At 58.0% G+C, this 46,564-nt stretch carries 52 protein-coding genes; 32 read left to right on the forward strand and 20 right to left on the reverse strand.

Annotation, left to right across the window (positions count from 1 at the left end; genetic code table 11):
• Positions 1-260: 260 nt before the first annotated feature.
• Both ABLU67_RS13505 and ydeE read right to left on the reverse strand, forming a co-directional pair.
• On the reverse strand, positions 261-731 hold the full coding sequence (locus ABLU67_RS13505; protein ID WP_134898123.1) for a helix-turn-helix domain-containing protein: 471 nt from the start codon (positions 729-731) through the stop codon (positions 261-263).
• 117 nt (positions 732-848) lie between these two features.
• Positions 849-2,042, reverse strand: a complete 1,194-nt coding sequence (ydeE, locus tag ABLU67_RS13510; protein ID WP_348852337.1) for an efflux MFS transporter YdeE — start codon at positions 2,040-2,042, stop codon at positions 849-851.
• Positions 2,043-2,234: 192 nt separating this feature from the next.
• Between ydeE and eamA the strand changes: the two genes are divergently transcribed.
• Positions 2,235-3,134 (forward strand): O-acetylserine/cysteine exporter, encoded by a 900-nt coding sequence (gene eamA / locus ABLU67_RS13515; RefSeq protein ID WP_014229493.1) that lies wholly within the window; start codon positions 2,235-2,237, stop codon positions 3,132-3,134.
• Positions 3,135-3,165: 31 nt separating this feature from the next.
• On the opposite strand, the gene marB is transcribed toward eamA, so the two are convergent.
• Genes marB through marR form a run of 3 tightly spaced genes read right to left on the reverse strand, consistent with a single transcriptional unit; the run spans position 3,166 to position 4,247 of the window.
• Entirely contained in the window at positions 3,166-3,384 is a 219-nt protein-coding gene (gene marB, locus ABLU67_RS13520; RefSeq protein WP_004851184.1) for a multiple antibiotic resistance protein MarB, read from the reverse strand.
• Between the two features lie 30 nt (positions 3,385-3,414).
• A complete protein-coding gene (marA, locus tag ABLU67_RS13525; protein WP_004102351.1) occupies positions 3,415-3,795 on the reverse strand; it encodes an MDR efflux pump AcrAB transcriptional activator MarA in 381 nt (126 codons plus the stop codon).
• A gap of 17 nt (positions 3,796-3,812) precedes the next feature.
• A complete protein-coding gene (gene marR / locus ABLU67_RS13530; RefSeq protein WP_004102349.1) occupies positions 3,813-4,247 on the reverse strand; it encodes a multiple antibiotic resistance transcriptional regulator MarR in 435 nt (144 codons plus the stop codon).
• 261 nt (positions 4,248-4,508) lie between these two features.
• Here marR and ABLU67_RS13535 point away from each other — a divergent pair, with 261 nt between their 5' ends.
• Entirely contained in the window at positions 4,509-5,177 is a 669-nt protein-coding gene (locus tag ABLU67_RS13535; RefSeq protein ID WP_004119839.1) for a MarC family NAAT transporter, read from the forward strand.
• A 76-nt stretch (positions 5,178-5,253) separates the two neighbouring features.
• On the opposite strand, the gene ABLU67_RS13540 is transcribed toward ABLU67_RS13535, so the two are convergent.
• The gene (locus tag ABLU67_RS13540; RefSeq protein WP_025105754.1) at positions 5,254-6,453 is read right to left on the reverse strand and encodes a sugar transporter; all 1,200 of its coding nucleotides are present in this window, start codon (positions 6,451-6,453) and stop codon (positions 5,254-5,256) included.
• Between the two features lie 205 nt (positions 6,454-6,658).
• Between ABLU67_RS13540 and ABLU67_RS13545 the strand changes: the two genes are divergently transcribed.
• Positions 6,659-7,450, forward strand: a complete 792-nt coding sequence (locus ABLU67_RS13545) for a PhzF family phenazine biosynthesis protein (protein ID WP_014229491.1) — start codon at positions 6,659-6,661, stop codon at positions 7,448-7,450.
• A gap of 9 nt (positions 7,451-7,459) precedes the next feature.
• Positions 7,460-8,248: a PhzF family phenazine biosynthesis protein gene (locus ABLU67_RS13550; protein WP_047723751.1), complete on the forward strand. Its 789-nt coding sequence runs from the start codon at positions 7,460-7,462 to the stop codon at positions 8,246-8,248.
• Positions 8,249-8,367: 119 nt separating this feature from the next.
• On the opposite strand, the gene ABLU67_RS13555 is transcribed toward ABLU67_RS13550, so the two are convergent.
• On the reverse strand, positions 8,368-9,312 hold the full coding sequence (locus tag ABLU67_RS13555; RefSeq protein WP_014229489.1) for an L-lactate dehydrogenase: 945 nt from the start codon (positions 9,310-9,312) through the stop codon (positions 8,368-8,370).
• A 145-nt stretch (positions 9,313-9,457) separates the two neighbouring features.
• On the opposite strand from ABLU67_RS13555, the gene ABLU67_RS13560 reads away from it, so the two are divergent.
• Positions 9,458-9,940 carry a GNAT family N-acetyltransferase gene (locus ABLU67_RS13560; RefSeq protein WP_025105751.1) on the forward strand — a complete coding sequence of 161 codons (483 nt, stop codon included), beginning with the start codon at positions 9,458-9,460 and terminating at the stop codon, positions 9,938-9,940.
• Here ABLU67_RS13560 and ABLU67_RS13565 read toward each other — a convergent pair.
• Positions 9,894-10,772: a LysR family transcriptional regulator gene (locus ABLU67_RS13565; protein ID WP_004851166.1), complete on the reverse strand. Its 879-nt coding sequence runs from the start codon at positions 10,770-10,772 to the stop codon at positions 9,894-9,896. The two genes, ABLU67_RS13560 and ABLU67_RS13565, sit on opposite strands and share 47 nt — an antisense overlap.
• Before the next feature lie 105 nt (positions 10,773-10,877).
• Between ABLU67_RS13565 and sad the strand changes: the two genes are divergently transcribed.
• The 7 genes from sad (at position 10,878) to ABLU67_RS13600 (ending at position 18,241) form a co-directional block, all read left to right on the forward strand.
• Complete coding sequence (gene sad, locus ABLU67_RS13570; RefSeq protein ID WP_154919157.1) at positions 10,878-12,263, forward strand: succinate-semialdehyde dehydrogenase; 1,386 nt, start codon at positions 10,878-10,880, stop codon at positions 12,261-12,263.
• 204 nt (positions 12,264-12,467) lie between these two features.
• Positions 12,468-13,394 (forward strand): glutaminase B, encoded by a 927-nt coding sequence (gene glsB / locus ABLU67_RS13575; protein WP_014229486.1) that lies wholly within the window; start codon positions 12,468-12,470, stop codon positions 13,392-13,394.
• Positions 13,394-13,768 (forward strand): DUF4186 domain-containing protein, encoded by a 375-nt coding sequence (locus ABLU67_RS13580; RefSeq protein WP_004851158.1) that lies wholly within the window; start codon positions 13,394-13,396, stop codon positions 13,766-13,768. Before glsB ends, ABLU67_RS13580 begins: the two co-directional genes overlap by 1 nt.
• Positions 13,769-13,875: 107 nt before the next feature.
• A complete protein-coding gene (locus ABLU67_RS13585) occupies positions 13,876-15,288 on the forward strand; it encodes a GGDEF domain-containing protein (protein ID WP_004851155.1) in 1,413 nt (470 codons plus the stop codon).
• 89 nt (positions 15,289-15,377) lie between these two features.
• Positions 15,378-15,908, forward strand: coding sequence for a GNAT family N-acetyltransferase (locus tag ABLU67_RS13590; protein ID WP_004851153.1), 531 nt, complete (start codon positions 15,378-15,380; stop codon positions 15,906-15,908).
• Between the two features lie 111 nt (positions 15,909-16,019).
• Entirely contained in the window at positions 16,020-17,471 is a 1,452-nt protein-coding gene (locus ABLU67_RS13595; RefSeq protein ID WP_048263407.1) for a tagaturonate reductase, read from the forward strand.
• Between the two features lie 329 nt (positions 17,472-17,800).
• Positions 17,801-18,241, forward strand: a complete 441-nt coding sequence (locus ABLU67_RS13600) for a GNAT family N-acetyltransferase (RefSeq protein WP_025105746.1) — start codon at positions 17,801-17,803, stop codon at positions 18,239-18,241.
• A 233-nt stretch (positions 18,242-18,474) separates the two neighbouring features.
• Here the strand turns inward: ABLU67_RS13600 and tam are convergent, their stop codons facing one another.
• Positions 18,475-19,227, reverse strand: a complete 753-nt coding sequence (gene tam / locus ABLU67_RS13605) for a trans-aconitate 2-methyltransferase (protein ID WP_187228215.1) — start codon at positions 19,225-19,227, stop codon at positions 18,475-18,477.
• A gap of 185 nt (positions 19,228-19,412) precedes the next feature.
• Here tam and ABLU67_RS13610 point away from each other — a divergent pair, with 185 nt between their 5' ends.
• From ABLU67_RS13610 to ABLU67_RS13635, 6 genes are all read left to right on the forward strand, one after another.
• Positions 19,413-20,213, forward strand: coding sequence for an MBL fold metallo-hydrolase (locus ABLU67_RS13610; RefSeq protein WP_143439715.1), 801 nt, complete (start codon positions 19,413-19,415; stop codon positions 20,211-20,213).
• Between the two features lie 240 nt (positions 20,214-20,453).
• A complete protein-coding gene (locus ABLU67_RS13615) occupies positions 20,454-20,873 on the forward strand; it encodes a hypothetical protein (protein WP_004851141.1) in 420 nt (139 codons plus the stop codon).
• 72 nt (positions 20,874-20,945) lie between these two features.
• A complete protein-coding gene (locus tag ABLU67_RS13620) occupies positions 20,946-21,314 on the forward strand; it encodes a copper-binding protein (RefSeq protein WP_014229479.1) in 369 nt (122 codons plus the stop codon).
• 13 nt (positions 21,315-21,327) lie between these two features.
• Positions 21,328-22,575 carry a TolC family protein gene (locus ABLU67_RS13625; protein WP_064381076.1) on the forward strand — a complete coding sequence of 416 codons (1,248 nt, stop codon included), beginning with the start codon at positions 21,328-21,330 and terminating at the stop codon, positions 22,573-22,575.
• Positions 22,575-24,044 (forward strand): efflux RND transporter periplasmic adaptor subunit, encoded by a 1,470-nt coding sequence (locus ABLU67_RS13630; RefSeq protein ID WP_348852338.1) that lies wholly within the window; start codon positions 22,575-22,577, stop codon positions 24,042-24,044. The genes ABLU67_RS13625 and ABLU67_RS13630 overlap by 1 nt, the downstream gene beginning before the upstream one ends.
• Entirely contained in the window at positions 24,041-27,154 is a 3,114-nt protein-coding gene (locus tag ABLU67_RS13635; protein ID WP_049103881.1) for an efflux RND transporter permease subunit, read from the forward strand. Before ABLU67_RS13630 ends, ABLU67_RS13635 begins: the two co-directional genes overlap by 4 nt.
• Positions 27,155-27,189: 35 nt before the next feature.
• On the opposite strand, the gene ABLU67_RS13640 is transcribed toward ABLU67_RS13635, so the two are convergent.
• Complete coding sequence (locus ABLU67_RS13640) at positions 27,190-27,480, reverse strand: hypothetical protein (protein WP_025105740.1); 291 nt, start codon at positions 27,478-27,480, stop codon at positions 27,190-27,192.
• A gap of 192 nt (positions 27,481-27,672) precedes the next feature.
• Complete coding sequence (locus ABLU67_RS13645) at positions 27,673-28,863, reverse strand: MFS transporter (RefSeq protein ID WP_032719162.1); 1,191 nt, start codon at positions 28,861-28,863, stop codon at positions 27,673-27,675.
• Positions 28,864-29,058: 195 nt separating this feature from the next.
• Between ABLU67_RS13645 and ABLU67_RS13650 the strand changes: the two genes are divergently transcribed.
• Together ABLU67_RS13650 and ABLU67_RS13655 are read left to right on the forward strand one after the other, a co-directional pair.
• Complete coding sequence (locus ABLU67_RS13650; RefSeq protein WP_064378169.1) at positions 29,059-29,505, forward strand: hypothetical protein; 447 nt, start codon at positions 29,059-29,061, stop codon at positions 29,503-29,505.
• Between the two features lie 49 nt (positions 29,506-29,554).
• Positions 29,555-29,773, forward strand: coding sequence for a hypothetical protein (locus tag ABLU67_RS13655; RefSeq protein WP_025105738.1), 219 nt, complete (start codon positions 29,555-29,557; stop codon positions 29,771-29,773).
• Between the two features lie 3 nt (positions 29,774-29,776).
• Here ABLU67_RS13655 and ABLU67_RS13660 read toward each other — a convergent pair whose 3' ends face one another.
• Complete coding sequence (locus ABLU67_RS13660) at positions 29,777-30,166, reverse strand: VOC family protein (RefSeq protein WP_064357376.1); 390 nt, start codon at positions 30,164-30,166, stop codon at positions 29,777-29,779.
• A 156-nt stretch (positions 30,167-30,322) separates the two neighbouring features.
• Between ABLU67_RS13660 and ABLU67_RS13665 the strand changes: the two genes are divergently transcribed.
• Both ABLU67_RS13665 and ABLU67_RS13670 read left to right on the forward strand, forming a co-directional pair.
• Positions 30,323-30,943: a LysE family translocator gene (locus ABLU67_RS13665; protein ID WP_064357378.1), complete on the forward strand. Its 621-nt coding sequence runs from the start codon at positions 30,323-30,325 to the stop codon at positions 30,941-30,943.
• A 207-nt stretch (positions 30,944-31,150) separates the two neighbouring features.
• Positions 31,151-32,338: a YbfB/YjiJ family MFS transporter gene (locus ABLU67_RS13670; protein WP_049080278.1), complete on the forward strand. Its 1,188-nt coding sequence runs from the start codon at positions 31,151-31,153 to the stop codon at positions 32,336-32,338.
• Here ABLU67_RS13670 and ABLU67_RS13675 read toward each other — a convergent pair.
• Positions 32,321-33,157: a LysR substrate-binding domain-containing protein gene (locus ABLU67_RS13675; protein WP_116280541.1), complete on the reverse strand. Its 837-nt coding sequence runs from the start codon at positions 33,155-33,157 to the stop codon at positions 32,321-32,323. The genes ABLU67_RS13670 and ABLU67_RS13675 overlap by 18 nt on opposite strands.
• Positions 33,158-33,249: 92 nt before the next feature.
• Between ABLU67_RS13675 and ABLU67_RS13680 the strand changes: the two genes are divergently transcribed.
• The gene (locus ABLU67_RS13680) at positions 33,250-34,296 is read left to right on the forward strand and encodes a nitronate monooxygenase (RefSeq protein ID WP_348852339.1); all 1,047 of its coding nucleotides are present in this window, start codon (positions 33,250-33,252) and stop codon (positions 34,294-34,296) included.
• 31 nt (positions 34,297-34,327) lie between these two features.
• Here the strand turns inward: ABLU67_RS13680 and ABLU67_RS13685 are convergent, their stop codons facing one another.
• From ABLU67_RS13685 to ABLU67_RS13700, 4 genes are all read right to left on the reverse strand, one after another.
• Positions 34,328-34,987: a methionine ABC transporter permease gene (locus tag ABLU67_RS13685; RefSeq protein WP_348852340.1), complete on the reverse strand. Its 660-nt coding sequence runs from the start codon at positions 34,985-34,987 to the stop codon at positions 34,328-34,330.
• Complete coding sequence (locus ABLU67_RS13690) at positions 34,984-35,775, reverse strand: ATP-binding cassette domain-containing protein (RefSeq protein WP_014229467.1); 792 nt, start codon at positions 35,773-35,775, stop codon at positions 34,984-34,986. Before ABLU67_RS13690 ends, ABLU67_RS13685 begins: the two co-directional genes overlap by 4 nt.
• Entirely contained in the window at positions 35,772-36,578 is an 807-nt protein-coding gene (locus tag ABLU67_RS13695; protein ID WP_032749045.1) for a MetQ/NlpA family ABC transporter substrate-binding protein, read from the reverse strand. Before ABLU67_RS13695 ends, ABLU67_RS13690 begins: the two co-directional genes overlap by 4 nt.
• 88 nt (positions 36,579-36,666) lie before the next feature.
• On the reverse strand, positions 36,667-37,695 hold the full coding sequence (locus ABLU67_RS13700; protein WP_049103861.1) for an isopenicillin N synthase family oxygenase: 1,029 nt from the start codon (positions 37,693-37,695) through the stop codon (positions 36,667-36,669).
• A 271-nt stretch (positions 37,696-37,966) separates the two neighbouring features.
• On the opposite strand from ABLU67_RS13700, the gene ABLU67_RS13705 reads away from it, so the two are divergent.
• The gene (locus ABLU67_RS13705; protein WP_109240395.1) at positions 37,967-38,242 is read left to right on the forward strand and encodes a VF530 family protein; all 276 of its coding nucleotides are present in this window, start codon (positions 37,967-37,969) and stop codon (positions 38,240-38,242) included.
• Positions 38,243-38,285: 43 nt separating this feature from the next.
• Here the strand turns inward: ABLU67_RS13705 and ABLU67_RS13710 are convergent, their stop codons facing one another.
• Positions 38,286-38,474, reverse strand: coding sequence for a hypothetical protein (locus ABLU67_RS13710; RefSeq protein WP_004134116.1), 189 nt, complete (start codon positions 38,472-38,474; stop codon positions 38,286-38,288).
• A 71-nt stretch (positions 38,475-38,545) separates the two neighbouring features.
• Complete coding sequence (locus tag ABLU67_RS13715) at positions 38,546-38,755, reverse strand: YdgH/BhsA/McbA-like domain containing protein (protein WP_004102265.1); 210 nt, start codon at positions 38,753-38,755, stop codon at positions 38,546-38,548.
• 331 nt (positions 38,756-39,086) lie between these two features.
• On the opposite strand from ABLU67_RS13715, the gene ABLU67_RS13720 reads away from it, so the two are divergent.
• Genes ABLU67_RS13720 through ABLU67_RS13750 form a run of 7 tightly spaced genes read left to right on the forward strand, consistent with a single transcriptional unit; the run spans position 39,087 to position 44,216 of the window.
• Positions 39,087-39,827, forward strand: a complete 741-nt coding sequence (locus tag ABLU67_RS13720) for an amino acid ABC transporter ATP-binding protein (protein WP_004102264.1) — start codon at positions 39,087-39,089, stop codon at positions 39,825-39,827.
• 8 nt (positions 39,828-39,835) lie between these two features.
• Positions 39,836-40,534, forward strand: a complete 699-nt coding sequence (locus tag ABLU67_RS13725; RefSeq protein ID WP_032749050.1) for an ABC transporter permease subunit — start codon at positions 39,836-39,838, stop codon at positions 40,532-40,534.
• Between the two features lie 9 nt (positions 40,535-40,543).
• Positions 40,544-41,296 (forward strand): amino acid ABC transporter permease, encoded by a 753-nt coding sequence (locus ABLU67_RS13730; RefSeq protein ID WP_038424548.1) that lies wholly within the window; start codon positions 40,544-40,546, stop codon positions 41,294-41,296.
• Entirely contained in the window at positions 41,286-42,128 is an 843-nt protein-coding gene (locus ABLU67_RS13735) for a transporter substrate-binding domain-containing protein (protein WP_049082671.1), read from the forward strand. The genes ABLU67_RS13730 and ABLU67_RS13735 overlap by 11 nt, the downstream gene beginning before the upstream one ends.
• 4 nt (positions 42,129-42,132) lie before the next feature.
• Complete coding sequence (locus ABLU67_RS13740; RefSeq protein WP_032749052.1) at positions 42,133-42,672, forward strand: L-2-amino-thiazoline-4-carboxylic acid hydrolase; 540 nt, start codon at positions 42,133-42,135, stop codon at positions 42,670-42,672.
• Positions 42,660-43,415, forward strand: a complete 756-nt coding sequence (locus ABLU67_RS13745; RefSeq protein WP_187228211.1) for a VOC family protein — start codon at positions 42,660-42,662, stop codon at positions 43,413-43,415. Before ABLU67_RS13740 ends, ABLU67_RS13745 begins: the two co-directional genes overlap by 13 nt.
• Positions 43,416-43,427: 12 nt before the next feature.
• Positions 43,428-44,216 (forward strand): pyrroline-5-carboxylate reductase dimerization domain-containing protein, encoded by a 789-nt coding sequence (locus ABLU67_RS13750; protein ID WP_187228210.1) that lies wholly within the window; start codon positions 43,428-43,430, stop codon positions 44,214-44,216.
• Here the strand turns inward: ABLU67_RS13750 and ABLU67_RS13755 are convergent.
• Complete coding sequence (locus ABLU67_RS13755; protein ID WP_014229455.1) at positions 44,213-45,169, reverse strand: AraC family transcriptional regulator; 957 nt, start codon at positions 45,167-45,169, stop codon at positions 44,213-44,215. The two genes, ABLU67_RS13750 and ABLU67_RS13755, sit on opposite strands and share 4 nt — an antisense overlap.
• Before the next feature lie 108 nt (positions 45,170-45,277).
• Between ABLU67_RS13755 and ABLU67_RS13760 the strand changes: the two genes are divergently transcribed.
• Complete coding sequence (locus ABLU67_RS13760; protein WP_014229454.1) at positions 45,278-46,477, forward strand: MFS transporter; 1,200 nt, start codon at positions 45,278-45,280, stop codon at positions 46,475-46,477.
• The last annotated feature ends 87 nt before the right edge of the window (positions 46,478-46,564 follow it).

A 46,564-nucleotide genomic window follows, 5' to 3' on the forward strand; every position in this document is an offset into this window, starting at 1 on the left:
CGCCATAGTCCGCACTAGATATGGTTTCCCGGAGGCGATGCTGCGCATCTGTCCGGGCTACCGCTCGCAGACGGCGATGAACCCGTAGCCCGGGCAAGGCGCTTTGCGCCGCCCCCGGGGAGAGCGCCATAGTCCGCACTAGATATGGTTTCCCGGAGGCGATGCTGCGCATCTGTCCGCGCTACCGCTAGCAGACGGCGATGGACCTGTAGCCCGGGCAAGGCGCGACAGCGCCGCCCCCGGGAAAAGCGCGCAGAGGGCTATTTGCGCAGCAGCCGCTGCAGGCGCGCCTGACGCCAGCGATTAATCCATTCGCCAAAAACAAACAGGCGCAACCCTCTAACCGCCAGCAGCGCTCCCCAGACGATCGCCACCCATGCGGACCAGTAGCTCTCTGCGCCGCTCAGCCAGTTCAGCAGCGCCAGCAGAACGCAAACGACGACGGCCACCGTCAATGAACGGTAAAAACGGCTCTCGCGTTCGACGCGCGCTTTGGCTTCCTCAATACGTAAATCCAGCGACGCTTCGTGGCCCGCCGGCGATTCGCCGCTAATCTCGGCGACGTTAACTTCAAATACCGCCGCAAGCGCGCTGAGCGTCTCGAGGCCGGGACGGTCGCCGTTCTCGATGCGCTGAATGGTGCGCACGCTGACGCCGGCCAGTTCGGCAAGCTGCTCCTGCGACCAGGCGCGCTGCAAACGTAATTGTTTAACCTGATGACTACTGTTCATTGTTTCTATCTCCGGGTGAAAACCTGAGATGGAGTATCATCGAGCGGGCTGTCGGGCACCACGATCGAAACCCGACAGGGACGCGACAGCAACCTGACAGCCGCACGGCGCCCGGCATCAGGCGCGGGCGACCGCGCTACCGTTCCACGGACGAACGTTCATGCCGCGGAAAATCATCAGCCATGCGGCGATAATCGCCAGCATCAATATCACAAACAGCGACCAGTGCGGCAGATGGGTCAGAATCGTTCCGGTCAGCATCGGGTTAAACGCCGCCCCCAGCCAGCCCAGCGACTGGGCGGAAAAGTAGCTGGCTTTCATGCCCGGCGGCGCAATGTTATCGATCAGCATATATTCCCCCGGCGCGTAGATAACCTCTCCGAGCGTAAAAATGGCGGCGGAGAGGCCCCACAGCAGCAGGCTGTTATCGGAAATAACAAAACCGCCCAGCCCGAGCACAAAACAGACCGTCCCAAAGGTCATCAGCGGGCGAATATTGTGGGCGGTAAGGCGACGACCAACCGCATACTGCAGCGCCACCACCACGGCCGCGTTAACCGGCAGTACCACCGCAACCACTTTTTCGGCAAAATCGCTGTCCGCTACCACCAGCACATACTGGGAAATGCAGGAAGCGAAAGAGCCGCCGACAAAGGAGGCCAGCAGGCCGGAAAGGGTAAACCACAGCAGAGCGCGATCGCGCAGCAGCACCGACGGCGACCACTGGACCGCGTTATCCTGAGCAATCGCGGCGCTGGTGCGCTGCACAAACAGCTGAATAAATACCAGCGGAAGGGCGGCGCAGCCGGCCGCCAGCCAGAACGGCAGGTTAATACTGTGCATGACCAGCAGAGTGCCGATAGGCGGCCCAACGGTCCAGCCAATATTGAGAAAGGTGTAGTTAAGGGAAAAAATCTGCGCCTTCTTTTCCGGCGACAGCACGTCGGCAAACCACGCTTTCAGCACGGTTGAGAAGACGGAGTAGGCGCAGTTAATCAGCGCGAAGAAAAACACCACCAGCGCGACGCTATTGATCAGAGGAATAGCGATAAAGCCGCCAATAAACGCCAGCACGGCGAGCGTCATATAGCGCTTTTTGTCGAACTTATCGGCGAGAATGCCAAACCCCATGCTGAACAGCACCCCGACGATCAGCGCGCTCGACAGCGCATAGCCGATTTTATCCACCTCCAGCTGGTACTGGCGGGTGAGGTAGATCGTCATAAAAGGTAACGTTGCGCCGCGGCCAATGGTTAACAGCAACGACGAAGCCAGCAGCGCTGCGGTTGAGCGCCTGAGAGTCGGTATCATTTTTTCCTTGCCTGATGTGATGTTATTTTTGTTGTCACGATCACAAATAGCACGCTAACCGGGGCTTGTATAGTTCCCGGGGATGATGAAAAGCACGCCAGCGCCCTACCGAAAATAATGATCTATGCGGCGGACGAATTATTCGGTAGTTTGATTTTGTTCGCAAAAATTCCAATAACAACCGAGGCGGGTATGACGCGTAAAGACGGGCTGCTGGCATTGCTGGTGGTGGTGGTATGGGGGCTGAATTTCGTGGTGATCAAGGTGGGGCTGCATAATATGCCGCCGCTGATGCTCGCCGGACTGCGCTTTTTGCTGGTGGCTTTCCCGGCGCTGCTCTTCGTCGCGCGGCCAAAAATTCCGCTGAGCCTGCTGCTGGGCTACGGCCTGACGATTAGCTTCGGTCAGTTTGCGTTTTTGTTCTGCGCGATTAGCCTCGGCATGCCTGCCGGACTGGCATCGCTGGTGCTGCAGGCGCAGGCCTTTTTCACCATCATTCTCGGGGCGTTTATTTTCGGCGAACGTTTGCAGGGGAAACAGCTGGCGGGGATCGCGCTGGCGATTTTCGGCGTACTGGTGCTGGTCGAAGCCAGCCTCGGCGGCCAGCATGTCCCGCTGGTGGGCTTTATGCTGACGCTGGCCGCGGCGCTGAGCTGGGCCTGCGGCAATATCTTCAACAAGAAAATTATGTCGCATGCGAGCCGGCCGCCGATTATGTCTTTGGTGGTGTGGAGCGCGCTGATCCCGGTGCTGCCGTTTATGCTGGCGTCGTGGATCCTCGACGGCCCGCAGGTCATGGCGGAAAGCCTGCTGCATATCGACCTGCTGACGATCCTGTCGCTGCTCTATCTGGCGTTTATTGCCACCATCGTCGGCTATGGTATTTGGGGGGCGCTGCTCGGCCGCTATGAAACCTGGCGCGTGGCGCCGCTGTCGCTGCTGGTGCCGGTGGTCGGGATGGCCAGCGCGGCCTTATTGCTCGGCGAGACGCTGAATAGCCTGCAGCTGCTGGGTGCGGTACTGATTATGGCCGGGCTGTATATCAACGTATTTGGCCTGCGGATCGTGCGTCCGGGCATGGCGCGGGGGTAAAAAAAGCCCCGGTCACGGGGCTAAAGGGATTTTACAGGCTTTGCTGGTTGTAATAGGGCACGCCCAGTTCATCTGATTTATCACTGCCAGAGGCCATGTGATTGAAATCAAAAGGCGAATCATTATGTTCGGAAGGAATAATCATCGCATCCCGGTTGTTGTGGCGAACCGGGGTGCTGGTTTGCTCCGCATAACTTTGGCTCGAGACCAGCGCCAATAGCACGATGGCGGCGGAAGCGAATAGTTTCATGATTTCCTCAATACGTCTTTTTGCAGGCGGTTAACAACAGTTATTTAATGGGAGCAGGTAGCGCGACTCGCCCGGCACGTTGGTAATACGATACTGGTGCGGCGGAACATCGAAATAGTTCTTAAAAGTTCGCGTCAGCGTTTGCTGCGATTCAAAACCATAGCGTTCGGCCAGGTATAAGATAGGCTCGTTGCTCTGCTTCAGCTTCTGCGCGATCTCGGTCAGCTTACGGCTGCGGATATACTGTCCCAGCGAGTGACCGGTCTCTTTCTTGAACATTCTTTGCAGGTGCCACTTGGAGTAACCTGAGCGCTCTGAAACCTTCTCCAGCGACAGGGGCGATTCCAGGTTATCCTCGATCCACGACAAAATACTATGGATAGTGATGGCGTCGTTATTGCGTCTGGACATCATCTTACCTCTTCTTATTACGACAGAACTTTTTTGAGTAAACACTCAAGAGTGGCCACTTCATCCGTCGACAGATTTTTTGTTAGTTCCTGGTGCAATTTCTGACCCACAACCTGATGACATTGCTCACAAAGGGCTGCGCCGTCTGGCGTTAACTGTACCAGCACGCCACGCTTGTCAGTCGGGTTGGGTAACCGTTCAATCCAGCCTTTACAGACCAGGCGGTCGAGCATGCGCGTCATTGCGCCTGGGTCGACCGAAAGCACGGTTTTCAGCTCAACGGGGGTAATACACACTTCGCAACGAATGGAGCAGAGCACCCGGAACTGGGTGGAAGTAATATCCATCGGCGAGAGATAGTCGTTGAGCAGGCGATCTTTTTTCTGGTTAACCATCTGGATCAAGCGGCCAAGAGGGATCATTTCGTTAAACAGGTCGCTTGTACTTTTCACAATGGTTGCCCAGGCAATGACTTAGTTGCGGGAGATATTATTGCCTAGGCAAATATAAGTCAACCTGATGAATTACCCGATGCCACGATTTGCTAAAACGAATTGTTGTGAGGCAGGTCACTCTATTTCACGTTGTTATCTTATGATTTGAAGGAAGGGTGAATGCGTCCTGAGGAGAACGGGTACAATCTGGCAACAGACGATATACTCAGCACGCGTCATTTTTTTGATAATCCAATATTGACAGGACCTTAATTCACTATGATGGATCTTTTTAAAGCGATAGGCCTGGGACTGGTAGTGATTCTACCGCTGGCGAACCCGCTGACTACCGTGGCGCTGTTCCTTGGCCTGGCCGGGAATATGAACAACGCCGAGCGTAACCGTCAGTCGCTGATGGCCTCGGTTTATGTGTTCGCCATCCTGATGGTCGCCTGGTATGCCGGCCAGGTGGTGATGAACACCTTCGGAATATCGATTCCCGGTCTGCGTATTGCCGGCGGCCTGATCGTCGCCTTTATCGGCTTCCGCATGCTCTTTCCCCAGCAAAAAGCCCATGACTCGATGGAAGCTAAGCTGAAATCGGAAGAGCTCGAGGATGAACCGACGGCGAATATCGCCTTCGTTCCGCTGGCGATGCCAAGCACCGCAGGGCCAGGGACAATCGCGATGATTATCAGCTCAGCGTCTACGGTAAAGCACGGGGCGAGCTTCCCGGACTGGGTTGTGCTGGTCGCGCCGCCGATTATTTTTGCCCTGGTCGGGATTATCCTGTGGGGCTGTCTCCGCAGCTCCGGGGCAATCATGCGTCTGGTCGGGAAGGGCGGCATTGAGGCGATTTCCCGCCTGATGGGCTTCCTGCTGGTCTGTATGGGCGTGCAGTTTATTATTAACGGCGTGCTGGAGATTATTTCCACTTATCACGCCTGACGGTCATCGCCGTCCTGATACCAGACGTAAAAAAACCTGCCGATCTCACGACCGGCAGGTTTTTTTAGCAGCACGATCAGGAGTGATGCGGCTGCTGATCTTCCAGCGACACCGGCCAGCGGCGGAAAATCATCACCGCCCACACTAACGCGACGACCGCAGGGATCGCCCCGACATAGCCAATGGACGCCATTGACAGATGGGTACTGACCTGGCTGCCCACCAGCGCGCCCGCGCCGATGCCGATATTAAAGATCCCCGAAAATAACGACATCGCCACGTCGGTCGCGTCCGGCGCCAGCGCCAGCACTTTGACCTGCATACCGAGACCGATAATCATGATCGCCACGCCCCAGAAGACGCTCAGCAGCATCAGGTGGTTGGCGTTGTGCGAGGCGGGCAGCAGCAGCAGCAGGCACGCCAGCAGCAGGCCAATCGCCGCGTTAATTAACCCGGACGCATGCAGGTTGCCGAGCTTACCAAAGAGGATGCTGCCGACGATGCCCGCGCCGCCCAGGGTCAACAGCAGCACGGTAGCGAAGTTGCCGCTCAGGCCGGCGACCGTCTGAACGAACGGTTCAATGTAGCTGTAGGCGGTATAGTGCGCGGTCACCACAATCACCGTCAGCAAATAGATGCTCAGCAGCGCAGGGCGACGGAACAGCACCGGCAGGCTTTTCAGCGACCCTGAGTGCTCGCTCGGCAGCTTAGGCAGCAGCTTGATCAGGCAAACCATGGTAACCAGCGCGCCGAGGCCGATGACCAGGAACGTGGTGCGCCAGCCAAAGTATTGCCCGACGATACGGCCAATCGGGATACCGAAGACCATTGCCAGCGCGGTACCGGTGGCAATCAGGCTCAGCGCCTGCGCGCGTTTACCCGCAGGCGCCATTCGTATAGCCAGCGCCGAGGTGATTGACCAGAACACCGCGTGGGCAAAGGCGATACCGATACGGCTGATCACCAGCACGTTGAAGTTCCAGGCCAGGAACGACAACACGTGGCTGGCGATAAACAGGATAAACAGGCCAACCAGCAGGCGACGGCGCTCCATCTTGCTGGTCAGCAGCATAAAGGGCAGCGACATCAGGGCGACAACCCAGGCGTAGATCGTCAGCATAATCCCAACCTGCGCCGTTTCCATGCCAAAGCTGTCGGCGATATCCGACAGCAGGCCCACGGGCGCAAATTCGGTGGTATTAAAGATAAATGCCGCAATCGCAAGCGTGACTACGCGCAGCCACGCGACCTTGCGTGAAACCGTATTTGTCATCATAAGTTCAGGGCTGGTTACAAAGAGGAAAGAAGTGGGACGATCTTAAAACGATTGCTGCTGAAAATACAATCATTTTGTGATCTACATCTCATTTTCGCTTCAGCCAGATTTTCGGCACTAACGGATTAATTTTTCTATTAAACGTGTGGATTTCTCACGTTTATGTCATGTTATCGATAAGTAAAAAAAATAGAGGGACAGAACAATGCAGGAAATTAGCTTTTATCTGGTGGATGCCTTCAGCGATCGGAGCTTTGGCGGCAACGCGGCGGCCGTTTGCCCGCTGACCGAATGGCTGCCGGACGAAACGCTGTTGAAAATGGCGCAGCAGCACAATCAGTCGGAGACCGCGTTTTTTGTGCGTACGGATGAGGGGTTTGAGCTGCGTTGGTTTACCACGCTGGATGAGATCAACCTCTGCGGCCACGCGACCCTGGCGGCCTCGCACGTCATTTTTGAATATTTTGACCACCCCTCATCGACAATCGTATTTAGTACCCGCTTTGTCGGCGAGCTTCGCGTCACGCGCAGCGGCGACTGGCTGACCCTGGATTTCCCGGCCTGGGCGACGACCGCCGTTGAGCAGCCGCCTGCGGAGCTGCTGGCCGGGCTGGGGCTGAGCGACGCGGTGGAAGTCCGCGTGGCGCGTGATTACCTGGTGGTTTTAGCCGACCGCCAGCAGGTGGAGGCGGTGCGTCCGGATATGCAGCTGCTTGAGCGCCTCGGCAAAATGATCTGTATCAGCGCCCCGGACGAAGAGTATGACTTTGTCAGCCGTTTCTTCTGTCCGGGCGAGGCGGTGGCGGAAGACCCGGTCACCGGCTCGGCGCACAGTATGCTGATTCCCTACTGGGGCGAGAAGCTCGGCAAAACGGACATGCAGGCGCGGCAGGTGTCGGCCCGCGGCGGCGACCTGCGCTGCCAGTGGCGGGGCGACCGGGTTCTGATCGGCGGTCAGGCGACCACCTACTTAATCGGCACGATTACGCTTCGTTAAGGAGGGACGGTGACGGAAATTCCTTTTTATCTGGTGGCGGCGTTCAGCGACCAGCCTTTCGCCGGCAACCCGGCTGCGGTATGCCTGCTTAAAAAGTGGCTGCCGGATGAGCTGCTGCTCAAAATGGCGCAGCAGCACAACCAGTCGGAAACCGCGTTTGTGGTACCTGAGAGCGATGGTTTTGCGCTGCGCTGGTTTACCACCCGCAATGAGGTCAATCTCTGTGGCCACGCCACGCTTGCCAGCGCGCACGTGATATTTCATCACCTGGATTATCCTGATGCGCTGATTCACTTCGCGACCGCTTCCGGTCGGCTGACCGTGAGCCGCGAGGGCGACTGGCTGACCCTGGATTTCCCGGCGGGAGAAACGCAAGAGCGCGAGCCGCCCGCGGAGATGCTCTCCGCGCTGGGGATTGAGCGCTACCTGCATGCCCGCAAGGGGCGCGCATGGCTTATCGAACTGGCCTCCCGTGACCAGGTCGAAGCCCTGCGGCCGAATATTGCTGCGATGACGCCCGGCGAACATAAAGTGACCGTGACCGCCGCGGGCAGCGGGGAATATGACTTCGTTAGCCGCTTTTTCTCACCCGGTGAAGCGGTGTGGGAAGATCCGGTAACCGGTTCGGCGCATACTATGCTGATCCCCTACTGGAGCGCAAAGCGCGGTAAAACTCAGCTGCTGGCGCGCCAGGTTTCCGCGCGCGGCGGCGATATGCGCTGCGAGCTGAAAGGAAAACGCGTATTGATGAGCGGCCAGGCGGTGACCTATTTAAATGGCGTAATAACGCTACGCTAGCTCACCCGTCATCATAAGACGGGATCGGCAACAGACCCGCCGATCCCGAATCCGAGTGGGTTACCCGGCAAACTTATCCTGCGCGCTATTCCTGCGAAACCCGCATGGAAAATAGGCCATCACGGTAGACGGGCGATATTGGCTTTAATCACTTCGATAGAGTGGCGGAATTTCTCCGCTTCATCATCGGCCAGCTGCAGTTCAATAATCTGCTGCACGCCGCTTTGCGTCAGCACCGCGGGAACGCCAGCCGCCGCGCCGGTTACGCCATATTCCCCGTCAAGAATGCACGACACCGCCAGCGCGCGATGGCTGCCGGTGAAAATATTGCGGCAGATTTCGGCGATGGTTCCGGCGACGCCGTACTCCGTGCAGCCTTTGCCGGCGTAAATCTCAAACCCCAGCTTGCGCACCTTTTCGGCAATCAGCTCCCGGTCGAGAGCCTGGCCGGTATGTTTTTGGTAAACATCGGCGATGGCGGAGCCGTAAACCGCCGAGTGTGACCACACCGGAAACTGGGTATCGCCATGCTCGCCAAGAATAAAGGCGTCGATGCTTTGCGCGCCGATATCCAGCGCCTGGGCCAGTACCCGGCGTAAGCGCGTCGTGTCCAGCCAGACGCCGGTACCCAGCACCTGGCCGCGCGGCAGGCCCGAAAGCTGCCACACCTGCCAGGTGATGATGTCGCAGGGGTTGGTGGCAACCAAAAAGATGCCGTTGAAGCCGCCGCGCATCATCTGCGGGACGATGCTTTTGACGATTTTTGCCGTGTTGGTCAGTTCGTCCAGCCGGGTTTGACCCGGCTTGAGCGCGCCGCCGGAAACGGTGATAACCGCGATATCGACATCGGCGCAGTCGCTGGCTTCCCGGGTGGAAATCGTCATCATGCCCGGCATGTAGGCGGCCGCGTCGCTCAGGTCCTGAGCGTGCGCTTCGGCGCGTGAGGTATTGAGATCGACAAGGATCAGCTCCTCGCAAATATTCTGGTTTAACAGGGCGTAGGCCGCTGAGGCGCCGACGTTTCCGGCCCCGATAATCATCACCTTGCGCGCTTTGGTATTCATCGTATTTTCCTGATAAAAGACGTTATGTCGCAAAATTACTGCCTCTCAAGGGGGGAGCGCAAGTCGGGTCAGAAGCTATAAGTTAATGCTATGGCGGCTCCGCGGACGCCCCGCGCTACAGTACGCTCAAAAAAGGAGCTTCTTTATGTACACTATCGCCGCGACCCCGCTAAATCACCCGGATCTGACCGCCTTAATTGCCGAGCTGGACGCATACCAGCAGACGCTCTACCCGGCGGAAAGCAATCATCTTATCGACCTGAGCGCGCTACCGGCGGCGTCGGTCATCGCGCTCATTATCCGCGATGCGCAGCACCGGGCCGTCGGCTGTGGGGCCATCGTGCTCGGCGAAGAGGGGGTTGGCGAGATGAAAAGGGTATTTATTCACCCGGCCCATCGCGGCCAGCAGCTGGGGGAAAAACTGCTGGCGGCGCTGGAGAAAGAGGCGATAAATCGCGAATGCCATACCGTACGCCTGGAAACGGGCATCCATCAGCACGCCGCCGTCGCGTTATACACGCGTAATGGCTACCAGGCCCGCAGCGCCTTTGCGCCGTATCAGCCGGATCCGTTAAGCATTTTTATGGAGAAGCTGCTGCTTGTCGATCTTCGTTCAGCAGCGCTATAAACGCCTCGAGCTGGCGAGTTTTCGCCCCGCGCCGCCAGACCAGCCAGGTCGTCAGCCAGCGCCACTCTTCGGCCAGCGGCCAGGCGGATACCTGCTGATGGCCCGGCATACTCTCCAGCATGCTGCGCGGCATCAGCGCCAGTCCGGCGCCGGCAATGACGCAGGCCAGCATCCCGTGGTAGGACTCCATCTCATGGATCCGCCCCGGGGTGGCGCGATCGGCGTGGAACCAGCTCTCAAAATGACGGCGATAGGAGCAGTTGGCACGAAACGCGTAGACGCTGGCGCCGTTCACTTCGCTGGCGCGGGCGATGGGCGGGTGGCCAAAGGGCGCGACGATCATCATCTCTTCCGGGAATACCGGTAACCCCTCCAGCCCCGGGTGCACCAGCGGACCGTCAACGAACGCCGCGCTCAGATTTCCCTCAAGTACGCCGTCGATCATGGTGCCGGAAGGACCGGTGGAGAGGGCCAGGTGAATCTTGGGATAGCGCTGATTAAAGTGCGCCAGGGTAGGGGAAATGCGCACGGCGGCGGTACTCTCCAGCGAGCCGAGCGAAAACAGCCCCTGAGGTTCATCTCCGGCGACCACCATCCTCGCTTCATCAACAAGGGCGAGGATCTGCTGGCTATAGCGTAAAAAGCTGTGCCCGGCGGGGGACAACCGCAGCCGCTGATTTTCGCGAATAAACAGTTCGACGCCGAGATCCGCCTCCAGCTGGCGGATGCGTGTAGTCAGGTTTGACGGCACGCGATGCACCTTCTGCGCGGCCTGGGTAATGCTGCCGGTGCTGGCGACGGCGTTGAACATCTCAAGCTGGGTCAGATCCATAGCGTTCTTCTTTTGTGAATGGGTTGCTTAATATTATTCATTTTTAATGAAAGGAAGGGTAAGCCAGAATAAGGTCACTTCGCAATCAACACAGAGAGAAAAACGATGAATTTATCTGCTACTCATGCGATTTCCGTGAGTCCGACCACCGGTGAAACTTTGTCGTCTGTGCCCTGGGCCAGCGAACAGCAGGTCGATGCGGCCATTGCCCTTGCGGAACAGGGGTATCGTCAGTGGCGCAACGTCAGCGTGGCGGAGCGCGCGGCGACGCTGCGTAACGTCGGTAGCGCGATGCGCGCCCGTGGCGAAGCGCTGGCGCAAATGATTAGTCGCGAAATGGGTAAACCGATTGCCCAGGCGCGCGGCGAAGTGGCTAAATCCGCCAATCTTTGTGACTGGTATGCTGAATACGGCCCGGCGATGCTCAATACCGAGGCGACGCTGGTTGAAGACAATAAAGCGGTGATTGAGTACCGCCCGATGGGGGCTATCCTCGCTGTCATGCCGTGGAACTTCCCGGTGTGGCAGGTGCTGCGCGGCGCGGTGCCCATTCTGCTGGCGGGCAACAGCTATCTGCTTAAGCATGCGCCAAACGTGCTGGGCAGCGCGGCGATGATCGGCGAAATTTTTGCCGCTGCGGGCGTGCCGGACGGCGTCTTTGGCTGGGTGAACGCCACCAACGATGGCGTTTCGCAAATGATTAACGATCCGCGCATCGCCGCGGTGACCGTCACCGGCAGCGTGCGCGCCGGGAAGGCCATTGGCGCACAGGCCGGCGCGGCGTTGAAAAAATGCGTGCTGGAGCTGGGCGGCTCCGATCCCTTTATCGTGCTTAACGATGCCGACCTTGACGAGGCGGTGAAAGCGGCGGTGATAGGTCGCTACCAGAATACCGGTCAGGTCTGCGCCGCGGCGAAGCGTTTTATCGTCGAAGCGGGCATCGCCGAGGCCTTTACGCAGAAATTTGTCGCCGCCGCTGCCGCGCTGAAAATGGGCGACCCGCGCGATGAGCAGAACTATATTGGGCCGATGGCGCGGTTCGATCTGCGCGATGAGCTGCACGAGCAGGTGCGCGCGACCCTAAAAGAGGGGGCGACCCTGCTGCTGGGGGCGGAAAAAATCGAAGGCGCCGGCAACTACTACGCGCCGACGGTGCTGGGAAACGTTACCGCGGAGATGACCGGTTTCCGCGAGGAGCTGTTTGGCCCGGTGGCGACGATTACCGAAGCCCGCGATGCCGATCACGCGCTGGCGCTGGCTAACGACAGCGAATTTGGCCTTTCAGCAACGGTTTACACCACCAGTGAAGCGCAGGCCCAGCGTTTTGCCGATGAGCTGGAGTGCGGCGGAGTGTTTATCAACGGCTACTGCGCCAGCGATGCCCGCGTGGCGTTCGGCGGCGTGAAGAAAAGCGGATTTGGCCGCGAGCTCTCCCATTTTGGTCTGCATGAATTCTGCAACGTGCAGACCGTCTGGAGAGATCGCCGCTAGCCTGCGGAAAAATCCCCGGGTTGCGGTTAACGCCTTTCCCGGGCTACCGATTCGTGCGATTTGCGGGTTTGGTAGCCCGGGCAGGCGCCCCGCTGACGAGCGAACCATCCCCCTGGCGACGCGAGGGCGAGAAAGAGGCTGTTTCTTCGCGTCCCGTGCGCCTATAATTACCGCCCGAATTTTGTTGTTGGCAAGGAGCCGCGCGTGGCGACGGTAATGAATAACGCAATGCTCGATGCCATTTTGGCTGAAGTCAGGCCGCTAATTGGTCGCGGTAAAGTGGCGGACTATATTCCGGCGCTGGCCAGCGTCAGCGGCGATAAGCTCGGCGTGGCTATCTGTACGGTCGACGGTCAGCACTACAGCGCCGGCGACGCGCACGAGCGCTTCTCTATCCAATCTATCTCGAAAGTCCTGAGCCTGGTGGTCGCGATGAACCACTATCAGGAAGAGGAGATCTGGCAGCGGGTGGGTAAAGATCCCTCCGGCCAGCCTTTCAACTCGCTGTTGCAGCTGGAAATTGAACAAGGCAAACCGCGCAACCCGTTTATTAATGCCGGGGCGCTGGTGGTCTGCGATATGCTGCAAAGTCGTCTCAGCGCGCCTCGCCAGCGGATGCTGGAAATCGTGCGTCGTCTGAGCGGTGTGGGCGATATCGCCTATGACCCGGTGGTTGCCCGCTCGGAGTTCGACCATTCGGCGCGCAATGCCGCGATAGCCTGGCTGATGAAATCCTTCGGTAATTTCCATAACGATGTCGCCACGGTGCTGCAAAACTATTTCCACTACTGTTCGCTGGAGATGAGCTGCGTAGAGCTGGCGCGCACCTTTCTGTTTCTTGCCGACCGAGGTATCGCTCCGCACCTTGAGACGCCGGTTATCGCCCCCATTCAGTCGCGGCAGGTCAACGCGCTGATGATGACCAGCGGCATGTATCAGAACGCCGGTGAGTTTGCGTGGCGCGTCGGTTTACCGGCGAAATCCGGCGTCGGCGGCGGGATTGTGGCCATCGTTCCGCAGGAGATGGCGATTGCGGTCTGGAGCCCGGAGCTCGATGACGCCGGGAACTCGCTGGCCGGGATCGCTTTACTGGAAAAACTCACTCAAAAACTGGGGAGGTCGGTATTCTGATGGTGCCCATAGAAAACCTGTTTGCCCGCCTGCAGCGCTCCACTTTTCGCTCCCGTTTTCGCCTCGGCGTGAAAGAACGGCAGTATTGTTATGATAAGGGCGCGGAGGTTATCGACCAGCACGCGGCGGACTTTATCGCCAGTCGGCTGGCCCCTGCGCAAATTCCTAACGACGGTAAGCAGACCCCGATGCGCGGACATCCGGTGTTTATCGCCCAGCATGCCACCGCGACCTGCTGTCGCGGCTGTCTGGAAAAGTGGCACGCGATCCCGCGGGGGCGCGGCCTCAGCGACGAAGAGCAGCGCTACGTGGTGCAGGTGATTCACCACTGGCTGGTGATCCAGATGAATTCGCCGGACCGCAGCAGACCGTAATTCATCGGGCGGCGGTATATGCCTGATAATTATTCTCATGATATGATGAACCGCTTACTAATTATTAACATAATAATTGCCTGAAACAATTAGACGGATAATCATGAATGTCTCCACTGTCGATTCGGTCATTCACGCTGTTTCGTGAGGAACAGCCCGTGCGTGATGCGCTGGTGTTGTTCACTTTAACGCTACTACTGCATTTCTTTGGCGCGATGCTGCGTCTGGTACAAGAATTGTCGTTCTTCTGGCCGCTGAACGCGGTAATGGCGGGGATTTTTGCGCGTTATATCTGGCTAAATCGCAGCTATTTTTACGCCGTTTGTTTTGCCGCCATGCTGGTATATGACGGTTTAACATCTCGTTGGGGAATGGGGTTCGCCTCCTTTCTGATCAACTTCTCCAATATCGTTTTTATCGTCACCCTGGCGCAGCTCATTTTGTGGGATAAGCGCCGGGCTGATTCGATGCCGGGACCGATAAATGCGCTAAGCCTGTTTTGCTACTGTCTGCTGGCGGCGCTGCTCTGCGCGGCCGTCGGGGCGCTGGGTTCGGTAGATGTGGAACGCGCCACGTTTATTCCCCAACTGGCGGACTGGTTTAGCGAACAGTTTTCGACTGCTGTGCTGATCCTGCCGTTCATTTTAACCCTCACGCTCCCTTCGGCGTTCGGGCGTTTTCGCCTGCGTCAGCTGTTACCGGCGATTGCGCTGGTGCTGTCGATTGTGCTCGGCGTGGCGGTGGGCGGGGCCGGGAGCATAACCTTCCCGTTACCGGCGCTGATTTGGTGCGCGATTCGCTATCCGCTACCGTTAACCTGCCTGTTGACCTTTATTACCGGGATTAGCGAAATTCTGCTGGTGGCGAACTCGCTTATCCATCTCTCCCCCGATACCCGGATGCAGCCGTGGCAGCTGTTTTCAACGCGCCTGGGGATTGCTGCGATGCTGATCAGCCCCATCATCGTCGCTTCCAGCGTTGAGGCGATTAATAACCTGGTCAAACAGCTGGCCCTGCGCGCTGATTTCGACTTCCAGACCCGGGTCTATTCTCGCTCCGGGCTAAGCGAAGCGTTGAAACGTCAGCCGATCGCGGAAAACGAGCTGCTCACCGTGATGGTGCTCGACATCGACGGCTTCAAGCAGGTTAACGATCGCTGGGGCCACGAGTGCGGCGATTGTATGCTGGCCCAGTTTGCGCAGCAGGTGCGGCAGCTGGTGGGTGAAGAGGGCATGGTGGCGCGTATTGGTGGGGAAGAGTTTGCCGTCGCGGCGCTGACCTCATCCGCGCGAGACGGAGTGCTGCTGGCGGAAAAAATTCGCCAGGGCATCGAGTCGCAAACCTTCACCTGGGGGCAAAACAGGATCCAGCTGACCATCAGCATGGGGCTGGAGAGCCGGGCGCCGGGTTCAGCCAGAATAACGGATCTGTTCAACCAGCTGCTCATGGTCGCCGATGATTCTATGATTCGGGCAAAAAAAGCCGGACGCAATCGTATTTTTACGCAAGAAATGGTCTGAATCGTACATAAGAAAATACGATGGTAATTCCGCTTGTGTTAAATATAAGTTAAAAACATAGTGATGTGGTCAATTTCAAGGAGTTACCTATGACCACATCCTTTTCTCTGCGCACGCTGTCGCGTGACGATATTCTTGAACACCTTCCTGAATTAACCGACATTCTCGTCAGCTGCGTCAACGGCGGGGCCTCGGTGAGCTTTATGCTGCCTTTTTCCCCGGAAACCGCGACGGCGTTCTGGCTGCGAATGGCGCAGAGCGTCGCCGCCGGTGAGCGCATTGTTCTCGCCGCAGCGGATGCGCAGCAGCGGCTTGTTGGTACGGTGCAGCTGATTACCGACCAGCCGGAAAACCAGCCGCACCGCGCCGATGTCGCCAAACTTCTGGTTCACCAAAATGCACGGCGTCAGGGGCTGGCGAATGCGCTGATGTCCCGACTGGAAGCCATCGCGCGCGAGCAGGGTAAGAGCGTTCTGGTGCTGGATACGGCGACCGGCAGCGGAGCAGAAAACTTTTATGTACAGTGTGGTTGGGAAAAAGCCGGGGAAATTCCACGCTATGCGCTGATGCCCGACGGCGAGCTGACGGCAACATCGCTGTTCTATAAATTTCTGTCATAAATTTTATATTGCATACAGCTTTGATCAAAACAGGGTTTCACTTGCGTAAAAACCTGATAACTTATTGGACCAATTACTCAGGTTGTATGACTACTCTATGAGGGAACCCTTGTGAAAACACTAAACCGTCGCGATTTCCCGGGCGCGCAGTACCCTGAACGTATCATTCAGTTTGGCGAAGGTAACTTCCTGCGCGCGTTTATCGACTGGCAGATCGATCTGCTGAACGAGCATACCGACCTGAATGCCGGGGTGGTGATCGTGCGTCCGATTGAGAGCTCATTCCCGCCGTCGCTCAGCACCCAGGATGGCCTCTACACCACGATTATTCGCGGCCTGAACGAGAAAGGGGAAGCGGTCAGCGATGCGCGTCTGATTCGCTCGGTAAACCGCGAAATCAGCGCCTATGCGGATTACGATGAACTGCTGCGGCTGGCGCACAACCCGGATATGCGGTTTGTGTTTTCCAATACCACCGAAGCGGGTATTAGCTACCACGCGGGCGACCGCTTCGACGATGCGCCTGCGGTAAGCTATCCGGCAAAACTGACCCGCCTGCTGTTTGAGCGCTACAGCCATTTCTCCGGCGCGGCGGATAAAGGCTGGGTCATCGTTCCCTGCGAGCTGATTGATTATAACGGTGAAGCGCTGCGGGAACTGGTGCTGCGCTATGCGCAGGAGTGGGCGCTGCCGGAAGCGTTTGTGGCATGGCTGGATGAAGCCAACGCTTTTTGCTCCACCCTGGTAGACCGTATTGTGACCGGCTATCCGCGCGATGAAGCCGCGCAGATTGAAGAGCAGCTGGGGTATAAAGACGGTTTCCTCGATACCGCCGAACATTTCTACCTGTTTGTCATTCAGGGGCCGAAATCCCTGGCTGCCGAGCTGCGCCTCGATAAGCTACCGCTTAATGTGCTGATTGTTGACGATATTAAACCGTACAAAGAGCGTAAAGTGGCCATTCTTAACGGCGCGCACACCGCGCTGGTGCCGGTCGCCTTCCAGGCAGGCCTGGATACCGTGGGCGAAGCGATGAACGATGCGGAAATCTGCTCATTCGTCGAGAAGGCGATTTATCAGGAGATTATTCCGGTTCTCGATCTGCCGCGCGATGAGCTGGCATCCTTCGCCAGCGCGGTAACCGGTCGTTTCCGTAACCCGTACATCAAGCATCAGCTGCTGTCTATCGCGCTGAACGGCATGACTAAATATCGTACCCGCATTCTGCCGCAGCTGCTGGCGGGCCAGAAGAAAGAGGGGACTCTCCCGACGCGCCTGACCTTTGCGCTGGCGGCGCTGATCGCCTTTTATCGCGGCGAGCGTAACGGTGAGAACTATCCGGTTCAGGATGATGCCGAATGGATGGAGAGCTATAAGGCGCTATGGGCCCAGCATCGGGATGCGCAAATCACCACCGGCGAGCTGGTAAAAGCCGTACTGTCCGTTGAATCCCACTGGGAGCAGGACCTGACGAAAGTGCCGGGTCTGGTTGATCGGGTCACGCAGGATCTGGATGCTATTCTGCGCGACGGCATGCGCGCCGCCGTTAAGCCATTATGCTGATACTCTGAATCCCGCTGACGGACGACCAGAATAGCGTCGATTGTGTCGGCCGGGTAAGGCGTTAGCCGCCGCCCGGTACTCATCCGGGCACATTCCTGAAGCGATGGAGCATCACTCTCAACCCGGCAGCTGCCGGGTTAGTTTGGCACTCTAATTAGTTACAACATACTTATGTGTTTTTTTATAAACGCAGGTCTGAAAGATTGTGCCCATTTCGTCCGGCAGCGGAAACAGGGGCAATTAAGAGAAAAAGATGAATTGTGCCCCCGGCGGTTGAACAAATTATCTGACTGGAAAATAATGGCTTATCCAAACGAGGGATGAGACCCATGGTCATTGAAATTCGTGAAGTGAGCCAGCAGGACAAAGCGCAGTGGCTACAGCTTTGGGAAGGCTATACCCGTTTCTACGGTAGCCCGCAGCCATCCGACGTCACGGAATATACCTGGCAGCGGATGCTTGATTCCGCTTCTCCCATGCTGGGCCGGGTTGCCCTGGCGGATGGCAACATCGCTGGATTTGCGATTTGTGTCCTTCACGAAGGCACCTGGGTAAAGACGCCTGTTTGCTATCTGGAAGATCTGTTTGTTGCCCCGCCGATGCGCGGAAAAGGCATCGCCAGGGCGTTGATGCAGGCGCTGCAAGCGGAAGGGAAAGAGAAAGGGTGGTCGCGGCTGTACTGGCACACTCGTACTGATAATCCGGCCCGGCGTCTGTATGATGAATTTACGCCCGCCGATGACTATGTTCGTTACCGCGTGACGCTCTGAAAATCTGAGATTAAGAAGTTATTAAGATTTCCCCTGTAAAACAGGGGAAACGACTCAGGAGTAACAAAATGGAAAAACGCATAGAGACGGTTGTGAACCTCATCATGTTTCTTTCGCTGCTGGCCACCGCATGGGATCTCTCTCTGGTACATCATCTGTCCTGGTAAACCTGGCCTACGGCGCCTGCTTCCTGCGCCGTAGCGTTCTCTCCCTCTTTTTACACTCCGATGGCGCTAGCGGCGCGCGACGATAAACAGGCGCGGAAATCGCAGTAGCACCTTTCCGTTACACTGTAACGGATAGTGCTGTTTCAGCCGCTCCAGATAGCGTCCGAGAAACGCCTGGCGCTGCTGTTCGTCAAGCGGTTGTAAAAACGGTCGCAGGCCCGTTGACTGTAGCCATTCAATAATGGCCTGGTGCGATGCCAGCGGGTGATGGTAGGTGGTGCGCCAGATATCCACCTCGCAGCCGCTGGTGGTCAGCATATCGTAATACTCCGACACATCCGGCAGCGGCTGCCGCCCACTGGCCGGATGCCCCAGCTCTTCAGCAACCTGACGCATCAGCACGTGCGAGGGCTCTTGCCAGTTCACCGGCATTTGCACCGCCAGTACGCCGTTTTTCGCAAGATTGCTGACCAGATATGGGAAAAGGCGCTGATGATCCGTGAGCCACTGCAGCGAAGCATTGGCATAAATCACGTCCGCCGGCCGCTCGGGGCGAAATGTAGCGATATCCGCCTCGACGAACCGGCAGTCCGGTAGCCGCCGGGAGGCCTCTTCCAGCATGGCCGGAGAATTATCAACGCCGATAATCGTGGCATCTGGCCAGGCATCGCGCAGCAGAGCGGTACTGTTGCCAGGTCCGCAGCCCAGATCAACGGCCAGCGTGGCGGGATGGTGGGTGATGCGGGCGAGAAGCTCGGCGGCGGGCCGCGTACGCTCAGCCCCGAATTGCAAATAAAGTGAAGGATTCCAGTCTGCCATAGCGCGCTCCGGTTAAGAGAAACTCGTTCATCAGCATAGACGGCAATGCTTATCTGGCAACTAAACAGAATCAATATGTTACTTTGTTGTGACGCTGTCACTTTTCCTTATGCAGGGTTCATCACGGCATCCCCGCCAGTGGTTGGCTACAGTAGGCGTCGCAAACCAAGGGGGATGGTCATCAAATGGCGTTAATCATTAAGGTGTTACTCGAAAACCGGCTTGGCAAGGGGCAGGACAGCCTGCTGCAGGCGAAACCCGGATTAAGCCTGCTTGTGGAGGATGAAACCAGCCGGGTGCTGTTTGATACCGGGCCAGACGGCACGTTTCTTCATAATGCGCAGCGTATGGGCGTCTCTTTATCTGACCTGACCGCCACGGTGCTCTCCCATGGACATTACGATCACTGCGGCGGGGTGCCGTGGCTGCCGGACAACAGCCGTATTATTTGTCATCCGCAGATTGGACTCACCCGCTACTCGGCGTTATCTCTCGCAGGACGCAACTGGAAAGTCAAAAAGCTGTCGCGAGACATCGACTACTCCCGCCACCGCATGGAGTACAGCCGCGAGCCGGTGGCGATCGGCGAACGACTGCTGTGGTCCGGTGAGATTACGGTCGCTCACCCGCGTGCCTATGGCCTCCTGACGGGTCAATCCCAGGGTGAGGACTATATTGTCGATGAAGGCGTCCTGATCTACCGCTCGACGCGAGGGTTAGTCATTATCTGCGGCTGCGGACATCGCGGATTGATCGATACGATTCGCCACTGTCAGAAGATCACCGGCGTCCAGCGGATACGCGCCATCATCGGCGGCCTTCACCTGCGCAGCGCGCCGCCGTGGGGGATACGTCGGCTAAAGCAGTTCTTGCGCCAGCAGAAGGTCGAGGAGGTGATGGCCTGCCACTGCACCGGTTCATGGGGGCGCTGGTGGCTAGCGGAGAGTAGCGCGCCGGCAACCGGCGATACGTTGGTGCTGGAATAATAATCGCGTTCACTTTTGCTAATTACATATAAATAACATTTTTGCTTTTTATTAAATACATTATCCGCCGGCTATACACCTTCCCCCAAGGGGAAGGTCAAATACTGATATCCCTTTTTGGTGTAAATATTTATAGAGAAACTTCATTCTATTTAACCTGGAGTTTTCTCTTTGAAATATCGTTTAATTCTTGCAGTGAGTGTGATTTAATCCAGCGGTCGTCTAATTGCGAATATCACTATGATTCAGTCACTACAGGCATTATTTAAACAAGCAACCCGGCGCCGGCTTCGTATCCGCGCAGGGCTTGTTATTGCCTGTTGGTTACTGCTCAACCTTCAGCTCGCCGTCGCGGCGCACCATGGCGGCCAGCAGCAGCCCGCGGCGCCGCAGGTGCAGATTCACCATATTGTCGATGGCATGATGAACATGCCCGGCATGGAAAACGTCGGCCAGAAAGTTATCTGTGAGAAGCACTGCGACCCCGATACCGCGCAGCCTAACTCTTTAACCTCTCTACAGCTGAACGCGCTCCCCTCCGAAACCGCGCTACTCGTGGTTTCCCCGCAGCAGGAGACCTGCGCTGAACGTATGGACTGGCGCACGCCGCCGGTCACCGGTCCGCCGGTTGAGATACGCTTCTGCCGTTTCAGGGAATAACGCACCGTTAAAAACATCCATCAGATCTGCCCGGTCTGCGGGCGACTTTATGTTTTTTTCGGAGACTTTATTATGCGTTCGACCTCTATTTTTCTGCTTATTACCAGCGTACTGACCTTTTCCTTCAGCGCATTTACCGCCAGCGCGGAAGACGCCGCGATGCACCATCACACCATGTCCTCCATGGCGGATATGCCGGAGATGAAGAAGGCGGATGATTCCGCCACGCTTTATTCGGCCAGCGGGGTCATTAAAGCCTGGCGCGACGATGCCGTCGTGATTGCCCACTCTCCGGTTACCGAGCTGAACTGGCCGGCGATGACCATGAGCTTTGCGCTCGCTGATAACCACGATAAAAAGCTGGCAGTGGGAGAGCAGGTCGATTTCACCTTCCGCCAGACCGACTCCGGCTACGCGATCGTTTCAATTACCGCGCGATAATTCCGGAGTCATTATGCACATCTTCAATAAGGCGGCCTGCGGGCTGCCGCTTTTACTATCGCTGATGTCCACCAACGGCTGGGCAACGACGCTCGCGGAGGCCCTGTCGGCGGCGGAAAACTACTCCGCCGAGCTCTCCGCCAACGATCATCAGGTTAACGCTTTGAAGAATATGGCGGATTCCGCGATGCAGCTCCCCGATCCGAAGCTGAAATTTGGTATTGAAAACGTCCCGCTGGGCGGCAATAACGCCGGCCGTCTCACCCGCGAGGGGATGACCATGCAAAGAGTTGGCGTGATGCAGGACTACGTCAGCAGTACCAAGCGTGAACGGAAAGCCGACTCCATTACCGCCGAGGCGCGCCAGACCGCCGCTAATGCCGATGTTATTCGTGCCCGGCTGCAGCGGGAAACCGCCCAGGCGTGGCTGGCGCTGGCGCTGGCGCAGAAGTCGCTGCGCTCGGTGCAGACGTTGATTAGCGAAACGTCCCGGCAAATCGACGTACAAAAGGCCGGCGTCAGCAGCGCCAGCGCCAGTCCCAGCAGCGTGCTGGACGTTCAGCTGGCGCTGAATGCGATGAAAAATGAGCAGGATAACGCCCGCCGCGATGTACAGATCGCCCAGGCACGCCTGTTGCAGCTCACCGGGAAGGAGATCCGCGATATCTCCGGCCCGCTGCCGCGCATTGAACGTCTGCCTGCCGACGAAGCCGACTTAATGGCCGGGATTAAACTTCACCCGGAAGTGATCCAGGCCGCCAGAGAAGCCGATCTGGCGAAAGCGAAATCAGGTCAGTCGGAAGTCGCGGCGATCCCCGACGTGGGCGTTGAGGTTTATTACGCCCGACGCGGTGATGATTATGACGACATGGTGGGGGTAATGTTTACCGTCGATATGCCTATTTTTCAGGGCAAACGCCAGGACAAAGACCACGCAGCGGACGTCTCCCGTACCTATGAAGCCAACGATCGGCTGACGTTATTGATGCGCGAACATCAGGCGCAGCAGTATCAGCTGATTTCGCAATATAACGCCGCGAAAGCCATTTACGATCGCCAGCAAAGCGAGGTGCTGCCGCTGCTGCGCAAGAAGGTGAGTCTCGTCAATGCCCAGTATCGGGGCGGCAGCTCCGCGCTGCCTGAGCTGCTCGCCGCCCGTCGCGATCTCCTGAGCGGAGAAATTGCCAGCAACAATGCGGAGAAAGCGCTTGCCGATGCGTGGGCCGCTATTCGCTACCTTATTCCACAGGATGTTAAATAATGAAGCTTAAATCTGCTCTTACCCTTGTGGCGCTGGCCGTCGCCCTTGCCGCCGCGGGCGGCTACTGGCTGGGTTCGCGAAGCGCGCCGATGCCCGCCGCTGGCGGCGGCCAGGCGGAAACGGGTCGCAAAGTGCTGTACTGGTATGATCCAATGGCCCCCGCTACGCGCTTTGATAAACCGGGTAAATCGCCGTTTATGGATATGGATCTGGTGCCGCGTTACGCCGATGAAGGCGCGGGAGAAGACGCCGGGGGCGTGCAGATTAGCGCCCGCCAGCAGCAAAACCTTGGCATCCGTACGGCGAACGTCTCCCGCCAGACGCTGGCGATGAAGCTCAATGCTTTTGCTACCGTGGCCATTGATGAGCGGGGCGTTGAAACGGTACCGGCGCTGGCCAGCGGTCTGATTGAGAAACTTTACGTCAACGCCTCCCAGCAGTTTGTGAAAAAGAACGAGGCGCTGGCGGAGCTGTGGATCCCGCAGTGGGCGGCGGCGCAGCAGGAGTATCTGGCGGTGAGGCGGCTGGGCGATAGCGGGCTGACCGCCGCGGCCCGCGACCGCCTGCGGCTGCAGTTTATGCCGGAAGCGGTTATCCGTAGCGTTGAGCGCAGCGGTCAACCGCAAACCCGCATGACGGTGCGCGCGCCGCACGATGGCTACGTCAGCAAGCTGGATGTGCGCACCGGCGCGCAGGTCACGACAGCCCAACCGCTGTTCGAGCTGGCCAGCCTCGATCCGGTCTGGATCGTGATTGATTACCCGCAAAGCCAGGCCAGCCTGCTGCGCGAAGGCAGTAAGGTGACAGCCACCACCGGCAGCTGGCCCGGTATGGCGTTTCAGGGAACCGTCAGCGAACTGCTTCCCGACCTCGAAGCCACCACCCGTACGTTGAAAGCCCGCGTAGTGCTGAATAATCCGCAGCATCGGCTCAAGCCGGGCATGTATTTGAACGTTGAGCTGGCTGAGGCGCAGCAGGAGAGCGCCGTTCTGGCTATTCCGGAAGAGGCATTAATTGCCACCGGCACCAGCAATCGGGTGCTGATCGCCGACGGCGAGGGGCATTTCCGTCCGGTCGAGGTGACCGCAGGGCGAACGCAGAATGGTCTGGTTGAGATTAAATCCGGCCTCGAAGCGGGCCAAAAGGTGGTGACTTCCGGGCAGTTCCTGATTGACTCCGAAGCCAGCCTGCGCAGCGCGCTGCCGCAAATGGCCGGGCAAGAGGAGGAAGCAAAAAGCTACTCAGCGCAGGGCGTTATTAAGGCCGTGAGCGATGAGGCGGTAACCATCGCGCACCAGCCGGTACCGGCGCTGAAATGGCCGGCGATGATCATGGATTTTGCTATTACGCCGCAGCTGCGGGAACAGATGCGGCCCGGCGAGTCGGTGATGTTTCACTTCGTCCTGACCGATGAAGGGGCGCGAGTCACCTCAATGATGCCGCTGAACGGCGCTAAGGAGCAGCCATGATTGCCGCCGTTATCCGCTGGTCATTGCGCAACCGCCTGCTGGTATTGCTGGCGACGCTGATTATGGCCGCCTGGGGCGTCTGGTCGGTACAGCAGGCGCCGCTGGACGCGCTGCCGGATCTCTCCGATACCCAGGTGATCATTCGCGTGAGCTATCCGGGGAAAGCGCCGCAGATTGTCGAAGATCAGGTGACCTACCCGCTGACCACCACCATGCTGTCGGTGCCGGGAGCGAAAACCGTGCGCGGCTTTTCGATGTTCGGCGATGCTTATGTCTATGTGCTGTTTGATGATGGAACGGACCCGTACTGGGCGCGCTCCCGCGTGCTGGAGTACCTGAGCCAGGTCCAGAGCAGCCTGCCGCCGGAAGCGAAAGCGTCGCTGGGGCCGGATGCCACCGGCGTCGGCTGGGTGTTTGAATATGTGCTTACCGACAAAAGCGGCCAGCATAGCCTCGGCGACCTGCGGGCGATTCAGGACTGGATCCTCAAATATGAACTGAAAACCGTGCCGGATGTTTCGGAGGTGGCCAGCGTCGGCGGAATGGTCAAAGAGTATCAGGTGATCCTTAATCCTGACCGGCTGCGGGCGCTGAACGTCACCCACGAGCAGGTGATTAGCGCGATCCAGAGCGCCAACCAGGAAGGGGGCGGTTCGGTGCTCGAGCTGGGCGAAGCCGAATATATGGTGCGCACCACCGGCTACCTGAAGTCCATCGACGACTTTAACCAGGTGGTTATCGCTGCGCGCAGCGGCGTGCCGGTGCTGCTCTCCGACGTCGCCAGCGTGCGCCGGGGACCGGCGATCCGGCGCGGCGTCGCCGAGCTCAACGGCCAGGGCGAGGTGGCGGGCGGGATTATCATTATGCGCTCGGGTAAAAACGCGCTCAGCACCATTAACGCGGTAAAGGCCAAACTGGCGGAAGTGCAAAAAAGCCTGCCCGCAGGCGTGGAGATTGTTCCGGTCTACGATCGTTCGCAGCTGATTAAAAACTCCGTCGAGACCCTGACCCATAAGCTCATTGAGGAGTTTATCGTCGTGGCGGTGGTCTGCTCGCTGTTTCTGTTCCACTTCCGCAGCGCGCTGGTGGCGATGATCACGCTGCCGCTGGGGATCCTTGGCGCGTTTATTGTGATGCACTATCAGGGCGTCAGCGCCAATATGATGTCGCTCGGCGGGATTGCGATCGCCATCGGGGCCATGGTCGATGCGGCAATCGTGATGATAGAAAATATGCATAAGGTGCTGGAGCAGTGGCGGCACGAGCACCCTGAACGCCAGCCGTCCTCCGCCGACTACTGGCAGATAGCCCAGCACGCGGCGTCGGAAGTGGGGCCTGCGCTGTTTTGCAGCCTGCTGATTATCACCCTGTCGTTTATTCCGGTGTTCACCCTCGAGGCGCAGGAGGGCAAGATGTTCTCGCCGCTGGCCTTCACCAAAACGTATTCGATGGCGGTGGCCGCCGGACTCGGGATCACCCTGGTGCCGGTGCTGATGGGCTACTTTATTCGCGGCAAAATTCCTGATGAAACCGCCAATCCGCTCAACCGCTGGCTGATTCGCGCCTATGAGCCGCTGCTGGATAAAGTTTTGCAGTGGCCGAAGGCGACGCTGGCGGCGGCGGGCCTGCTGCTGGTTGCCACGCTGTGGCCGCTGGCGCAGCTCGGCAGCGAATTTCTGCCGCAAATTGACGAGGGCGACCTGTTGTATATGCCCTCCACGCTGCCGGGGATCTCCAGCCGCGAAGCGGGACGCTTGCTGCAGCAGACCGACCGTCTGATCAAGACCATTCCTGAAGTGCAAAGCGTATTCGGCAAGGCCGGGCGGGCGGACAGCGCTACCGACCCGGCGCCGCTGACCATGCTGGAAACCACGATTCAGTTCAAGCCGAAAAGCGAATGGCGGCCCGGCATGACCATGGATAAGCTGATCGAGGAGCTCGACAATACGGTGAAGGTACCGGGGATAGCCAACGTCTGGGTACCGCCGATCCGTAATCGCCTGGACATGCTGGCGACCGGCATCAAAAGCCCGGTCGGCATCAAAGTGAACGGTAACAATCTGGCGGAGATCGAAAAGACCGCCGAAGAGATTGAGCGCATCGTGCGTAGCGTACCGGGGGTGACGTCGGCGCTGGCGGAACGCCTCGACGGCGGCCGCTATATCGATATCGCTATCGACCGGGTGAAAGCCGCCCGCTACGGCGTGTCGGTGAAGGAGCTGCAGTCAATCGTCGCCAGCGTCGTCGGCGGCGATAACATCGGCGAAACCATCGAGGGGCGAGAACGTTACCCGATCGGCGTCCGCTACCCGCGAGAAATGCGCGACTCGCTGCAAAAGCTGCGCGATCTGCCGGTAGTGACCAGCGGCGGGGCGCAGGTAGTGCTCTCGGAACTGGCGGACATCACCATTACCGACGGCCCGCCGATGCTGAAAAGCGAAAACGCCCGCCTGTCGGACTGGATCTACGTGGATATTCGCGGGCGCGACTTAAAATCCGCAGTTGATGAAATGCAGAGCGAGGTCGGCAAACGGGTCAGGCTGCCGGAAGGCATCTCGCTGACCTGGTCCGGGCAGTATGAGTACCTTGAGCGCGCCATCGCGAAGCTGAAAATCGTGCTGCCGTTTACCCTGATGATTATCTTTATCCTGCTTTACGTCACTTTCAGCCGCGTTAAAGACGCTCTGCTGATTATGGGAACTTTGCCGTTTTCGCTGATCGGCGGCGTCTGGCTGCTCTGGCTGCTGGGCTACAACCTGTCGGTAGCCGCCGCCGTGGGCTTTATTGCGCTTGCCGGCGTGGCGGCGGAGTTCGGGGTGATTATGGTGCTCTATTTGAACCAGGCGATCGCGAAACGCCGCCCCGAGCTGAACGATCGCGCGCTCAACGAGGCGATTCATGAAGGGGCCGTGCTGCGCGTGCGCCCGAAAGTGATGACCGTGGCGACAATCATGGCCGGACTGCTGCCGATTATGTGGGGAGGGGGCACCGGATCGGAGGTGATGCAGCGTATCGCCGCGCCGATGATCGGCGGGATGATCACCGCGCCGCTGCTCTCGATGCTGGTGATCCCGGCAGTCTATCTCCTGACGCACCGTAACAAACGCTAAAGTACAACGCCCGGGCCAGGCGGCTCGGGCGTGAATCAGTCGGCGTTCTTAAGATCTTCCGCGCGTTTGGCGGTGGCGTAGACAAAATCGAGCATGGGTTCAAGGTCGGTATCGTAGCCGGCCTGAATGATTTTGCCGCGCAGCCATTCGATCTCGCTGGTAATATCCGGGTGGAATATATTGTTGTCCTGCGCTTTGCGCAGCCACTTGAGCAGGAAATTATTTTTCCCGCGGACACCGCCTGATTTCTTCGATTTTGCGTGTATTTTCAGCGCCACCAGAATGCAGTAATAGAAATGAACGCGCTGATTAAAACTTTGGTGCATGTCTTTATTCCCGCCAGAATCAGGTTGCGGACGGGCATGGACCTTAAACATGCGGTCTCTGATATTCACCCGTACCACCATCGCGCCGCTTGCCGGACGCTGAAGCGATGGTGGCACGGAAGCCGAATTGCCGTCAATTATTGATTAATTTTTTACCCATATTAGCGCCGGTTATCTTTCGACGATGCTTCCTCAGGTTCGCGGTAAAGCAGCGCGTTGTTGCAGGTAAATGCGCAAAATCAAGATAAATGCCAGCGCGACCACCGCCGCCGCCAACAAATAAATAGTCTCCAGATCGTAATAACCGGCCACCCAGCCGGCGACCGGACCGGTTAATCCCAACGCCAGATCGAGAAAGGCCGAATAGGTACCCAGCGCGGTGCCCTGATTCTGTTCTTCAACCTGTTTCACCGCTTCCACGCCAAGCGCCGGGAAGACCAGCGAAAAGCCCGAGCCGGTGAGAAAGGCGCCCATTCCGGCCATCCACGCCGAGGAGGCCGACCAGATGATCAGCAGGCCGATACATTCGATCGCAAAACAGATTAACGATACCGGCACGCCGCCGTAGCGGGTAATGGTGTTGCCCAGGATCAGGCGGATGCAGATAAAACCGATGCTGAACAGGGAGAGGGTAAACGCCGCGCCTTGCCAGCTATGGGCGGAGAAGTAGAGGGTAATAAAGGTTGCGATAACCCCAAAACCGACGGTACCCAGCGCCAGCCCCAGCCCGTAGGGCCAGATTTTGCGCGCCACCACATGAAACGGCGCTCTGATCCCCGCCGTCACGCTGACGTCCTGCCGCGTACGGGCATAGAGCAGGCCAACCGCCGCCGCCAGGATCACCACGGCGGCAAATCCGCTGATGCCAAAATAGCCGTTAAGCATGACACCCAGCGGGGCGCCGACCGCCATGGCAACGTAGGTCGCCACGCCGTTCCACGAGATCACCCGCGAAGTGTGAATCGCACCGACGGTTTTGATCCCCCAAAGGGTCGCGCCGGTGGCGGTAAAACTTTCCCCGACGCCGAGGAAAATGCGCCCCACCAACAGCGCGGCAACGGCCAGCGGCGGCGAGGATTGCAGCAAGACCGCGAGCAGCGTGAAGAGACCGCTGAGCAGGCAGCAAACAATCCCCCGACTGACGACTTTTTTCGGCCCCCAGATGTCGGTGTAGCGGCCCGCATGCGGGCGGCTGATCAGGGTTGAGATGTACTGAAGGCTGATGACCACGCCGGCGATAAAGGGGCTATAGCCCAGCTGATAGTGGATATAGCCCGGCAGTACGGCGAGCGGCAGGCCAATAGAGAGATAGCAGATACAGGTAAAAACAACGATAGAAATAATACGCAGATTAAGCTGAGTGGTGCAGGCGGAAGTGGTCATAACGCGAAGTATTGAAAACCAAAGGGAAGCTAAGCATAGCGCAGCGCCGTCGGGCGCAACGAGCAGAGCATGCGTTTTCTCAATGATTCAGGCAAACGCACTAAAAATAGTCATGAGAAAAGAGGATTCTGGGCAAGTCGTGCGCGGCAGAGTATAAAATCTGTTAACGCATCACGGATAATGACAGGAGAGAGTATGGAATACGATTTAGACGGTATGGATGTGCTTTTTGTCGCCGGCTTTGGGCCGATAACGCAATCGACGCCGGCCAGCAGGGAGTTTTATGTGGCTGCGCTGGGCCTGCCGCTAAAACCGATGCCCGGTAACGAAGAGTATCTGCTGACCGAACATGACGCCATCGGCGGGGTAAAACATTTTGCCCTGTGGCCGCTGGCGCAGGCGGCGCGCTCCTGCTTTGACGCCGATCTCTGGCCTGACTATCTGCCGGTGCCGCAGGCGTGGGTCGAGTTTGAAGTGCGCGATATCAACACCGCCACCGACGCGCTGAAGGCCAGAGGCTATCGTCTGCTGGTGGACAACCGCATTGAGCCGTGGGGGCAAACCGTCACGCGGCTGCTGAGCCCGGAAGGGCTGCTGACAGGGATTACCGTGACCCCGTGGCTGCGCGAGGACAAAGCCTAATGGCATGCATGAGCCGCCCATCATCCCCTGCGATCGGCAGGGTGATGGAATGCTGATTTATGACGTATTCGGGCGCCATATTGGCGTCCAGCGCCAGGGCGAACGCTGGCTACTTTTCCGCGTCGATCTGAACGAGCAGAAATGTTCGCCGCTGCGTGGGATCATCATCCCGGACGATCTCCCGGAGGCGGAAATTCCCGGCTGGCTGGGCGATATTTTTCACGAAGCGGCAAGCCCGCGCCATCCTGACGTCCGGCTTATGGAGTAGCGTCTATGGCCAGCTTCTGTTTTGCAGCACCACGCGATAACCGTCGCCGTCGACAAAGGTTTTACCGTTCACATTCCAGTACGGATTGAACGCGCTGACCGGCGCAAAACCGGCGGTCAGCATTTTCGCACACTGTTCCCGCCATTCCGCGGCTTCCGGGTAATAAAGCACCAGCAAATCTTCCTCGCCCGGAGAGGGCTTCACCGGAAGATGATGGCAGAGGGTGAATTCAAGATGCCAGCCGAGATCGCGGCGTCCGATCATTACGCCGCTAAAGCCGTCATGATCGGCAAACTGCGCGATTTGCTCCAGCCCAAGGCCTGTGCAGTACATGTGGCAACTGAGTGAAAGGTCGGTGACCGGCCTGGCGATGCGGATAGCGTTAAGCGTCATAACAGCCTGTATCGATAAAGGTTTGGTCGATTGACTGTATCCGCTTTTGCGGCGGCCATTTGTCACAAAGAGCTTTTAACGCGCCCGGCAAAGCGAATTTATTCGATTGTCTCTGCGGCGGGTTTTATCTAGAATCTTCGCTTTCGGAGAGAGAAAATGTCCGTTGCTGATTCCCTTCTTGCTTACTCTTTTGCTGCCCTGTTGCTCACCCTTACCCCAGGCCTGGATACCGCTTTAATCCTGCGAACCGCTACCGTTGAAGGCGGAAAAAAAGCCTTTCAGGCGGCGCTGGGCATTGATACGGGATGTTTTATCTGGGGGGCTGCGGTCGCCTTCGGTCTTGGGGCGCTACTGGCGGCATCGGAGCTGGCTTATGACCTGCTCAAATGGTGCGGGGCCGCCTATTTATGCTGGCTGGGCATTCAGTTAATTCTCAAGCCGCGCGGCCATTTTGTTCATCAGGACAGGGCGGCGGCGCCGGCAAGTAACTGGTTTTTAAAAGGGATGATGGGCAATGTGCTCAATCCGAAAATGGGGATCTTTTACGTCTCTTTCCTGCCGCAGTTTATTCCGACCGGCCACTCGCCCATCGTCTGGACGTTCCTGCTGGTCGCCATCCATGTGGCGATCGGGACGCTCTGGTCGTTAACGCTAATCCTGACCAGCCGCTCTGCCGCTCGGCTATTAAAGACGCCGCTATTTATTCGGTGGATGGACCGCGCAACCGGCGGCCTCTTTATGTTATTTGCTGCCAGACTGGCTTTTAGCCACCGTTAAATCCCTCTGGACAAGGATGTCCAGCGCCTCACTCCACATTTCGTTACTCGCCGAAGCATCCCCCGGCCGTTGCCGTAAAGTTTCTCCCCGCAGGCCGGGCGCTGCCGCATGGCGCTGCTTGCGCATCGTGGCAAGCGAAATCATAATAAATAAAGAATGATTGTTATTTATGATTCTTTATTTGAGAATAATAATGGAGGGGAGTGGGTGAACGTTTTTGCAACCAGGCCGGAATGGAAGGCCTTTCTGCTGGCGCTGGCCGGTTCGGTCGTGCTGATCGTTGGCATGGGCTATGGCCGGTTTGCCTATACCGGGATCCTGCCGCTGATGCTCAATGAGCAGCTGCTGACGCTGCGTGAAGGTAATCTTGCCGCTTCGGCGAACTATGCCGGCTATCTGGCCGGCGCGCTGCTGCTGGCGAAAGCCAGGCCCGCGGACGCCAGGTGGCTAAGCCTGCTTTCCGCACTGTTGACGCTGGTGTGCCTGGCCTTACTGGCGTTCCTGGTTTCCCCCCTGGCGATTATTGTGGTGCGCGGAATTGCCGGATTACTCAGCGCGGTGACGCTGATCGCCGCCTCCCTCTGGCTTCTGCAGCATATGAAGCACCCTAACGGCGCGCCGGTGCTTTTTTCTGGCGTCGGAATGGGGATATTCTTGTCGGCGGAATTTATCTCCCTGGGGAAGGCGCTGGCGCTCTCCAGCCAGCAGATATGGCTGATATGCGCGATAAGCTCTGGCGTGCTTTTTGTTCTCGCGCTGCGTCTGCTGCTGAGCCCCGCCGACTACCTTATCGCTTATCAACCCGCCGCGACCGCACACCGCGAGGAGGGCGAGGGGCGGGGGCGGGAGGCGTGGAAACTGCTGCTGATTTATGGCCTGGCCGGCTTCGGCTACATTATTACCGCCACCTATCTTCCGCTGTTTCTCAGCGGTTCGCTGAACGTTATCGATCCGGTGCAGATCTGGGCCATTTTCGGCCTCGCCGCCGTTCCCTCCTGCTTTATCTGGCACCGGCTGGTCATCAAGCTCGGCTACCGACGCGCGTTTACCCTTAATTTGCTGATTCAGGCAATCGGCGTCATTCTCCCGGCGTGGAGCCATGCGTTACCGTTTTGCATATTGAGCGCGCTGCTGGTGGGTTGCACCTTTTTGGGCACCGTGACCATCGCGCTGTCCGAGGGGCGGCGGCTTAATCATCTGGTTTCGTTCAATATGATTGCCGCCATGACCGCGACCTACGGCATCGGGCAAATCGTCGGCCCGCTGGTTGCCGGAACGCTGTATGACCGCAGCGGGTCGTTTAATCCTTCGCTGAGCGCGGCCGCCATTGCGCTGCTGGCTGCCGCCGCGCTGGTGGCGGCAGGGGCGGGGCGAGCGTCAAAGGTCGGAGGCTGACTCCAGAAGCTGGCGCATTTTCTCGAGAGCGGGGGACGCGTAGCCTTTGCGCCAGATAAGCTGGGTGATCGCCTGGCCAACCGGCCGCAGCTGGCTGGCTTCGGGCAGCGTCAGGGTATCGAGCACGCTCTGCGGCACGATACCGGCATAGCCGCCGGAGGCGACGCAGGCGAGCATCGCGTGATAGGAGCCGACGTCCTGGATCTCGCTCTCCACCTCCTCTGAATGCGCCAGAAACGCTTCGCCTATCGTCCGGTAGGTACAGCCCTGCGCAAAGGCGGCAAAGCGAAAGCGCTGTGGGCTGGCGGGAAGCACCAGCAGCAGCTGTTCTTTAAAGATGGATACGTACTCCAGGTCATCGGGCGGAGGCGTTCCCTGCGGCAGGCTCACCAGCGCGCAATCCAGCGCGGCGTCCAGCACCTGTTGGGTCAGCTGACGGGTGGGCTGGGTTTTGAGGGTGAGCGTCACCTCCGGGCACAGCGCGCGAAACCGGGGAAGCAGCGGCGGCAGGCGGCTGGCGGCGGTGGCGTCCATCGCCCCCATGCGTAAATTGCCGCCCGGCGTCGCCGGATGCAGCGCCTGTCTGGCCTCTTCGGCCAGGCTGAGGATCTTCAGCGCGTAGCCCAAAAAATGTTCACCGGCGGGGGACAGCAGCATCCTTTTATTGCCGCGGGCAAACAGCTCCACGCCCAGCTCCTCTTCCAGCTGGTGAATGCGGGTGGTGATATTGGACTGGGCGCGCCCCAGCCGCTTTGCCGCGCGGGTGACGCTGCGCTCTTGCGCCACCGTTTTAAAAATCTCTAATGTGGTGTGGTTCATATTTTTATTCTTAATTTGAAAATAATGTTGATCTTATCATCTCTAAAAGAGATTTTAATGGCCCGAACGCACAAATTTCAACAGGGCAAACCATGAGCAACAGGCTTACGCAGCAGCTTGATATTGATTACCCCATTATTCAGGCGCCGATGGCCGGCGTGTCGACGCCGGAACTGGCGGCAGCGGTCAGCGGGGCCGGCGCGCTCGGCTCGCTGGGACTGGGCTCGTCAACCGTAGAGCAGGCTGAAACGCTGATTAACCGGACCCGGCGCTTAACCACCCGTCCGTTTAACGTCAATCTGTTTTGCCACGCCCCGGCGGTAAGGGATCCGCAGCGTGAAGCCCGGTGGCTGGCGCGGTTGCGCCCGGAATTTGCGCGCTTTGGCAGCTTGCCGCCGGAGACGCTGGCGGAAATTTATCTCAGTTTTCAGCAGCAGCCGCGGATGGCCGAGCTGCTGCTCGACCTGACTCCGGCGGCGGTGAGCTTTCATTTTGGCGTGCCGGATCGTGAAACCCTTCGCCGACTGCGGGAAAAGGGGATCGTCACTCTGGCGAGCGCGACCAGCGTGGCAGAGGCGCTGCTGGCCGTAGAGCAGGGAATCGATATGGTGGTGGCGCAGGGCTACGAGGCCGGCGGCCATCGCGGCATCTTTGATCCGCTGGCGCCCGACGGGCAGATGAGCACCTTTACTCTGGTTCAGACGATAAGACGGCATACCGATATACCGCTTATCGCCGCTGGCGGCGTGATGGACGGCGCGGGAATTAACAGCGTAATGAACCTGGGCGCAGACGGGGCGCAGCTAGGGACGGCGTTTCTGCTGTGCCCGGAATCGTCCACGGATGGCGGATACCGTGAGGCCCTTAAAAGCGCATCTGACGGGCAAACGGTTTTAACCTCGGTCATTTCCGGACGCCCGGCGAGATGTCTGGTTAACGGCTGGCGTGAAATAAACGATCCGCCGCTGATTCCGGCTTATCCCGTGGCTTACGACGCCGGAAAGGCGCTGGCATCGGCGGCGAAAGCGCAGGGAGATCGTCAGTACGGTGCGCACTGGGCCGGGCAGGGAGTGAGCCTGATTCGCGAGCTGCCGGCAGCGGAGCTGATACGCACCCTGGCGCGCGAAAGCGGGTTTTAATCGCGGATGGCGCGCGGCCACCCGCTTATTGTTAACGACGGTGGGCGAGGCCGCGGACCAGACGGTCGCCGGCCATCTGCACGCCCTGCACCAGCGCGACCAGAATGAGCACGGTACCGAACATCACCTCGTTATTGAAGCGCTGATAGCCGTAGCGAATGGCCAGATCGCCCAGTCCGCCGCCGCCAATCACGCCCGCCATCGAAGAGAAGCCGATCAGCATAACGATGGTCAGCGTGATGCCGGCCAGCAGCGTCGGCAGCGCTTCCGGCAGCAGCGATTTAAAGATCACGTGCCAGATATTGCCGCCCATCGATAAAATCGCCTCAATACGCCCGTAATCCACTTCATCCAGCGCGTTCTCCGTCAGCCGCGCAAAGAACGGAAAGGCGCCAATGGTGACCGGAACCACCGCGGCGGTACTGCCGAGGGTGGTGCCAATAATCAGCCGGGTGAACGGGATCAGCGCGATCAGCAGCACGATAAACGGCAGCGAACGACCAAAGTTGATAATCGCGCCCAGCACGGCGTTGAGCTTCGGCATCGGCGCCAGGCCGTTGCGGCGTGAAACAAACACCAGCACGCCGGTCGGCAGCCCGAGCAGCACGGTAAACAGCGCCGCCAGGCCGACCATATAAACGGTATCTACCGTGCCCTGAAGCAGCAGCGGCCAGAGATCTTCCCAACTCATGCTACTCCGCATAATGGCCTCCCGTGAAAACCGTGGCGAGCGAGGAAATCCCGCTCTGCCTGAGGATCGTGCAGCAGCGACTGCCGTAGCCGCGACCATGGCGCCACCAGCAAATCGGCAATTCTGCCGCTTTCAATAATCTCCCCGTGCTCCAGCAGCGCTGCGTGGTCGCAGAGGGTTTTCACCACTTCCAGCTCATGGGTGATCAGCACGATGGTGAGGTTCAGCTTTTGGTTGATATCCGCCAGCAGGCTGAGCACCGAGGCCGTGGTCTCGGGGTCGAGGGCGCTGGTGGCCTCATCGCACAGCAGCACATCCGGCCGCGCGGCCAGCGCGCGGGCGATCCCCACGCGCTGTTTTTGCCCGCCGGAAAGCTGTGACGGAAAGGCGGCGGCTTTATCCGCCAGCCCGACCAGTTCCAGCAGCTCCGCCACCCGCGCCTGGCGGGCGGCTTTCGGCACTTTGGCTATCTCCAGCGGCACCGCGACATTGTCGGCGACGCTGCGGGCGTGAAGTAAATTAAAGTGCTGGAAGATCATGCCGGTACGCAGCCGGTACTCGCGCAGCGCGGTTTTATCCATCCGGGTAATATCGTTCCCGTTCACAATAATGCGGCCCGACGTGGGCCGCTCCAGCAGATTCAGGCAGCGTATCAGCGTACTTTTGCCTGCACCGCTGCGGCCGAGGATGCCGTAAACGGCTCCTCTCGGCACCTGCAGAGAGACATCGTTTAGCGCCGGTCGGCCTGTTCCGGCATAGGTTTTACTCAGCCCGACAATCTCAATCATGACTGAGGAGCAACCGGGATCACCGAGCCGTTATATTGCTTACGAATAAATTCGGCAACCTGCGGCGAGGTGAGGTCTTTGGCCAGCGCCTTGATGCGCGGATCGTTCGCCAGCGCCGGCGTTGTCACCAGAATGTTGGCGTACGGGTTGTGGGTCGCGCTCTCCAGACCCAGCGCGTCTTTGGCCGGCACCAGCCCGGCTTCCAGCGCGTAGTTGCCGTTTATCACCGCCAGGTCAACGTCATCCAGCGACCGCGGGATCTGCGGTGATTCAATCTCAAGGATTTTCAGGTGCTTCGGGTTTTCCACGATATCTTTCGGCGTCGCCAGGGTGGTCGCCGGGTCGGTAAATTTTGCCGCCAGCTTAATCAAACCCTGATTTTGCAGCAGGAACAGCGCGCGGCTCAGGTTGGTGGTGTTATTCGGTACCGCCACGGTGGCGTTCTCGGGCAGCGATTTAAAATCTTTATGCTTGCGCGAATAGATCCCCAGCGGCTCAATATGGACGGTCGCCGCGACGGCGAAGGTTTTGCCCAGCGCTTTCTCCTGATCTTTCAGATAGGGGACGTGCTGGAAGTAGTTGGCATCGACATCGCCGTTGGCCAGCAGTTCGTTGGCGTTAACGCCGCTGGTGAGTTCGACGATTTTCAGGTCGAGGCTGGGATCGATCTTCTTAATGTAGTTAAGGATCTCGGCGTGCGGCACCGGGTCCGCGGCGACGCGCAGCGCGGCGGCCTGGGCGGAACTCCATGCCAGAGAGAGAGACAGTGCAACCCCTGCCAGTTTAAATGCGGCATATTTCATCATCTTATTCCTTGTGTTGTTGTTATGTTTATACCCGTCATACTTCAAATTGCATGTGCGTTGTCCTGCAACCCGAATTATTTAGGGTCTACACGATCAATTGCTCGGCGCGTTCGCGAAAAACATCCTGGTAGTAGCGCTCGGCGACATCAGGATGCGAACGCAGACGCCCTTTCAGGTAATTCCAGCCCACCTCGCGCAGCAGCGGGTTTTGCGGGTCGCTATCCGGTCCGAGGGCTTCGCGGGCCAGCTCGTCGGGCAGCGTGTAGACGGGGACCACGGCATCCAGCTGGGCGCCGAGGAAGAAAGCGATCGACAGCCGCTGCTGGTTGGCAGGCGGCGAAACGACCCGGTGCACCGTTGCCCGCAGATAGCCGTTGGTTGCCAGCTCCAGCAGCTCGCCGATATTCACCACAAAGCTGCCCGCCAGCGGGGTCGCGTCAATCCAGCGGTCAGGGGAGACTTCGACCTGCAATCCTTTCTGCTCATCCTGCAGCAGGAAGCTGAGGAAGCCGGAGTCCTTATGCGCGCCAACGCCCTGGGCGCTCTGGGTCTCCTGCTGGCCGGGATAGCGGATCAGCTTGATATGTTCATTGGGCTTATCGCCATACAGGCCATCGAAGGCATCCAGCGGCAGGCGCAGCGCTTCGGCGAAGGCGCGCAGCAGGGTGATCCCAACCTGGGTCATTTCCCGTTGCCAGGTCAGTAATGTGGGTTTGAGTGAGGGCAACGCCTCTGGCCAGAGATTCGGCCCCTGCAGGCGCTGCCAGCGCGGCGCGCGTTCGCTAAGCTGCAGGGCCGGGCGCTCGGCGCCGATATCGAACTGCTCGCGCCAGTCGGGTTGACCGCGGGTTAATTCAGAAGCGGCGCGGTTGTAGCCGCGAAAATGCGGAGAGTGAATCATTGCCACCCTCTGCTTTTGATCGTCGGGCAGGGCAAAAAAGGCGCGGGATTGCTGCTGCACGGCCTGCTGCAGCGACTCATCGACGCCGTGGTTGATCAGATAAAAGAAACCGATATCGCGGGCGGCGTGGCGCAGGTCGGCGAGAAACGCCGCTTTTTCAGCGGGGTCCGCGTAGCGGGCCAGATCCAGTATCGGTAAGGTTGTCGCGTTCATTGTGTTCTCCGAAGGCGGTATTCAGGTGTTTTCGTCGATTCAGATTCAGGGTTCGGGGACAACAACAGCGCATGATCGATTCCTCAGTCGGGTGGTTGAAGCCAGCTTGCCTTAAGCGAAAATAATCAACCAATAACGTTCTTTTCTAATTTATGACCGTGGAGGGTTCTGTGCTTTTGCGAATTTTGGATAAGGGGGAGGCGGGGCTGTTGCGATTGGCGTCGGGAGCCAGTATGGTGAGCAAAATTTTTAATTCAGGTAAAGAGACGCAATGCAGCACCCAAACGATCCTCTGCACGGCATCACGCTGGAAGCGCTGTTAAACGCGCTGGTCGCGCGATATGGCTGGGCCGAACTGGCGAAACGCATCAACATCAACTGCTTTAAAAGCGAGCCGAGTATTAAGTCGAGCCTGAAGTTTTTACGCCGCACGCCGTGGGCGCGTAAAGAAGTGGAAGCGTTGTATATCGATTCGTTGTCCGATACCGATACGGCAAGAGCGGAAGCGCCGGCGAATAATCCGTGGGCACACTGGCAGAAAAAGTAGGGCGCGCAGCGGATAATTACCCGCGCGCCCCGGGGGCTGTGTGTTACTGAAGATTGCCTGCGGTCAGGCTCTCTTTATCAAAGGCATGGCTGACATCAATATGATTCTGATGCACGGACGTGTCGATATTCGAACCTGCCTCCGGACGCGCAAAGCTATTCTCTGCGGCCATCGCCCCGGACGAAAGTGTAGCGGCTAACAGCAGTGCGGTGACTACGCCGATATTTTTCATATTCTGTTCCTTATTTCATCGTGTTGTCGCTGTCGCCTGTGTCTTCCGGCGGCCCGGCAATGTTTCAAATTTTATTTCGTCAGTTCTGCGGTCATATGCACGCGGTTATTGAACTGAGCGCTGGTGATTTTGTAAGAGGCGCCTTGCTCTGCGGCCTGAGCGGCAATTTTGGCTTCTGCGCGGTCCAGTGTGGAAGCGCTGGCGCTGATGCTCTGCGCAAACGTACCGAAAGAGATCATAGAGAGTGCGGCAACTGCAACGAAAGTTTTGATGGATTTCATGGTCGTATTCCTTAAGCGTTTTGTCAGTGTTGGAGCGTTTTTGCCCCGATGTGATAAATAATAGGCCGACGACGCGATGATTAAAATCGAAACAATTTGCTCTCATTATTCAATAAATTTGAATGAAGTATCGGTTACCGCAATCCTGTTTTGCAAATAAGGTTTGATTACAATCAAGCCTCATTGTCATAACAAATATATAAAAAGTTATTTTTTGACTTTCGATAGATGATTTTCTTGTTTGCTATCATCTGAACGGCGGCAATATAGTTTTTGTACAGCAATAAATGCCGATGTGCGGCAAATAATCATTATTCACGAATATCTCATTATGATAACGCTCAATAAGATCAGTAAAAGCTTCTCCGGTGAAAGAGTGCTAAAAGAGGTATCGCTCAGCATTCATTCCGGCGAGATTATTTGCATTATTGGCCCCAGCGGCTCGGGGAAAACCACGCTATTACGTACGCTTAATTTCTTAGAGCCTGCCGATAGCGGGCAAATAAGAATAGATGATGTGGCGCTGGATTGCGCAAAAGCGGGAAAAAAGGAGATTGAAAAACTACGGTCAAAAACCGCTATGGTTTTTCAATCGTGGAATCTTTTTCATAACCTCACCGCACTGCAAAATATTACCGAAGGATTGATATACGCTAAAAAACGCCCGCGGCAGGAGGCGCTGGCTATTGCTGAACGACTCTTAAAGCAGGTGGGGTTGCTGCATAAAAAAGACCACTATCCGCACAGTCTCTCCGGCGGCCAAAAGCAGCGTATCGGTATTGCGCGGGCGCTGGCCATTAACCCCGCCGTTCTGCTGCTGGATGAACCGACCTCAGCCCTGGATCCGGAAAAAGTCGGTGAAGTGCTGGAGCTTATTCAGACCATTGCTGCCGCGGGCCAGACGATGATCATCGTGACCCACGAAATGGCGTTCGCCCGTCAGGTCGCTTCCCGGGTGGTATTTATGGAAAACGGCGAAATCGTTGAACAGGGCCCGGCGGAACAGATATTTGGCGCGGCGCAGCAGGGCCGAACCCGGGCGTTTCTTGCACAACTGCACTATCATGCCTGAGGCTGATGATGAACAATAACCCACTGTTTAGCTGGCCGGATATCGCCGGAATAGTGCCGAAGCTGCTGGAAAATTTACCCGTGACCCTCGGTATAACGCTGGCGTCGCTGCTGCTTGGTTTAACGATCGCGCTGCTGATTGTGCTGCTGCAGTTTAGCCGCTTTAGGCCGCTCAGCGCGGCGGCAAATGGGTATACCGACATTCTGCGCGGCGCGCCTCTGGCGCTGCTGATCCTGCTGTTTTTCTTCGGCGGCAAATTAATTTTGACCGCGCTGGCGCTGCCGCCGCTGTGGATTAGCGATACCACCTTTGCGGTGCTGTCTATTTCGGTCAGCATCAGTCCCTACTTTGCAGAAATGATGCGTTCAGCGTGGCGCGCGGTGGATAGCGGCCAGAAAGAGGCCATTATCAGCCTGAATATTCCCTGGCATCAGGGAATACGGCGGATTATTTTCCCCCAAGGGCTTATTATTGCTATTCCCGTCTTTGGCAATCTTTTAATTAATCTCGTGAAAATGACCTCGCTGGTCAATATTATTGGTATTGTGGATGTTTTTGGGCGGGCACAAAAGATTTCGCAAAATAGCTACGGGGCGAAACAAGTCGCGGCATTTATTAGCGTTATTATCGTCTACTGGGTGCTGAATAGTATTATTCTCTATTTTACCACTCGTATTGAAAAGAAATATCAGTTCCTGCTGGAGTGATAAATTAACATGTTTAGCCTGGCGTTCATTCGCGACAATTTTACGTTTATTTTAAGCGCGCTGCCGGTCACCCTGACGATAACGTTATTATCCTTACTGTTTTCCACTTTGCTGGGCGCAGCGCTGGCGTGGGCGATTATTCGTCAGGTACCCGGCGTTCAATGGCTGGCGAGGGTATTCCTCTCCTTTGGCCGTTCGGTCCCGGTCCTGGTGATGCTGTATTTCTTTTTTTACGTCTGGCCGTGGATTGCCGCCGGGCTGTTCGGCGGCCCGCAGGACACGATGTACCGCTATAAACTCTCGCCGCTGGCGGCGGCGGTCACCGCGCTGTCGCTGATCTTCAGCGCTTATTTCGCCGAAACCTTTCGCGCGGGATGGAATGCGGTTGATAAGGGGCAGCGCGAGGCCGCATGGTCAATCGGGCTAAGCGGATTCACGCAGTTCCGACGCATTATTTTTCCACAGGCGGCGGTATCCGCGCTGCCGAACTTTACCAGCGTGCTGATCGATCTGATTAAAGACACCTCGCTGGTTTACACCATCACCGTTGTTGATCTGATGGCGAAAGCCAATATCGCCGCCGCGCGCGGGTTTCATTTTGTCGAAGCCTACTGCGTCGTGCTGGTGATTTATATCGTGCTGTGCCTGGCGATTGCCAGAGCATTGCGCAGTGCAGAAAGGTTTCTGAGCGCCCGCTGGCAAGGAAACGCAGAAAAGAGTGTTTCACGGTTATCATTTTGGGGAAGGTATTTTGAAAAATAAAATTTTACTGGTGAGTGCGCTGGCGTTGGCAATGGGAATGAACGCCGCGCAGGCGGTTGAAAAAAGCCCAAACGCGAAAACGGTTGAGGTTGTCGTCAATGCTAACGGCTTTCCCTTTAGCTTTGTTGACGATAACAACAATATTACCGGTTACGATGGCGACCTGTTAAAGGTGCTGGACCAGCGTTTAACCGACTATACGTTTCATTTTAATGCGGTCTCGCGCGATGCGATGATCGTCGGCCTATCGACCGGCGCCTATACCCTCGCGGCGGATCACTTTTATCTCACCAAAGAGCGGGCGGAAAAATACGACCACTCCGGCGAGCCGACAGGGATCAGCGATTTGCGCCTGATTGTGCGTAACGATGAGAACGATATACATAATCTCGGCGATCTCGCCAGCGGGAAGAAAAAGCTGGTGCCGATTCATACCTCCGACGCCCGTTATACGGTGATTGAAAACTACAATAAAAAACATCCAGGCCAACAAATTAACCTGCAGCCCAACGGCGAGCAGTCCGCCGCCGATATCTTTAAAGCGGTAGCTTCCGGGGAATACGATGCGGCGATTTACCCCATTGGCGCGCTGCTGGCGTTAAATAAGGCGCTAAATCTTAATCTGAAAGCGTCGGATTCCGTCGGCCTGTTTCCTAACGTCTATTTGTATAAAAAAAATACCGATCCGCAGCTAATCAAAGCGATTGACGCGCAGCTGGTTGCCCTGAAAAAGGACGGCACGCTCGCTGAGCTCTCGCGGAAATGGTACGCCGAAGATGTGTATGCCCTGCCGGGCGCCAGCGACGTGAAAGTGAATACCGACTGGGAATAAGCGCATGACGCAAATAAGCTCGGAACCGGCGCATAACGCCGCCACCTTAAACGATGAGGTGACCCTGGCGCTGCGCGCCATTACTGAAAAACGCGCGGCAACGATCGGTTACCTGTTGGACGAAAGCCGACAACGCCATATCGCGGATGATTCTGTCCGTGAAGCAATACGCCACTATGGCCGCGATATCGGGCATAAGCTGCGCGCGCAAATGCGCGATCGAAAAGATTTGCAGGAGTTTGCCGGGCTGTTTACCCGCGGTCTGGAATCTCAGGTTTATGAGATGGAGCCCGTTAGCGCCAGCCGGGCCGAATTTATCGTCCTGTTTCACTACTGTCCCTATGTCAACTGCTGGCGGCAGCAGGGGCGAGGCGCCAGCGAAATTGAGACGCTGTGCGATATCTGCATGGAAGGCGATCGTGCGCTAACCGACGCGTTTCCGGGGCTGCATTTAGAGGTGCAGACCGCGCTGGCTCGCGGCGATGCCGCCTGTCGGCTGCGTTTTTATCAGGCAGAGGAGCGGGAGGGCGAATGGCAATCTTAACGTGGGACCACGCGGTCCAGTTTGTTAATCAGCCGGAAGCGGCGATTCAGGCGCTGAGCGGGCAACAGCTCAACGCGGTGGCCGGTGGACACCACCCGGGCTGGGGGACCAGGAATGCGCTGAGCTATTTCGGCCTGACCTATATCGAATTTCTGGCGATTGCCGATGATGCAGAGCTGCTTTCCGCCGCGGAGAAGTTTTTACTCTCCCGGGATGCGTCGCGGCTGCTGCCGGATAATGAAGCGCTGTATCGGGTGGCGCTGCGTAGCGACGATATTGAGCGCACGCATGCGGAGTTGCACGAGCAGGGCCTGCGGGTTTCGCCGATCGTCAACGGCCAGCGCGACGATCCGCAGGGCAACGTTATCCGCTGGCGGATCTTCACCATTGACGGCGATTTTGACGGCCTGGTCTATCCCTTTATTCTGCAATGGGGGGAAGAGGATGACGCCCGGTTGAGCCGCCTGCAGGCACAGGGTCTCGCTGCGCCGCATCCTCTGGGGGAGATTGAACTGCAGCGCGCGGTTTTCACGGTACAGCATCCTCAGGCGGTGCGCGACCGCTGGCAGCTGCTGTTTGGCTTTGCCCCGCAAGGCGAGCAGGGGCTGGCGGTGGGCGGTCGAGAGTTTCTTTTCCGTCAGGGCGCGGCGAACCAACTGACTGAACTGGTGTTTCGCGTTGCTGACCCGGCGCTCAAAGGCCGACGCTTTCGCGTTGGCAACGGCGAATATCTTTTTGAATAAGGAGTAAGACTCATGACCAGGGTCCATTTTTTTGGCGCCGGACAGATGGCGGAGGCGATTATTCGCGCGTCATTAAGCCACGGTGCGCTGCGGGCGGACGCGATCTCGCTGGAGGATATCGACAGCGCGCGAGTCGAGGCTCTGCGCGCCCGTTATCGGCTGTCGGGCGACGGTGGCGTAAACGAAGCCGCTTTGCTGGTGCTGGGGATCCGTCCGCAGGACGATCTGGCGGGGGTGGCGAACCGCGTGCGCTCGCAGCTAAACGGCTCGACGACGGTGGTTTCTCTGATCGCGGGGGTGACCCTGGAAAAGCTGGCCTCCCTGTTTGGTGCGGCAACGCCGATTGCCAGGGCGATCCCCAATACCCTGACCGATACCGGATTTGGCTATAGCGGCGTGACCTTAAACCCCCACGCCAGCGCGGCTGAGATCGAGCCGTTTCTGCGCGGCTTTGGCAAAGTGCTGTATCTGCCTGAGCGGTTGATCGATATCTTTACCGGCTTTGGCGTCGCGGGCCCTAACTATATTTACTACTTTATTGAGTCCCTTACCGATGCCGGCGTACTGGCGGGGCTGCCGCGGCCCCAGGCAACGGAGGTGGTGCTGGAAAACCTGCTCGGCGCGGTCGAGATGCTGCGCCAAAGCCAAAAGCATCCGCGCCAGCTTCTGGATATCAACAACTCCCCGGCGGGCGTCGGGATCCACGGTCTGTATGAGCTGAACAACAGCGATTTTGCCGCTGGGCTTCAGCGCAGCGTACTGGCGGCGGTCAGGCGCACCCGTGAACTGGGACAGTGCTAAAATCCTTCTTCCCGCGACAGATCGCGCAGCGCGCCCGGCGCCTTTCCGATAATGCGTTTAAAGGCGCGGCTGAAGGCGGCATGAGAACTGTACCCCAGCCTGAAGGCCACTTTTTCCAGCGCCTGACCCTCATGGGAAATGTACTGCACCGCGAGGCGCATACGCAGCTCGGTGAGATAGCGGGCGGGCGTGGTGCCGGTGGCGGAGAGGAAGCGTTCAGCAAATACCGAACGTGAAATTCCCGCCTCTCGGGCCAGATCCTCGACTTTCCAGTTAATGCCCGGCTGCTGATGCATAACGTAAATGGCTTTAGCCAGCTTAGGATCGCGCAGCACCTGTACCCAGCCGGTGGCGTTGCCGCAGCCACACTCCACCCAGCCGCGGACAATCAGCGCGGCGACCACATCGGCCAGCCGCGCCAGAATGCCGGCGTAGCCCGCCTGTCGAGTGAGGCTTTCGCGTTCCATGGCCGCCAGCATCGGCGGGATCTCCGGACGGCTGGTCAGCAGGCTGCTGACCAGCATCACTTCGGGCATCGCTTTGACCAGCGGCTGCATACCGCCCAGCTCAAAGTCCATACAGGCGCTGAAGATAATGGCGCTGTCGCTTTTCGCGTCGTCGCAGGCGTTTTTGACGCAGCTTACCGAGCCGCAAACCGGTTCGCTGGGCAGTCTGGACACGTTAACCACCGTTGCCTGGTCATCGGAGAGCAGCACGTGACCATCGCCGTTCGGAATAAACAGCGCATCGCCGCTCTGCAGCATCAGGCGCTGACCGCTGACCATGCGCAGCAGTACCGGTCCCCGGCTGATAAAGTGGAACTGCGCTTTACCAGGTACGAAGCCGAATTCGACGCCAAAAGGACGGGAGGTTTCGATGCGGCGGTAGTTGACGCCGGAAAGGCGCATGCCGCGCAGAAGTTCGCTGGTGAGATCGAGGGCGTGCTGAGTCATAACATCATTCCCGGACGAATTATCAATAATCAAGGAGTATGCATCATAGATCGTCCGAACAGAACCGCCTAACCTTAACGAAATGTTAATTGTTCTGGAGAGATGTTTATGAGTTCCTGCATTGCAGCTGAAGAGAGCCAGACCAACGCCAGGCCCGCGTGGCGCGCCGTCTATGCGCTGGCGCTGGGGGTGTTTGGCCTGATTGTCGCCGAGTTTCTTCCTGCCAGTTTGTTAACGCCGATGGCGGCAAGCCTGGGCGTTAGCGAAGGTATGGCGGGGCAGGCGGTGACCGCGACGGCGCTGGTGGCGTTAGTTACCGGGCTGCTGATCACCACCGCGACGCGAAATATTGACCGCCGCTGGGTGCTGATGTTCTTCTCCGTTTTGCAAATTATCTCCAGCATGATGGTGGCCTTCGCCGGTTCGCTGGAGTTTTTGCTGCTTGGGCGCCTGCTGCTGGGGATCGCCATCGGCGGCTTCTGGTCGATGTCGACCGCGACCACCATGCGTCTGGTTCCGGCGGCGATGGTGCCGAAAGCGCTGGCGATTATCTTTTCCGCCGTTTCCATCGCGACGGTGGTTGCCGCGCCGCTGGGCAGCTATTTCGGCGCGCTGATCGGCTGGCGCAACGTATTTCTTATCTGTGCGCTGCCGAGCGTGGTTGCGCTGCTCTGGCAGCTGTGGGTTCTGCCTTCCATGCGTCCGGAGAGCGTCGGCAGCTTCGCTACCCTGTTTAAGGTGCTGCGTCGGCCAGGTATGATTGGCGGCATGCTCGCGACAATCCTGATTTTCAGCGGCCACTTCGCCTTCTTTACCTATCTGCGTCCGTTCCTCGAAACCGTGGCGCAGGCCAGCGTCGAAGGGGTTTCTCTGATCCTGCTCGGTTTTGGGGTAGCGAACTTTATCGGCACCTCGATTGCCGGACATCTGTTGGCCCGAAGCCTGCGCCTGACGCTGGCGCTGGTGCCGCTGGCAATGAGCGTGCTGGCGCTGATGATGGTAACGTTCGGTCACGTCGCGCTGCTGGACGGTCTGCTGGTGGCGATGTGGGGCTTTGCTTTTGGTCTGGTGCCGGTGGGCTGGTCGACCTGGCTTGCCACCACGGTGCCGGATGAAGCTGAAAGCGCGGGCGGCCTGCTGGTGGCGTCTATTCAGCTGGCGATTAGCGCCGGTGCGGCTGGCGGCGGTGCGGTATTCGATCTCAACGGCGCGAGCGGCGTTTTTGTCGGCAGCGGCGTGCTGCTGGTCAGCGCCATGGTGATAGTGCTGTTTGCGGTAAGAGTCAAGCCAGTCGTGAGCGAGGAGTAGGGCTACCGGGCTACAGGGCCGCAGATTGCTGTTAACCCGTAGCCCGGGTAAGGCGTTTACGCCGCAACCCGGGGAATATGCCGTGAC

The sequence above is a fragment of the Klebsiella sp. GN_Kp190 genome, from assembly GCF_040061795.1.
Classification (GTDB): domain Bacteria; phylum Pseudomonadota; class Gammaproteobacteria; order Enterobacterales; family Enterobacteriaceae; genus Klebsiella; species Klebsiella michiganensis.

Bases quoted from the DNA above. Each gene is read 5' to 3' on its own strand.
- ABLU67_RS13505 (WP_134898123.1), bottom strand. From the start codon at position 731: ATGAACAGTAGTCATCAGGTTAAACAATTACGTTTGCAGCGCGCCTGG.
- ydeE (WP_348852337.1), bottom strand. From the start codon at position 2,042: ATGATACCGACTCTCAGGCGCTCAACCGCAGCGCTGCTGGCTTCGTCG.
- eamA (WP_014229493.1), top strand. From the start codon at position 2,235: ATGACGCGTAAAGACGGGCTGCTGGCATTGCTGGTGGTGGTGGTATGG.
- marB (WP_004851184.1), bottom strand. From the start codon at position 3,384: ATGAAACTATTCGCTTCCGCCGCCATCGTGCTATTGGCGCTGGTCTCG.
- marA (WP_004102351.1), bottom strand. From the start codon at position 3,795: ATGTCCAGACGCAATAACGACGCCATCACTATCCATAGTATTTTGTCG.
- ABLU67_RS13535 (WP_004119839.1), top strand. From the start codon at position 4,509: ATGATGGATCTTTTTAAAGCGATAGGCCTGGGACTGGTAGTGATTCTA.
- ABLU67_RS13540 (WP_025105754.1), bottom strand. From the start codon at position 6,453: ATGATGACAAATACGGTTTCACGCAAGGTCGCGTGGCTGCGCGTAGTC.
- ABLU67_RS13545 (WP_014229491.1), top strand. From the start codon at position 6,659: ATGCAGGAAATTAGCTTTTATCTGGTGGATGCCTTCAGCGATCGGAGC.
- ABLU67_RS13555 (WP_014229489.1), bottom strand. From the start codon at position 9,312: ATGAATACCAAAGCGCGCAAGGTGATGATTATCGGGGCCGGAAACGTC.
- ABLU67_RS13560 (WP_025105751.1), top strand. From the start codon at position 9,458: ATGTACACTATCGCCGCGACCCCGCTAAATCACCCGGATCTGACCGCC.
- ABLU67_RS13565 (WP_004851166.1), bottom strand. From the start codon at position 10,772: ATGGATCTGACCCAGCTTGAGATGTTCAACGCCGTCGCCAGCACCGGC.
- sad (WP_154919157.1), top strand. From the start codon at position 10,878: ATGAATTTATCTGCTACTCATGCGATTTCCGTGAGTCCGACCACCGGT.
- ABLU67_RS13580 (WP_004851158.1), top strand. From the start codon at position 13,394: ATGGTGCCCATAGAAAACCTGTTTGCCCGCCTGCAGCGCTCCACTTTT.
- ABLU67_RS13585 (WP_004851155.1), top strand. From the start codon at position 13,876: ATGTCTCCACTGTCGATTCGGTCATTCACGCTGTTTCGTGAGGAACAG.
- ABLU67_RS13590 (WP_004851153.1), top strand. From the start codon at position 15,378: ATGACCACATCCTTTTCTCTGCGCACGCTGTCGCGTGACGATATTCTT.
- ABLU67_RS13600 (WP_025105746.1), top strand. From the start codon at position 17,801: ATGGTCATTGAAATTCGTGAAGTGAGCCAGCAGGACAAAGCGCAGTGG.
- tam (WP_187228215.1), bottom strand. From the start codon at position 19,227: ATGGCAGACTGGAATCCTTCACTTTATTTGCAATTCGGGGCTGAGCGT.
- ABLU67_RS13610 (WP_143439715.1), top strand. From the start codon at position 19,413: ATGGCGTTAATCATTAAGGTGTTACTCGAAAACCGGCTTGGCAAGGGG.
- ABLU67_RS13615 (WP_004851141.1), top strand. From the start codon at position 20,454: ATGATTCAGTCACTACAGGCATTATTTAAACAAGCAACCCGGCGCCGG.
- ABLU67_RS13620 (WP_014229479.1), top strand. From the start codon at position 20,946: ATGCGTTCGACCTCTATTTTTCTGCTTATTACCAGCGTACTGACCTTT.
- ABLU67_RS13625 (WP_064381076.1), top strand. From the start codon at position 21,328: ATGCACATCTTCAATAAGGCGGCCTGCGGGCTGCCGCTTTTACTATCG.
- ABLU67_RS13630 (WP_348852338.1), top strand. From the start codon at position 22,575: ATGAAGCTTAAATCTGCTCTTACCCTTGTGGCGCTGGCCGTCGCCCTT.
- ABLU67_RS13635 (WP_049103881.1), top strand. From the start codon at position 24,041: ATGATTGCCGCCGTTATCCGCTGGTCATTGCGCAACCGCCTGCTGGTA.
- ABLU67_RS13640 (WP_025105740.1), bottom strand. From the start codon at position 27,480: ATGCACCAAAGTTTTAATCAGCGCGTTCATTTCTATTACTGCATTCTG.
- ABLU67_RS13645 (WP_032719162.1), bottom strand. From the start codon at position 28,863: ATGACCACTTCCGCCTGCACCACTCAGCTTAATCTGCGTATTATTTCT.
- ABLU67_RS13650 (WP_064378169.1), top strand. From the start codon at position 29,059: ATGGAATACGATTTAGACGGTATGGATGTGCTTTTTGTCGCCGGCTTT.
- ABLU67_RS13655 (WP_025105738.1), top strand. From the start codon at position 29,555: ATGCTGATTTATGACGTATTCGGGCGCCATATTGGCGTCCAGCGCCAG.
- ABLU67_RS13660 (WP_064357376.1), bottom strand. From the start codon at position 30,166: ATGACGCTTAACGCTATCCGCATCGCCAGGCCGGTCACCGACCTTTCA.
- ABLU67_RS13665 (WP_064357378.1), top strand. From the start codon at position 30,323: ATGTCCGTTGCTGATTCCCTTCTTGCTTACTCTTTTGCTGCCCTGTTG.
- ABLU67_RS13675 (WP_116280541.1), bottom strand. From the start codon at position 33,157: ATGAACCACACCACATTAGAGATTTTTAAAACGGTGGCGCAAGAGCGC.
- ABLU67_RS13680 (WP_348852339.1), top strand. From the start codon at position 33,250: ATGAGCAACAGGCTTACGCAGCAGCTTGATATTGATTACCCCATTATT.
- ABLU67_RS13685 (WP_348852340.1), bottom strand. From the start codon at position 34,987: ATGAGTTGGGAAGATCTCTGGCCGCTGCTGCTTCAGGGCACGGTAGAT.
- ABLU67_RS13690 (WP_014229467.1), bottom strand. From the start codon at position 35,775: ATGATTGAGATTGTCGGGCTGAGTAAAACCTATGCCGGAACAGGCCGA.
- ABLU67_RS13695 (WP_032749045.1), bottom strand. From the start codon at position 36,578: ATGAAATATGCCGCATTTAAACTGGCAGGGGTTGCACTGTCTCTCTCT.
- ABLU67_RS13700 (WP_049103861.1), bottom strand. From the start codon at position 37,695: ATGAACGCGACAACCTTACCGATACTGGATCTGGCCCGCTACGCGGAC.
- ABLU67_RS13705 (WP_109240395.1), top strand. From the start codon at position 37,967: ATGCAGCACCCAAACGATCCTCTGCACGGCATCACGCTGGAAGCGCTG.
- ABLU67_RS13710 (WP_004134116.1), bottom strand. From the start codon at position 38,474: ATGAAAAATATCGGCGTAGTCACCGCACTGCTGTTAGCCGCTACACTT.
- ABLU67_RS13715 (WP_004102265.1), bottom strand. From the start codon at position 38,755: ATGAAATCCATCAAAACTTTCGTTGCAGTTGCCGCACTCTCTATGATC.
- ABLU67_RS13720 (WP_004102264.1), top strand. From the start codon at position 39,087: ATGATAACGCTCAATAAGATCAGTAAAAGCTTCTCCGGTGAAAGAGTG.
- ABLU67_RS13725 (WP_032749050.1), top strand. From the start codon at position 39,836: ATGAACAATAACCCACTGTTTAGCTGGCCGGATATCGCCGGAATAGTG.
- ABLU67_RS13730 (WP_038424548.1), top strand. From the start codon at position 40,544: ATGTTTAGCCTGGCGTTCATTCGCGACAATTTTACGTTTATTTTAAGC.
- ABLU67_RS13740 (WP_032749052.1), top strand. From the start codon at position 42,133: ATGACGCAAATAAGCTCGGAACCGGCGCATAACGCCGCCACCTTAAAC.
- ABLU67_RS13745 (WP_187228211.1), top strand. From the start codon at position 42,660: ATGGCAATCTTAACGTGGGACCACGCGGTCCAGTTTGTTAATCAGCCG.
- ABLU67_RS13750 (WP_187228210.1), top strand. From the start codon at position 43,428: ATGACCAGGGTCCATTTTTTTGGCGCCGGACAGATGGCGGAGGCGATT.
- ABLU67_RS13755 (WP_014229455.1), bottom strand. From the start codon at position 45,169: ATGACTCAGCACGCCCTCGATCTCACCAGCGAACTTCTGCGCGGCATG.
- ABLU67_RS13760 (WP_014229454.1), top strand. From the start codon at position 45,278: ATGAGTTCCTGCATTGCAGCTGAAGAGAGCCAGACCAACGCCAGGCCC.